At 68.8% G+C, this 55,254-nt stretch carries 55 protein-coding genes (2 of these 55 running past the window's edge); 41 read left to right on the forward strand and 14 right to left on the reverse strand.

Translation table 11 applies throughout. The features are described from left to right. A protein-coding gene (locus tag ACLFA2_RS09205; RefSeq protein ID WP_401065620.1) for a 2-hydroxymuconic semialdehyde dehydrogenase crosses the window boundary here: on the reverse strand, positions 1-1,308 show its 5' portion. The gene continues 201 nt to the left of window position 1, outside the view; 1,308 of the gene's 1,509 nt are visible here — the first part of the coding sequence; its start codon is at positions 1,306-1,308; its stop codon lies off the left edge, out of view. An 83-nt stretch (positions 1,309-1,391) separates the two neighbouring features. Here ACLFA2_RS09205 and ACLFA2_RS09210 point away from each other — a divergent pair, with 83 nt between their 5' ends. From ACLFA2_RS09210 to ACLFA2_RS09270, 13 genes are all read left to right on the forward strand, one after another. Continuing rightward, positions 1,392-2,360 carry a LysR substrate-binding domain-containing protein gene (locus tag ACLFA2_RS09210; protein ID WP_426622439.1) on the forward strand — a complete coding sequence of 323 codons (969 nt, stop codon included), beginning with the start codon at positions 1,392-1,394 and terminating at the stop codon, positions 2,358-2,360. Between the two features lie 124 nt (positions 2,361-2,484). Further along, on the forward strand, positions 2,485-4,098 hold the full coding sequence (locus ACLFA2_RS09215; RefSeq protein WP_426622440.1) for an LVIVD repeat-containing protein: 1,614 nt from the start codon (positions 2,485-2,487) through the stop codon (positions 4,096-4,098). Between the two features lie 97 nt (positions 4,099-4,195). Beyond that, complete coding sequence (locus tag ACLFA2_RS09220) at positions 4,196-5,686, forward strand: DHA2 family efflux MFS transporter permease subunit (protein WP_031208211.1); 1,491 nt, start codon at positions 4,196-4,198, stop codon at positions 5,684-5,686. Between the two features lie 71 nt (positions 5,687-5,757). Continuing rightward, the gene (locus tag ACLFA2_RS09225) at positions 5,758-6,882 is read left to right on the forward strand and encodes an ABC transporter ATP-binding protein (RefSeq protein ID WP_021201469.1); all 1,125 of its coding nucleotides are present in this window, start codon (positions 5,758-5,760) and stop codon (positions 6,880-6,882) included. A gap of 57 nt (positions 6,883-6,939) precedes the next feature. Continuing rightward, the gene (locus ACLFA2_RS09230; protein WP_426622441.1) at positions 6,940-8,100 is read left to right on the forward strand and encodes an ABC transporter substrate-binding protein; all 1,161 of its coding nucleotides are present in this window, start codon (positions 6,940-6,942) and stop codon (positions 8,098-8,100) included. A 47-nt stretch (positions 8,101-8,147) separates the two neighbouring features. Beyond that, a complete protein-coding gene (locus ACLFA2_RS09235; protein WP_167540723.1) occupies positions 8,148-9,971 on the forward strand; it encodes an ABC transporter permease in 1,824 nt (607 codons plus the stop codon). 151 nt (positions 9,972-10,122) lie between these two features. After that, positions 10,123-10,524, forward strand: a complete 402-nt coding sequence (locus ACLFA2_RS09240; RefSeq protein WP_021201472.1) for a hypothetical protein — start codon at positions 10,123-10,125, stop codon at positions 10,522-10,524. 216 nt (positions 10,525-10,740) lie between these two features. Beyond that, the gene (locus ACLFA2_RS09245) at positions 10,741-11,733 is read left to right on the forward strand and encodes a TIGR03557 family F420-dependent LLM class oxidoreductase (RefSeq protein WP_426622442.1); all 993 of its coding nucleotides are present in this window, start codon (positions 10,741-10,743) and stop codon (positions 11,731-11,733) included. After that, a complete protein-coding gene (gene cofE, locus ACLFA2_RS09250; protein ID WP_021201474.1) occupies positions 11,730-12,560 on the forward strand; it encodes a coenzyme F420-0:L-glutamate ligase in 831 nt (276 codons plus the stop codon). The genes ACLFA2_RS09245 and cofE overlap by 4 nt, the downstream gene beginning before the upstream one ends. Next, the gene (gene fgd, locus ACLFA2_RS09255; protein WP_292762805.1) at positions 12,557-13,591 is read left to right on the forward strand and encodes a glucose-6-phosphate dehydrogenase (coenzyme-F420); all 1,035 of its coding nucleotides are present in this window, start codon (positions 12,557-12,559) and stop codon (positions 13,589-13,591) included. Before cofE ends, fgd begins: the two co-directional genes overlap by 4 nt. 10 nt (positions 13,592-13,601) lie before the next feature. Next, positions 13,602-14,273, forward strand: a complete 672-nt coding sequence (gene cofC, locus ACLFA2_RS09260; protein ID WP_426622443.1) for a 2-phospho-L-lactate guanylyltransferase — start codon at positions 13,602-13,604, stop codon at positions 14,271-14,273. Then, the gene (gene cofD / locus ACLFA2_RS09265) at positions 14,270-15,298 is read left to right on the forward strand and encodes a 2-phospho-L-lactate transferase (RefSeq protein WP_347124077.1); all 1,029 of its coding nucleotides are present in this window, start codon (positions 14,270-14,272) and stop codon (positions 15,296-15,298) included. Before cofC ends, cofD begins: the two co-directional genes overlap by 4 nt. A gap of 188 nt (positions 15,299-15,486) precedes the next feature. Next, a complete protein-coding gene (locus ACLFA2_RS09270; protein WP_426622444.1) occupies positions 15,487-15,906 on the forward strand; it encodes a hypothetical protein in 420 nt (139 codons plus the stop codon). A 20-nt stretch (positions 15,907-15,926) separates the two neighbouring features. Here ACLFA2_RS09270 and ACLFA2_RS09275 read toward each other — a convergent pair whose 3' ends face one another. The 3 genes from ACLFA2_RS09275 to ACLFA2_RS09285 are packed head-to-tail and all read right to left on the reverse strand — an operon-like array spanning position 15,927 to position 18,795. Continuing rightward, on the reverse strand, positions 15,927-16,736 hold the full coding sequence (locus ACLFA2_RS09275; RefSeq protein ID WP_036271971.1) for an ABC transporter ATP-binding protein: 810 nt from the start codon (positions 16,734-16,736) through the stop codon (positions 15,927-15,929). Next, on the reverse strand, positions 16,733-17,803 hold the full coding sequence (locus tag ACLFA2_RS09280) for a putative F420-0 ABC transporter permease subunit (protein ID WP_426622445.1): 1,071 nt from the start codon (positions 17,801-17,803) through the stop codon (positions 16,733-16,735). The genes ACLFA2_RS09275 and ACLFA2_RS09280 overlap by 4 nt, the downstream gene beginning before the upstream one ends. Beyond that, complete coding sequence (locus ACLFA2_RS09285) at positions 17,800-18,795, reverse strand: putative F420-0 ABC transporter substrate-binding protein (RefSeq protein WP_426622446.1); 996 nt, start codon at positions 18,793-18,795, stop codon at positions 17,800-17,802. Before ACLFA2_RS09285 ends, ACLFA2_RS09280 begins: the two co-directional genes overlap by 4 nt. 230 nt (positions 18,796-19,025) lie before the next feature. Between ACLFA2_RS09285 and ACLFA2_RS09290 the strand changes: the two genes are divergently transcribed. The 8 genes from ACLFA2_RS09290 (at position 19,026) to ACLFA2_RS09325 (ending at position 25,558) form a co-directional block, all read left to right on the forward strand. Next, complete coding sequence (locus ACLFA2_RS09290; RefSeq protein ID WP_322955783.1) at positions 19,026-20,006, forward strand: alpha/beta hydrolase; 981 nt, start codon at positions 19,026-19,028, stop codon at positions 20,004-20,006. Further along, complete coding sequence (locus ACLFA2_RS09295) at positions 20,003-21,415, forward strand: dihydroorotase (protein WP_029268024.1); 1,413 nt, start codon at positions 20,003-20,005, stop codon at positions 21,413-21,415. Before ACLFA2_RS09290 ends, ACLFA2_RS09295 begins: the two co-directional genes overlap by 4 nt. Then, a complete protein-coding gene (locus ACLFA2_RS09300; RefSeq protein ID WP_021201484.1) occupies positions 21,412-22,386 on the forward strand; it encodes an LLM class flavin-dependent oxidoreductase in 975 nt (324 codons plus the stop codon). The genes ACLFA2_RS09295 and ACLFA2_RS09300 overlap by 4 nt, the downstream gene beginning before the upstream one ends. Before the next feature lie 40 nt (positions 22,387-22,426). After that, positions 22,427-23,254: an ABC transporter ATP-binding protein gene (locus ACLFA2_RS09305; RefSeq protein ID WP_426622447.1), complete on the forward strand. Its 828-nt coding sequence runs from the start codon at positions 22,427-22,429 to the stop codon at positions 23,252-23,254. After that, complete coding sequence (locus tag ACLFA2_RS09310) at positions 23,251-24,084, forward strand: ABC transporter permease (protein WP_021201486.1); 834 nt, start codon at positions 23,251-23,253, stop codon at positions 24,082-24,084. The genes ACLFA2_RS09305 and ACLFA2_RS09310 overlap by 4 nt, the downstream gene beginning before the upstream one ends. Continuing rightward, positions 24,081-24,914, forward strand: coding sequence for an ABC transporter permease (locus ACLFA2_RS09315; RefSeq protein WP_029260748.1), 834 nt, complete (start codon positions 24,081-24,083; stop codon positions 24,912-24,914). The genes ACLFA2_RS09310 and ACLFA2_RS09315 overlap by 4 nt, the downstream gene beginning before the upstream one ends. Before the next feature lie 135 nt (positions 24,915-25,049). Beyond that, positions 25,050-25,301: a type II toxin-antitoxin system Phd/YefM family antitoxin gene (locus tag ACLFA2_RS09320; protein ID WP_021201488.1), complete on the forward strand. Its 252-nt coding sequence runs from the start codon at positions 25,050-25,052 to the stop codon at positions 25,299-25,301. An 8-nt stretch (positions 25,302-25,309) separates the two neighbouring features. Then, positions 25,310-25,558 carry a Txe/YoeB family addiction module toxin gene (locus ACLFA2_RS09325; RefSeq protein ID WP_021201489.1) on the forward strand — a complete coding sequence of 83 codons (249 nt, stop codon included), beginning with the start codon at positions 25,310-25,312 and terminating at the stop codon, positions 25,556-25,558. Between the two features lie 162 nt (positions 25,559-25,720). Here ACLFA2_RS09325 and ACLFA2_RS09330 read toward each other — a convergent pair whose 3' ends face one another. After that, complete coding sequence (locus ACLFA2_RS09330; protein ID WP_021201490.1) at positions 25,721-26,797, reverse strand: ABC transporter substrate-binding protein; 1,077 nt, start codon at positions 26,795-26,797, stop codon at positions 25,721-25,723. 193 nt (positions 26,798-26,990) lie between these two features. Between ACLFA2_RS09330 and ACLFA2_RS09335 the strand changes: the two genes are divergently transcribed. From ACLFA2_RS09335 to ACLFA2_RS09355, 5 genes are read left to right on the forward strand one after another with little or no spacing between them, the layout of a single operon-like run. Then, positions 26,991-27,995 carry an alcohol dehydrogenase catalytic domain-containing protein gene (locus tag ACLFA2_RS09335; protein WP_136025496.1) on the forward strand — a complete coding sequence of 335 codons (1,005 nt, stop codon included), beginning with the start codon at positions 26,991-26,993 and terminating at the stop codon, positions 27,993-27,995. A gap of 30 nt (positions 27,996-28,025) precedes the next feature. Beyond that, entirely contained in the window at positions 28,026-29,222 is a 1,197-nt protein-coding gene (locus ACLFA2_RS09340) for a CaiB/BaiF CoA-transferase family protein (RefSeq protein WP_347124061.1), read from the forward strand. Beyond that, positions 29,222-30,085 carry an amidohydrolase family protein gene (locus ACLFA2_RS09345; protein ID WP_347124059.1) on the forward strand — a complete coding sequence of 288 codons (864 nt, stop codon included), beginning with the start codon at positions 29,222-29,224 and terminating at the stop codon, positions 30,083-30,085. The genes ACLFA2_RS09340 and ACLFA2_RS09345 overlap by 1 nt, the downstream gene beginning before the upstream one ends. Before the next feature lie 21 nt (positions 30,086-30,106). Continuing rightward, the gene (locus tag ACLFA2_RS09350) at positions 30,107-30,949 is read left to right on the forward strand and encodes a hypothetical protein (protein WP_347124057.1); all 843 of its coding nucleotides are present in this window, start codon (positions 30,107-30,109) and stop codon (positions 30,947-30,949) included. Then, positions 30,946-31,293 (forward strand): hypothetical protein, encoded by a 348-nt coding sequence (locus ACLFA2_RS09355; protein ID WP_021199426.1) that lies wholly within the window; start codon positions 30,946-30,948, stop codon positions 31,291-31,293. Before ACLFA2_RS09350 ends, ACLFA2_RS09355 begins: the two co-directional genes overlap by 4 nt. Before the next feature lie 199 nt (positions 31,294-31,492). Here ACLFA2_RS09355 and ACLFA2_RS09360 read toward each other — a convergent pair whose 3' ends face one another. Then, positions 31,493-33,040 carry a hypothetical protein gene (locus ACLFA2_RS09360; protein WP_426622448.1) on the reverse strand — a complete coding sequence of 516 codons (1,548 nt, stop codon included), beginning with the start codon at positions 33,038-33,040 and terminating at the stop codon, positions 31,493-31,495. 101 nt (positions 33,041-33,141) lie between these two features. After that, positions 33,142-34,131 carry a hypothetical protein gene (locus ACLFA2_RS09365; RefSeq protein WP_426622449.1) on the reverse strand — a complete coding sequence of 330 codons (990 nt, stop codon included), beginning with the start codon at positions 34,129-34,131 and terminating at the stop codon, positions 33,142-33,144. Between the two features lie 531 nt (positions 34,132-34,662). On the opposite strand from ACLFA2_RS09365, the gene dnaB reads away from it, so the two are divergent. Beyond that, complete coding sequence (gene dnaB, locus ACLFA2_RS09370) at positions 34,663-36,036, forward strand: replicative DNA helicase (protein WP_017829839.1); 1,374 nt, start codon at positions 34,663-34,665, stop codon at positions 36,034-36,036. Between the two features lie 492 nt (positions 36,037-36,528). After that, positions 36,529-36,972 carry a VanZ family protein gene (locus tag ACLFA2_RS09375; RefSeq protein WP_021199430.1) on the forward strand — a complete coding sequence of 148 codons (444 nt, stop codon included), beginning with the start codon at positions 36,529-36,531 and terminating at the stop codon, positions 36,970-36,972. 21 nt (positions 36,973-36,993) lie between these two features. Here the strand turns inward: ACLFA2_RS09375 and ACLFA2_RS09380 are convergent, their stop codons facing one another. The 3 genes from ACLFA2_RS09380 to ACLFA2_RS09390 are packed head-to-tail and all read right to left on the reverse strand — an operon-like array spanning position 36,994 to position 39,357. Further along, positions 36,994-37,584, reverse strand: coding sequence for a DUF2165 domain-containing protein (locus ACLFA2_RS09380; protein ID WP_021199431.1), 591 nt, complete (start codon positions 37,582-37,584; stop codon positions 36,994-36,996). 43 nt (positions 37,585-37,627) lie between these two features. Beyond that, positions 37,628-38,824: an MFS transporter gene (locus tag ACLFA2_RS09385; protein WP_021199432.1), complete on the reverse strand. Its 1,197-nt coding sequence runs from the start codon at positions 38,822-38,824 to the stop codon at positions 37,628-37,630. Then, complete coding sequence (locus tag ACLFA2_RS09390; RefSeq protein ID WP_021199433.1) at positions 38,821-39,357, reverse strand: Chromate resistance protein ChrB; 537 nt, start codon at positions 39,355-39,357, stop codon at positions 38,821-38,823. The genes ACLFA2_RS09385 and ACLFA2_RS09390 overlap by 4 nt, the downstream gene beginning before the upstream one ends. 93 nt (positions 39,358-39,450) lie before the next feature. Between ACLFA2_RS09390 and ACLFA2_RS09395 the strand changes: the two genes are divergently transcribed. Continuing rightward, positions 39,451-40,065, forward strand: a complete 615-nt coding sequence (locus ACLFA2_RS09395) for a class I SAM-dependent methyltransferase (protein ID WP_167255071.1) — start codon at positions 39,451-39,453, stop codon at positions 40,063-40,065. Positions 40,066-40,092: 27 nt separating this feature from the next. Here the strand turns inward: ACLFA2_RS09395 and ACLFA2_RS09400 are convergent, their stop codons facing one another. After that, positions 40,093-41,229 (reverse strand): epoxide hydrolase, encoded by a 1,137-nt coding sequence (locus ACLFA2_RS09400; RefSeq protein ID WP_347124047.1) that lies wholly within the window; start codon positions 41,227-41,229, stop codon positions 40,093-40,095. A gap of 61 nt (positions 41,230-41,290) precedes the next feature. Here ACLFA2_RS09400 and ACLFA2_RS09405 point away from each other — a divergent pair, with 61 nt between their 5' ends. After that, entirely contained in the window at positions 41,291-42,001 is a 711-nt protein-coding gene (locus ACLFA2_RS09405; RefSeq protein ID WP_426622450.1) for a helix-turn-helix transcriptional regulator, read from the forward strand. Positions 42,002-42,004: 3 nt separating this feature from the next. On the opposite strand, the gene uxaC is transcribed toward ACLFA2_RS09405, so the two are convergent. Together uxaC and ACLFA2_RS09415 are read right to left on the reverse strand one after the other, a co-directional pair. Further along, entirely contained in the window at positions 42,005-43,423 is a 1,419-nt protein-coding gene (gene uxaC, locus ACLFA2_RS09410) for a glucuronate isomerase (RefSeq protein ID WP_426622451.1), read from the reverse strand. Next, positions 43,420-44,466, reverse strand: coding sequence for a LacI family DNA-binding transcriptional regulator (locus tag ACLFA2_RS09415; RefSeq protein ID WP_021199438.1), 1,047 nt, complete (start codon positions 44,464-44,466; stop codon positions 43,420-43,422). The genes uxaC and ACLFA2_RS09415 overlap by 4 nt, the downstream gene beginning before the upstream one ends. Positions 44,467-44,582: 116 nt before the next feature. Here ACLFA2_RS09415 and ACLFA2_RS09420 point away from each other — a divergent pair, with 116 nt between their 5' ends. From ACLFA2_RS09420 to ACLFA2_RS09460, 9 genes are read left to right on the forward strand one after another with little or no spacing between them, the layout of a single operon-like run. Continuing rightward, positions 44,583-45,941 carry an ABC transporter substrate-binding protein gene (locus ACLFA2_RS09420; protein ID WP_029260730.1) on the forward strand — a complete coding sequence of 453 codons (1,359 nt, stop codon included), beginning with the start codon at positions 44,583-44,585 and terminating at the stop codon, positions 45,939-45,941. A gap of 18 nt (positions 45,942-45,959) precedes the next feature. After that, complete coding sequence (locus ACLFA2_RS09425) at positions 45,960-46,889, forward strand: carbohydrate ABC transporter permease (RefSeq protein ID WP_231479927.1); 930 nt, start codon at positions 45,960-45,962, stop codon at positions 46,887-46,889. Then, positions 46,886-47,797, forward strand: a complete 912-nt coding sequence (locus tag ACLFA2_RS09430) for a carbohydrate ABC transporter permease (RefSeq protein ID WP_029260728.1) — start codon at positions 46,886-46,888, stop codon at positions 47,795-47,797. The genes ACLFA2_RS09425 and ACLFA2_RS09430 overlap by 4 nt, the downstream gene beginning before the upstream one ends. Beyond that, entirely contained in the window at positions 47,794-48,627 is an 834-nt protein-coding gene (locus ACLFA2_RS09435; RefSeq protein WP_021199442.1) for a sugar phosphate isomerase/epimerase family protein, read from the forward strand. The genes ACLFA2_RS09430 and ACLFA2_RS09435 overlap by 4 nt, the downstream gene beginning before the upstream one ends. After that, the gene (locus tag ACLFA2_RS09440; protein WP_021199443.1) at positions 48,624-49,742 is read left to right on the forward strand and encodes a Gfo/Idh/MocA family protein; all 1,119 of its coding nucleotides are present in this window, start codon (positions 48,624-48,626) and stop codon (positions 49,740-49,742) included. The genes ACLFA2_RS09435 and ACLFA2_RS09440 overlap by 4 nt, the downstream gene beginning before the upstream one ends. Further along, positions 49,739-50,599, forward strand: a complete 861-nt coding sequence (locus tag ACLFA2_RS09445) for a sugar phosphate isomerase/epimerase family protein (protein ID WP_426622452.1) — start codon at positions 49,739-49,741, stop codon at positions 50,597-50,599. The genes ACLFA2_RS09440 and ACLFA2_RS09445 overlap by 4 nt, the downstream gene beginning before the upstream one ends. 50 nt (positions 50,600-50,649) lie before the next feature. Further along, the gene (locus tag ACLFA2_RS09450; RefSeq protein ID WP_136024753.1) at positions 50,650-51,822 is read left to right on the forward strand and encodes a mannitol dehydrogenase family protein; all 1,173 of its coding nucleotides are present in this window, start codon (positions 50,650-50,652) and stop codon (positions 51,820-51,822) included. Next, positions 51,819-53,057 (forward strand): D-mannonate dehydratase ManD, encoded by a 1,239-nt coding sequence (manD, locus tag ACLFA2_RS09455; RefSeq protein WP_401065707.1) that lies wholly within the window; start codon positions 51,819-51,821, stop codon positions 53,055-53,057. The genes ACLFA2_RS09450 and manD overlap by 4 nt, the downstream gene beginning before the upstream one ends. Further along, positions 53,054-53,548: a gluconokinase gene (locus ACLFA2_RS09460; RefSeq protein WP_426621169.1), complete on the forward strand. Its 495-nt coding sequence runs from the start codon at positions 53,054-53,056 to the stop codon at positions 53,546-53,548. Before manD ends, ACLFA2_RS09460 begins: the two co-directional genes overlap by 4 nt. Before the next feature lie 11 nt (positions 53,549-53,559). Here ACLFA2_RS09460 and ACLFA2_RS09465 read toward each other — a convergent pair whose 3' ends face one another. Beyond that, positions 53,560-54,015, reverse strand: a complete 456-nt coding sequence (locus ACLFA2_RS09465) for an Lrp/AsnC family transcriptional regulator (RefSeq protein ID WP_021199448.1) — start codon at positions 54,013-54,015, stop codon at positions 53,560-53,562. Positions 54,016-54,113: 98 nt separating this feature from the next. On the opposite strand from ACLFA2_RS09465, the gene ACLFA2_RS09470 reads away from it, so the two are divergent. Next, positions 54,114-54,737: a LysE family translocator gene (locus tag ACLFA2_RS09470; protein WP_426621170.1), complete on the forward strand. Its 624-nt coding sequence runs from the start codon at positions 54,114-54,116 to the stop codon at positions 54,735-54,737. 117 nt (positions 54,738-54,854) lie between these two features. Beyond that, positions 54,855-55,254: the 5' portion of a hypothetical protein gene (locus ACLFA2_RS09475; RefSeq protein ID WP_031207144.1), read on the forward strand. Its footprint extends 62 nt past the window's final position; the window shows 400 of its 462 coding nt (coding positions 1-400); the start codon lies at positions 54,855-54,857; its stop codon lies beyond the right edge, outside the window.

Raw genomic sequence — 55,254 nt, forward strand, 5'->3', positions numbered from 1 at the left:
CGCGGCGAGGCCGTAGTCGGTGTCGTTCGCCAATCGGATCGCCTCCTCTTCGGTGTCGAAGGGGATGAGGGCGGCGACGGGACCGAACACCTCTTCGCGCACGGTGCGGTTGCTGTTGTCGAGGCCGGTCCACAGCGTCGGCTCGATCCACGATCCGCCGTCGAGTCCGTCGCCGAGCGTGGGGATGCCGCCGCCCGCGAGCACCGTCGCCCCCTCCGCGACGGCGAGGTCGAAGTACGAGCGCACCTTCTCACGGTGAGCCTGCGAGATGAGAGGACCGGTGGTCGTGGCCGGGTCCTCCGGGCGGCCCAGACGCAGACGGGCGGCGTGCTCGGCGAGGCCCGCGGCCACCTCATCGAAGACCGCGCGCTGCACGTAGATGCGCTCGGTGCACAGGCACACCTGGCCGGTGTTGAGGTACGTGGAGCGGGCGAGCCCGGCGACGGCGGCATCGAGGTCGGCGTCGGCGAACACGAGCGCGGCGTTCTTGCCGCCGAGCTCGAACGAGACCGGGCGCACCCGCGGCGCGACCGCCCGCATGATCGCGGATCCGGTGGACGATTCGCCGGTGAACGTGACCCCGTCGATGCCCGGATGCGTGGTGAGGGCCTCGCCCGCGGAATCGGCGCCGAAACCGTGCACGACGTTCACGACCCCCGCGGGCACCCCCGCCTCGGCGAGGATCTCGGCCAGCAGCGTCGCCGACGACGGCGTCTCCTCCGAGGGCTTGATCACCACGGTGTTGCCGGTGGCGAGGGCGGGAGCGAGCTTCCACGTGAGCAGCAGCAGCGGCAGGTTCCACGGCACGATCACGGCGACGACCCCGAGCGGCTTGCGCACGGCGTAGTTCAGGGCGCGCCGGCCGTCGGGCAACTCGGTGAGGAACGAGTCGAGGCCTGCCGTCGAGACCGTGTCGGCGAAGGAGCGGAAGTTCGCGGCGGCACGGGCCACGTCGAGGTCGCGGGCGAGTGCCTCGGGCTTGCCGGTGTCGCCGACCTCGGCCGCGACGAGCTCATCGGCGCGGCGGTCGATCGCGTCGGCCACACCGCGCAGCAGACGGGCGCGCTCCGCGACCGTCATCCGTCCCCAGGGTCCGTCGAACGCGGCGCGCGCGGCGGCCACGGCGCGGTCGACCTGCTCGGTGCCGGCTTCGTGCACCTCGGCGATGACCGAGCCGTCGACCGGGCTGACCTTCGCGAAGGTGGCGATGCCCTCCACGCGCTCGCCGGCGATCATGTTGTGGATCGCGCGGGGCGCTCGCTCCTGCTCGGAGGCACGGAGGGGAGGCGTCATCGTCTCGGAAGGCATGGGCTCAGGCTAGGAACGTTCGAGGGATGCCGACAAATACTCTCTTGATGCACTGCCATGCCCGTACGGCTATAGTCCGGATCATGGTCACCGATCGACTGCTCGACGGGCGGGTCAAGATCCGCCACCTCGTCCTCGTCACCGCCATCGCCGACGAAGGCACCCTGGTGCGCGCCGCCGAGTCGCTGCACATCACCCAGCCGGTCGTCACCCGCGGCCTCCGCGAGGTCGAAGAGGTGCTGGGCGTGCCGCTGTTCGAACGGCTGCCGCGCGGCGTGCGCCCGACGCAATACGGGCACTCGTTCATCGAGCGCGCCCGCTCGGTGCTCGCCGAGCTGCGCGCCGCGGGGGAGGAGGTGCGGCTGCTGCAGTCGGGGCAGCTCGGCACGGTGACCGTCGGCACGCACCTCGCAGGCTCCAACCTGCTGCTGCCGCGGGCCATCGCGGCCCTGAAGGCCGAGCATCCACGGCTGACCGTGGTGGTGCGCGAGGGCACCCCGGACACCCTGCAGCAGCTGCTGCTCGCGGGCGACCTCGACCTGACCGTCGGGCGGCTCTCGCCGACGGTGCCGGTGCGGCTCGAGCAGGAGCGACTGCACCTGGAGCCGATCCGTCTGGTCGCGCGGGCCGGGCATCCGGTGCTCGGCGGTGTCAAGGCGAACTCCCTCGCCGAGCTGATCGCGTATCCCTGGATCTTCCCCGTGGCCCAGACGGCGCTCCGGGCCGAGCTCGAAGCGGTCTTCTTCCACGAGGGGCTGCCGTTGCCGCCCGACCGCGTCGAGTGCACCTCCATGCTGACACTGCGCACCCTGCTGATCTCGACCGACGTGATCGCGGCGCTGCCGATGTTCATCGCCGTCGACGACCGTGAGCTGCGGATCATGCCCACGCCGTTGAGCTCCATCCGCCGCTCGGTCGGCGTGACGGTGCCGAAGGATCGGGCGCCGTCGCCGGCGGCCACCGCGCTGCTGACCCATCTTCGCGAAGAGGGCGCCCGCTTGGCGGAGCTCGAGCGGGACTACGCGGAGACGGAGCCGCGCTTCGCCGGCTGATATGCCCGAACGGTCATAGCTCTGACCCGTATGGATATTGGACAGCATCGCTTCACCGGGACGAACCTGATGAGAACGACACCACGTCGTGACGATCTCACCCGATTCAGCCAATGGAGGCGACATGGCCGGCTCTCCCTACGTGCCCGATGCGAAGAAGTACCGCCCGGAGGATTTCCAGCGCGTCGAGGGTGAACCGGCCGATCCCGATCCCTCCAGCTGGGGCATGCAGCCCGACGGTACCTTCCTGCCGCCGGCGCACACGCCGTCCGTCCCGCGCGACGTCTTCATCGACTGGCCGGGCCAGCTCGACTACCGCGACCCCGAGACGTATGCGCTCAACGCCAAGGCCGAGGCGTTCTACCCGATCGTGGTGAACACCAGTCACTCGTGGCAGTGCATCTACGACTGGGACGGCCGTCGCCTCATGCTCCACTACGGCGGCGGCAACCACTGGAAGCTCTACGACATCACCGACCCTCGCGACCTGACGATCGTCGACGAGGAGCAGTGGGGCTGGGACGACCCCCGCCCGCAGTTCGGCGCCACCACGGTGCAGTGGAACCAGAAGCTCGGAAAGCACATCGCGATCCAGGCGAGCGAGACTCCGCGGTACTTCCTCAAGGGGCGCGTCGCCAACAAGTGGATCGACGACACCGTCGAGGGCCAGCTGAAGGAGTGGGAGGGCCTGCGCGGCTTCCGCACGTGGGAGATGAACGGCCCGAGCCCCCGCGACTGGACCCTCCTCACCGAGGTCTCGACCGATCCGAACCACGGGCCGGACGAGATCCAGGAGGGCAACGGCGTGCTCGACCTTCCGGTCTACTACGGCGACAAGTACCTGTTCGTGGCGACCGCGCCCGACAACACCTTCACCAACCAGCCGTACAAGACCACGCTGTGGACCGCCGGACACGCGGCCTACGACGTGTCGGACCCGGCGAAGCCCGAACTGCTCTCGAACTGGTGGGTGCCCGGCTCCCGTGCCGGGGAGGAGGCGGATTCCGAGTACCTCGCGGACAACGAGCGCTGGAACAACAAGACCTCGTGGTTCGGCTCGCGCATGGGCATCTTCCTGCCGCGCTCGGTCGAGTCCGGATGGAAGTACGGCTACGCCGCCCAGGGTGGTCAGGGCTTCTTCGTGCTCGACGTGTCCGATCCCGCGAACATCCACCACGTCGGCTGGTGCCACCTGCCGGTCAGCGTCGCCGGCACCGAGGGCGACAACGTCGACACCACCCAGGTGGAGGAGACGGGCTACGTCTACGTCTCGGGCTACCCGATGAACACCGACTGCTACGAGCCGGCCAAGGAGATCTATCAGATCGACGTGAGCGACCCGACGAACCCGCGGGTCGTGCGCACGCTGCCGCGCCCGACGCCGCCGGCAGAGGCCGCGTTCACCGACTGGGCGCAGCGCCGCGGGTCGTTCGGGCCCAAGCGCTCGGGGTACTTCACCAACACGGGCACACCGCACGGCGGCGTCATCCCCTACGCGTTCTACGCCGCGGGGTTGCAGATCTTCGACGTGCGCGACCCGGAGAACCCCCAGGTCGGCGCGTACTTCGTCCCTCCGATCGGCCTCAAGGACGACGATGACCTCGCCGCACCCGTGCACGGCATCTTCGTGGAGTGGGATCGCAACGTGATCTGGCTCTTCGCCAACCACGGCATCTACGCGGTGTCGACCCCGCTGCTGGGTGAACCCGTGGTCGGTCTCCCCGCCACCGAAGACTGAACTCTTCCCGGAAACTCCGGTGTCCGTCCTCCACATAAGGGGCTGAGTGGACGGACACCGGCTCCCGCCCCCTGACGATCCCTCCCGAAAGTGATCCATGACTCAGACAGTTAGGCCGTGGCCGGCCCTGTGGGCGCTGTGCATCGGCTTCTTCATGATCCTCGTCGACACGACGATCGTGGCGATCGCCAACCCGGTCATCCTCGCGGCGTTCGACGCCGACCTGACCACGGTCATCTGGGTCACCAGTGCCTACCTGCTCGCCTACGCCGTCCCCCTGCTGGTGACCGGTCGCCTGGGGGATCGCTTCGGTCCCAAGCGGGTCTATCTCGTGGGGCTCGTGCTGTTCACCCTCGCCTCGCTCGCGTGCGGTCTGGCGGGCAGCATCGAGATGCTCATCGCGGCTCGCGCCGTGCAGGGCTTCGGTGCCGCGCTGATGACGCCGCAGACCATGGCGATCATCGCGCGGGTGTTCCCGCCGCGCGGTCGGGGTCAGGCGATGGGGGCGTGGGGCGCTGTCGGAGGGCTCGCGACGCTCGTCGGCCCGATCCTCGGCGGCGTGCTCACCGACACCGTCGGCTGGGAGTGGATCTTCTTCGTCAACGTGCCTGTCGGGATCGTCGCCTTCGTCGTCGCCTGGCGTCTGGTCCCCGATCTCGAAGGACACCCGCACCGCTTCGACGTGGTGGGGGTCGCGCTGTCCGGACTCGGACTGTTCCTGCTGGTCTTCGGTATCCAGGAGGGCGAGGTCTACGACTGGGGGGTGATGTTCGGTCCGGTCACCGTGTGGGGCGTCATCGTCGCCGGAGCCGTGCTCCTGGTGCTCTTCGTCGTGTGGCAGCGCGTCAATCGTGCAGAGCCCCTCATGCCCCTCAGCCTCTTCCGCGACCGCAACTTCTCGGTCGCGAACGCCACGATCTTCCTCGTCGGTGTCGGCATCACGGCCATGCCCGTCCCCCTCGCCTTCTACTTCCAGGTCGCCCGCGGGCTCGACCCGACGCTCGCAGCGCTCATGCTCGCACCGATGGCGGTCGTCTCGGGGGTGCTCGGGCCGTTCGTCGGCAAGCTGAGCGACCGGATCGGTCCGCGGTGGGTCACCTTCGCCGCCTTCGTCATCTCGGCGGTGGCCATGGCCTGGTATGCGGCGACGATGACGATCGACGCCCCGTTCTGGCTCCTGCTTCTGCCCTCGGCGCTGCTGGGCGTCGGCGTATCGGGGATGTTCGGTCCGCTCGCGTCGACGGCCACCCGCAATCTCCCGCACACGCAAGCAGGAGCGGGATCCGGCGTCTACTCCACCACCAGGCAGATGGGGTCCGTGATCGGATCGGCGCTGCTGGCGGTGCTGATGAACGTGACGCTCGCCGCGCACATCACCGGTTTCGTGCCAGGGGCGATCCACCCGGGGAGCGAGCTGTCGACGAAGGACGGGATCGGACTGGCCGCGGCCATGTCGCAGTCGCTGCTGCTCTCGGCCATCGCCTTCGCGGTGTGCGCGGTCGTCGTGGTGTTCTTCGAGAAGCCGCGAGCCTGGGGAGCCCCGGTCACCCCGCAGACGGCGGGTTCTGTCGTGAGAGAGGGACGATGATGGCGGCGATCGCAGTGGATCCAACATCCAGAACGAATCCGACCACGAGCACGAAGGACGAGAGGACTCCGATGACGGTCAGCTCCGGAGGCGGTCGACTGGTCGTCGACGCCCTGAAGAAGGACTATGAGCTCGACGGCGCCGCCGTCCCCGTGGTCAAGGACGTCACGTTCACGATCGAGCCCGGGACGTTCTACTCGCTCCTCGGCCCGTCGGGATGCGGCAAGACCACCACCCTGCGCTGTGTCGCCGGCCTCGAACGGAGCAACGGCGGCGTCATCTCGCTCGACGGCAACGTGCTGTCGACCGGCACCGCGCACGTGTCGCCCGACAAGCGCGACATCGGCATGGTGTTCCAGAACTACGCGATCTGGCCGCACATGACGGTGTTCGCCAACGCGATCTTCCCGCTGCAGGTCGCGGGTTCGAAGCTTCCGAAGCAGGAGGCGCGCAAGCGGGCGATGGAGGCGCTGGAGCTCGTGCAGCTCGATCATCTCGCGCAGCGCCCGGCCACCGCGCTCTCAGGCGGTCAGCAGCAGCGCCTGGCCCTCGCTCGTGCGTTGGCCCACCGACCGCGTCTGCTGCTGCTCGACGAGCCGCTGTCGAACCTCGACGCCAAGCTGCGCGACACCATGCGCAACGAGCTGCGGAGCCTGCAGCGCACCCTCGGCATCAGTGCCCTCTACGTCACGCACGATCAATCCGAGGCGCTGTCGATGTCGGATCGGGTGGCCGTGATGAACGGCGGACGCATCGTGCAGGAGGCGTCACCCCGCGAGCTCTACGACCAGCCGGCCGACCGATTCGTGGCGAACTTCGTCGGTCGCGCGAACATGATCCCCGCCGTGGTGATCGATCGTGACGGCGCCGGCGACGCGGTGGTCGAGGCGCTCGGCACCCGGCTGCAGACGCCGGTGCCCGACGGGGTCTCGATCGGCGACGAGGTCACGCTGACATTCCGGCCCGAGACCGTGCGCTGGCATGAGACCGACATCGATCGCCCGAACGTCCTTCCCGTGCGCATCGTGCGGGTGGAGTTCCTCGGCGAGATCGTCGAGTACGAGGCCGAAGTGCTCACCGATGGCGAGCCCGTCGCCACGATCGTCGGACGCGGAGCGCCACTCGCGACACCCCCCGAGGGCGGCAGGGTCTTCCTCGAACTGGTCTCGCACGCCTGCCGCGTGCTGGGCGCCTGATCCACCCCGCACCACACCCGCAATCACACACCTGATGTCAGAGAGGACATTCAGATCATGAAGAGAACACTGGGAGCTGTCGCCATCACGGCGGTCTTCGCGCTCGCCTTGACCGGATGTAACACCTCGACCGATGCCGGCGGCGGTGACAGCGCGCTCGAGGGCGACGCCGCGTCGGCCACCTGCGACGCCGTGGAAGTCGGAGCGATCACCCGCTGCGAGAACTTCTACGACGAGTACTGGCCCGAGATCGACAAGCAGCTCGACGCCCTCTACGAAGAGGCGAAGAAGGCTGACGGCGGCACCCTGGTCATCTGGGACTGGTACGAGCTGTCGCCTGACGTGATCGAGCAGTTCAACAAGCGCTTCCCCGACATCAAGGTCGAGACCAGGGGGCTGACGTACAACCTGTCGTCGGCGATCATCTCGGCGAAGGCGACCGGTTCGCGCAACACCGATGTGGTGTCCGGCTCGATCACCTCGATGGCCGCGATGTACGACGAGGGCTTCTGGGAGAAGGTCGACTGGGAGAGCTTCGGCGTTCCGAAGGAGTTCCTGACCATCGGCGCCCCCGAGCTCATGCCCGACAGCATCAACGGCACGCTCATCCAGTACAACACCGACAAGGTGACCGCGGTGCCCGAGACGCTCGACAGGCTGCTCGCCCCCGAATACAAGGACAAGGTGTCGGTCGCCGGATACAACGCGGTGGTCTTCGCCGGATACGGCATGGCGGAGGGCGAGGACAAGATGGTCTCGCTGATCGACGAGCTCCTGTCGTCGGGCAACCTGAAGCTGCTGGAGGACCAGGGCGCTCCGCTGTCGAGCGGTGACGTGCCGATCGCGCTCAACCAGACGCTGTTCAACCCGAACCCGGCGCTGCAGGTCTCACCGTTCGAGCACGCGGGAGTCTGGGCGCAGTTCTCCGGCGTCAACTCCGACGCCAAGAACAAGCCGGGGGCCGCGCTGTGGACCCTGTGGAACGCATTCGACCCCGACTGGATCAGCCTCCGAATGACGGACGAGCGCTTCGCCAGCACGCAGGTGCCGTTCGCCGGTCTCCCCGCCGCGACCTTCGCCGAGTCCACCGGGCTCATGAAGACGAACTCCGACGCGCTGCTGCTCGGCCTCGAGAACGGCGCCGAGACCGAGACGCAGGCCACTCGTGACGACTGGCAGGCCATGATCAACGCCGCCGACAAGGCGCTGAACGGATAACGATGTTCAAGGCAGGACGGACCACGGGGCGAAAGCGTCCCACCACGATGACGATCGCGATGATCGTCTCGGGCGCGGTTATCTTCATCCTTCTCGCGGTGCCGCTGATCGTCCAGGTGATCACCGCGTTCCGTGGTCCGTTCCTGCCCTTCGGCGTCTCGTCGGCCCAGTGGGGTGTCGAGAACTTCGTCACCCTGTGGCAGCTGCGCGAAGACTTCTGGGGCGTGCTCGGCGCGACCGGCGCCTTCGTCGGCGGGTCCACGCTGCTCACGCTCCTGATGGCGTTCGGCCTCGCCTGGGTCACGGTGCGCACGGATGCCCCGTGGCGCCGTCTGATCTCGGTGCTGGTGATCGTGCCGTACATCATTCCGCCGATCGTGAAGGCCCAGGCCTACCTGCTGATGCTGTCGCCCGAGTCGGGTGTGCTCAACCAGCTGCTGCGGCTGCTGCCGTTCGCGAGCGACGTGCCGATCGATCCCTATGCGTTCCCGACGATGATCTTCATCCAGGCGCTCACGAACGTCACGTTCCCGTACCTGATGATCGTGCCGATCCTGACGAACATGGACGGCTCGCTGGAGGAGTCGGCGCGGGTCTCGGGGGCCTCCTGGCCGCAGACGCTTCGTCGAGTGACGCTGCCGATGCTGTGGCCGGGGCTCCTCGGGGTGACGGTGCTGACCTTCATCCTCGGCCTCGGCAGTCTCGAGGTGCCGCTGCTGTTCGGCCAGGAGTCGGGACGCGACATCTTCGCCCTCAAGCTCTGGACGCTCATCAGCTCCAACGCGGGCGAACTGCCGCAGTACGGTCTGGCCGCCGCATGGGGGCTGGTGTTCCTCGTGATCACGACCGTCGCGTTCGCGATCTATCTGCGGGCGACACGCAACGCCGAGCGCAGAGCCTCGGTGTCGGGCAAGGGCTTCCGGCCGTCGACCATGCGGATGGGGCCGTGGAAGATCCCGGTCATGCTGCTGGTCGCCGTGTTCATCCTGCTCACCGGCATCCTCCCTCTGCTCGCTCTGCTGTGGGCGGCGATCACGCCCTATCCGGTGGCGTTCTCGATCGACGCGATGCTCGGCAGCACCGACTTCGGCGCCTTCGGCACGGTGCTCGCCGACCCCGAGTTCTGGGTGTCGCTCGGACGCACGGTCATCATCGCGGGCGGCAGCGCCACGATCGCGGTGGTCTTCGCAACGGTGCTCGCCTACGGCATCGCCCGCAGCAAGAAGACCGGGTGGGTGAAGGCCATGGACCTGTTCGCCTCCTCATCGGTCGCGATCCCCGCGACCATCGCCGGCTTCGCGATGTTCCTCACCTTCATGGTGATCAACCCGTACATCCCGATCGCGGGCACGCTGCTCGCGCTCGTGATCGCGTACTCCTACCGGGTGTCGATCGCCTACCGCTCGTCGTACAGCGCGACGCTGCAGATCAGGCCGGAGCTGGAGGAGGCGGCGCTCACCAGCGGAGCGAGTCGGTTCGAGGGATTCCGACGCATCATCGCGCCGCTGCTGATGCCGACCGTGATGGCGGTGTGGATCCAGATGTTCATCCTCGGCACCAATGAGTTCACGCTCCCGGCGTTCCTGGCGACCCCGTCGTCGCGGCCGCTGTCGATGTACATCTACGCCATGATCAACCCGCGGTCCGCACAGCTGTATGCGCCGGACCAGGGGGCCGCGATGGCGCTGATCTTCACGCTGATGGTGTTCGCGATCGGCTACGGCCTGCAGTGGGCGCTCTCTCGCCGAGCGATCGGTCGCACACGCAAGGCGGTCTCCGCGGGTCTCCCCGACCTCGCCGCCGCCTCTCCTGCTCCCGCTCCCGCCGATTCCGCGACGGTGACCCTGGCCGTGCAGCGTCACAAGCGCTGACCCCGTCCGCCGAGTGCATGGCTTCCTGTCGAGTGCACGGCTTCCTGGCGTGAAGAAGCCGTGCGCTCGACGAGATCCCGTGCTCTCGACGGATAACGTGCGTTCGACGGGTAACGTGCTCTTTGTCGTGTGGGGGAGAGGAGAGGGAGCGATGCGTGTACGCGCACCATCGGCCAAGGCCGGGATCGTCGTCGGAGCCCTGCTCATCCTCCCGATGCTCGGGGTCGTCCTCGCCGTGATGGATCTGTTCGCCGGATATGTCTGGTCGCTGCTGGCGGTCATCGCGCTGGTGGTGTTCACCGCGCGGGTGTTCCGTGGTCCCGGAGAGAGCATGGCGCCGCGGCCGTGGTGGCGGATGACGACGACGGCTCTCTCCAGCGCGGTCCTCTCCGTGCTCTTCGCGGTTCAGGCCGTCGTCGGTCTCTTCCGAGCGGGGACCGCCCCGTTCCCGGCCGCTGTCGTTCTGGGCGCGCTGCTGACGCTTGCGGTGGCCGGGGCATATGCGCTCTCCGCGACCCGCCTCGCCCGCGTCGAGCGGCCGCACAAGGGATAGCCCGCCCTCGCTCCCTCGCTCCCACCCTCTCGCTCCCGCCCTCTCGCTCCCGCCGAGTGCACGGCTTCCTGTCGAGTGCACGGCTTCTTGGCGTGAACACGCCGTGCGCTCGGCGAGATCCCGTGCATTCGACACCACTCCGAACCTCTCCCTTGACTTTTGGATCCAGTATCCATTCAATAGGAACAGCAGGAGAAGAAAGGGTGAGGAGGCCGCATGCACATCGGGTACGCCGCGATGCTCGAGCAGATCGAGCCCACCGCCGTGATCGAGAACTGCGTCCTCGCCGAGGCGCACGGGTTCCGCGGGATCATGGCCACCGATCACTTCCAGCCCTGGCTTCCCCGCCACCGCAACGCCGCCCATGTGTGGACCATGCTCGGCGCGATCGGCGCGCACACCACCGGCGACCTCGGCCCCGGCGTCACGACCCCCGGCTTCCGCACGCATCCCGCCGTGGTCGCGCAGGCCGCGGCGACACTGGCGATGCTGTACCCGGAACGGACCTGGCTCGGCGTCGGATCGGGGGAGGCGCTGAACGAGCATATCGTCGGCGACTACTGGCCCGAACCCGCCGAGCGCATCGACCGCATGTTCGAAGCCGTCGACCTGATCCGCAAGCTCTTCACTGCCTCTCTCGCCGGTCGCGATGCCCGCCACCGCGGTGAGCACTTCCGCATGGAGTCGACCCGGCTCTGGACGATGCCGCCCACCGCGCCGCCCGTCTACGTCGCCACCGCGGGTCCCGCCACTGCCCGCCGCGCCGGCCGGAACGCCGACGGGCTGATCACCACCTCTGCCGAAGTCGAGCGCCTCGCCCCGCTGCTCGCCCGATTCGTCGAGGGGGCGCGGGAGGCGGGCCACGATCCCGAGGCCCTCCCGAAGGTGCTCCAGCTGCGGCTCTCGTGGGCGCCGACCGACGAGCAGGCCCTCGCGAACGCACTGACCGAGTGGCCGATCGGCGGACTCCGGATGCGCCGGGGCGACGTGCGCTCGCCGTACGACTTCGAGCAACTCGTGCGCGGGGTGACGGCCGACGACATGCGGGCGTCGATGCTCATCTCCGCCGACCCCGACGTGCACCGCGCGCAGATCCAGCGCTACGTCGACCTCGGCTTCACGCGCATCTACCTGCACAACGTCGGGCCCGACCAGCGGGAGTTCGTCGAGGTCTTCGGCCGCGACGTGCTGCCGAAGGTGCACGCATGAGCGCCCCCGCGATCACCGTCTTCGCCCTCGCCGGCATCGGCGAGGTGCACCCCGGTGATGACCTCGTGGCCCTGATCCTCGCGACCGGCGTCGAACTCGCCCACGGCGACATCCTCGTCGTCACCTCGAAGATCGTCTCCAAGGCCGAAGGCCGCTACGTACAGGCCGCCGACCGCGAAGAGGCCATCACCGCCGAGACCGTGCGGCTCGTCGCCTCTCGCACCTTCGACGGGCACACCATGCGCATCGTCGAGAACCGGCTCGGCATGGTGGCCGCGGCCGCCGGCGTCGATGCCAGCAACACCCCGGACGGCTGGGTGCTGCTGCTCCCCGAAGACCCCGACCGTTCGGCGCGTGCGCTCGCCGCGGGACTGCGGGCGGCCACGGGCGCGGAGGTGGGCGTGATCCTCAGTGACACCCTCGGCCGTCCCTGGCGCGAAGGGCAGACCGACGTCGCGATCGGCGGCGGGGGCGTGCACATGATCGCCGACCTCCGTGGCACCACCGACCAGGCGGGAAAGGTCCTGAGCGTCACGACCCCGTGTGTCGCGGACGAGCTCGCCGCGGCCGCAGATCTGGTCAAGGGCAAGGCGAGCGGCAACCCGGTCGCCGTGGTGCGAGGGCGGGGCGACCTTGTCGGACCCCTCACCCTGCCCGGGGCCGCCAGCATCGTGCGCGGCGCGGAGCGCGACCTCTTCTGGTTGGGCACCGCCGAAGCACTCGACCAGGGATACCGCGACGGTTACGCCGCTGCGCTCGCAGACCTCGGCACCCAGGAACAGCACCTACACGCACAGCAGGAACCCGACACGAAGGATGCGACATGACACTGACTCTCGGATACAAGGCCAGCGCGGAGCAGTTCGACCCCCGGGAGCTGGTCGAGATCTCGGTCGCGGCCGAGGCGCACGGCATGCAGTCCGTGTTCGCGAGCGACCACTTCCAGCCCTGGCGCCACACCGGCGGCCATGCTCCGTTCTCGCTCACCTGGATGGCGGCGGTGGGCGAGCGCACGTCGAGCATCCGCATCGGCACCTCGGTGCTGACCCCGACCTTCCGTTACAACCCTGCCGTGCTCGCGCAGGCGTTCGCGAGCCTGGGCTGCCTGTACCAGGACCGCATCATCCTCGGCGTCGGCTCTGGCGAGGCGCTGAACGAGATCGCGACCGGATTCCGCGGCGCCGGGGAGCAGGAGTGGCCCGAGTTCAAGGAGCGCTATGCGCGGCTGCGCGAATCCGTGCGTCTGATGCGGGCGTTGTGGTCGGGCGACCGGGTGAACTTCGACGGCGAGTACTACTCCACGCACGACGCCTCGATCTACGACCGTCCCGAGGGCGGCATCCCGATCTACATCGCCGCGGGCGGACCGATGGTCGCGCGCTACGCCGGTCGCGCGGGTGACGGCTTCATCTGCACCTCGGGCAAGGGTCAGGAGCTCTACGTCGACCAGCTGCTCCCGGCCGTGAAGGAGGGGCTCGAGCAGTCCGAGCGCTCGTTCGACGACTACGACCGGATGATCGAGATCAAGCTGTCGTACGAGGAGACCCGGGAGGCGGCGTTGGAGAACACCCGCTTCTGGTCGCCGCTGTCGCTCTCGAAGGAGCAGAAGCACGACATCACCGACCCCGTCGAGATGGAGAAGGCCGCCGATGCGCTGCCGCTCGAGACCATCGCCAAGCGCTGGATCGTCGGGAACGACCCGGATGCCGTGGCCGCCGAGATCCAGCAGTACATCGATTGGGGCTTCAACCACCTCGTCTTCCATGCGCCGGGCCACGACCAGCGCCGGTTCCTGCAGCTCTTCGAGCGCGACATCGCCCCCCGGTTGCGCGACACCGCTGCCGAACTGCGCGGGTGAGGCGACGGAGATGATCCGCGGTTCGGGAGTCGGGGTGCCGCTGCCGGGAGTGCCCGCTCGTGAGTGGATCGTGGTGATCCCGGTGAAGCGCGCCGAGATCGGCAAGTCGCGGTTGCGCATCCCCGGCGTCGATCGCGAGCCCCTCGCCCGCGCGATCGCCCTCGACACGGTCGAGGCGGCCACCGCATGCGAGCGCGTCGTCGAAGTCATCGTCGTCACGAGCGACGAGGTCACGGCGACCGCTCTGCGTGTGCTGCCGCGGGTGCGACTGGTGCGCGACCGCAGCGAAGGGCTGACCGCGGCGATCGGGCTCGGCGTGAGCGCGGCCCCCGACATGCGCCCTCGTGCCGTGATGCTCGGCGACCTGCCGGCGCTACGCCCCGACGAGCTGGCCAGGGCGCTCGCGTTCGCCTCTTCGCACTCCCGGGCGTTCGTGCCGGACGCCGAGGGCACCGGCACCGTGCTCGCCACGGCGCGGGCGGGTTTCGACCTCACTCCGTGTTTCGGGGTGGACTCGGCCTCCGCACATCGCGCGGCCGGCTTCGTCGAGGTCGGGTTTCCCGTCTTGAGCGGTCTGCGACGTGACCTCGATCATGCCGAGCACCTGCGGGCCGCCCGCCGTGCCGGACTGGGCCCGCGCACCGCGGCGCTGGTCGACCGACCGCTGGTGCTCGCCTCATGACCGGCGGCGTCGCCGACACCTCCGATGGCCCGCGCATCGTCGTCCTCGCCGGTGGCGTCGGCGGATCGAAGTTCGTGGTCGGTGTGCGGGAGGCCGCACGGCGACGGTGGCCGGATGCCGCGGGAGGAACCCGAGCCGAGATCACGGTGATCGTCAACACCGGCGACGACCTGTGGCTCAGCGGCCTGCGGCTGCAGCCCGATGTCGACTCGATGATCTACGCGCTCGCCGGTGTCAACGACACCGCACGCGGATGGGGGAGGGCGGGAGAGAGCGAGCGCGTCGCCACCGAGTTGCAGGCATGGGGAGCCGGCTGGCCGTGGTTCACGTTGGGTGACCTCGACCTCGGTGCGCACATCGCCCGCACGGGCTGGCTCCGCGACGGCGCCTCCGTGACCGAGGTCGTCGATCGCCTCGCCTCCCGATGGCCGCTCGGCATCCGACTGCTGCCCATGACCGATACCGAAGTCGACACCCACGTGTTCACCGCCCGGGGTCGGATGCACTTCCAGGAGTGGTGGACCCGGCATCGTGCGACCCTCCCGGCGCAGCGGTTCGATGCGCCGGGGATCGCGCAGTCCGCGCCCGCACCCGGAGTGGTCGACGCGCTGGCTGCGGCGGACGTCATCCTGTTCGCCCCGTCGAATCCCGTGGTCTCGCTCGGGCCGATCCTCTCGGTCCCCGGCATCTCCGACGCCGTACGTGCCGCCCCCGGAGCCGTGGTCGGGGTGTCGCCGATCATCGCCGGTGCGCCCGTGCGCGGTATGGCCGACGCCTGTCTCGCCGCCATCGGTCTCGCCGCCACCGCCGACGCGGTCGGACACCACTACGGGGCACGCGCAGCCGGCGGACTGTTGGATGCGTGGCTCATCGCCGAGGAGGATGCTTCTCTCGCAGGCGGGCTCGAGGCGGCCGGACTGCGCGCGCCGGTGCATCCGCTGTGGATGCGCGATCTCGACACTGCGACGGCTCTCGCCGCCGAGGCTCTCCACTCAGCTGAGCTCGACGCGCACCAAACGTCATAGTCACAGGTCTCGAAAGACTGGCCGAAAGTTCCCAGTCTTTCGGCGTAATGACCGGGCCCCCACCGCCGTCTCTCCACTGTGAGGGTTGTCCGGCCGAAAGGGGGTCGGGCTGTGCGAGGGGTGAGGGAATCGTGAGTGGTCGAAGTCGAGTGGACCGGCTCTTCGAAGAGTTGGAGGTCGAGTGCGGCGTGAGCATGCAGTGCATCACGGAACGGGCGTCCGCCCTGCTGGGGCTGGACATCGAGGTCGACGTGTTGAACGAGGAGGAGTGGCGGGCCGTTCCGCGGTTCCTGCTCGTCGACGGTGACCGTGCGAGGATTCCGGTCCGCCGCTCCGATCCGCAGTGGTACCGACTGCACGTGGTGATCCACGAGCTCTCGCACCTGCTGTGCGGGCACACGCGATGCGAGAGTCTGCCCATGACCTTCGACCAGCTGCGGAAGCCCGCGCAGGTATGCGCGCTCGTCGGGGTGGGAGGGGGTGCCGGCTCCGTGGCGCTCGACGACTGCCAGGAGCAGGTGGCGCTGGAGGCCGAGGCGGAAGCGCTCGCGCACCGCTTGGGCTCGTTCGTCCTCGCTCCGCAGTTCGCATCCGCCGAGCTCGTCTGAATCCCGATCGTCCGAACCGGTCAGCGCGTGAGGGCGGGAGCCGCATCGAACACGATCAGCGGACGATCGCTGCCCGGCCGGAGGAGCACCTCGGCGTCGACCTGCCAGACGCGCGCGATGAGCTCCCGCGTCAGCACCTCCTGTGGGGAACCCGCCGCCTGCACGTGACCGTCGGCGATCACGACGACGCGATCGGCGAATGCCGCCGCGTGATTGAGATCGTGCAGAGCAGCCAGCACGGTCATGCCGTCGCGCGCGAGGGACGCGAGGAGGGCGAGTGCGTCCAGCTGCGCGCGGATGTCGAGGTGGTTCGTCGGCTCGTCGCACAACAGCAGCGCCGGTCGCTGAGCGAGGGCCCTCGCGAGGTTCACCCGTTGGCGTTCGCCGCCGGACAGGGTCGCGGCATCGCGCTCCGCGAACTCGAGCGCCCCCGCGCGGACGAGAGCCGCATCGGTGGCGACGGCATCCGTCTGCGCCCCCTCGAACGACAGCCACCCGCGGTGGGGAAGCAGTCCGAGCCCGACGATGTCGCGCCCGGTCATCCCCTCGGCGGTCGACCACTCCTGCTCGACCAGGGCGACGCGCTGTGCGCGCTCCCGCCGCCGCATCGACGGCAGCGATGCGCCGTCGAGCGCGAGGGTCTCGACCTCGCCCCGCAGGGTTCCGGCGATCAGCCGCAGCAGCGTGCTCTTGCCCGAGCCGTTGGGTCCGAGGAGAGCGGTCACCGAACCTCCGGGGGCGGTGATGTGCATGTCGTCGCAGAGGATCCGACCCCCGTGCGCGAATCGGATGCGTCGGGCATCGAGGCCGTCCTCACGCACTCCGGTCATGCGCGGCTCTTCCGCATACGCAGCATCAGCAGCGCGAACACGGGGCCGCCGATCAAAGCGGTGACGATCCCGACCGGGAGCTCGCGTGGCTCGAACACGGTGCGGGCGATGGTGTCGGCCCAGATGAGGAACACGGCGCCCGCGAGGAACGAGACCGGCAGCAGCGCGCGATGCCGGGCGCCGACGACCGCCCGAACCGCGTGCGGCAGGATCAGTCCGACGAAGCCGATCGACCCGCTCACCGCCACGAGCGCTCCGGTCAGCAGCGCCGTGCACACGAAGAGCAGCACGCGCAGCCGGGTCACCGGGATGCCGAGTGCCTCGGCCGCGGTGTCACCCAGTACGAGGGTGTCCAGTGGCCGGGCTGCAGCCAGCAGGGGGACGGCGCAGACCACCACGGCGACCCCGGCGAGGGCGGCGTCCGCCCAGTCGGCACCTCCGAGGGAGCCGAGCAGCCAGCTGAGGATCTCGCGGTAGCTGTCGTTCGTCGCGCTCCAGAAGATCACGAGGCTGGTCAGTGCCGCGAGCACGGCCGACACGGCGAGACCGGCGAGGACCACGGCGGTGGCTCCTGCGGAACCGGCCGCGCGCGCGAGGCCCAACGTGAGTGTCAGGGCGAGCAGCGCACCCGCGAACGCGGCGAACGGCAGTGCCACCGCCGCACCGAGCACGATGACGATCACCGCGCCGGTCGAGGCGCCGGAGGACAGACCGAGCAGGTAGGGATCGGCGAGCGGGTTGCGGGTGAGGGCCTGCATCACGGCACCGCACAGGGCCAGGCCGCCTCCGACCGCCGCGGCCGTGAGAACGCGGGGTACTCGCCCCTCCCAGATGATCGCGTCTCGGAGCGGGGTGAGCCCTGTGGCCGCGCCGGTCAGGTGTGACCACACGCTCGCCGCGAGTTCGGCCGGGGCGACGTCGGCCGGCCCGATCGCGACCGCGGTGACCACCGATCCCGCCAGGACGAGCAGCAGCACCGTGATCGCCGAGACGGTACGTCCCCGGGGGCGGGGGGCGGCTGCCGCCGCGACAGGGGGCGCCGTGCGCAGCGGAACGGTGACGCTCACTGCTCTCCGAGCTGCGCCACGATCGACTCCACGGCCTTCACGTTGCGGATGCCGGCCTCGGTCGCCGGGAAGTCGACCAGCACGTACCGCTCGTTCCGCACCGCGTCGAGCTGTGCGGTGACCGGGTTCGAGGTGAGCAGCGCGATCTTCGACGCGGCGGTGTTCCAGGCGGCGTCCACCAGCACGATCACGTCGGGGTCGGCCTCGGCGATCAGCTCCCACGAGCTCGACGTCCAGGTGTCGTGCACGTCGGCGAAGACGTTCTCGAGCCCGGCGGCCGACATGATCATCTCCGGCGCGCCGATGCCGGCGCCCACGAAGGGCTGGTCGGTGCCGGACGAGTACCAGAGCGCCGTGAGGCCACGGTCGTCGGGGGTGATCGCGTCGAGCTCTGCGCGCTGCTCGGCGATCAGCGCGCTCGCCGCCTCCGTCTCGCCGAGCAGTTGGCCGGCCTCCGCGAAGCCATCGAAGACGGTGTCGAACGTGAGCGGGTCGGGCATGTAGCCCGGAGCCTTGCAGGCCGCGGGGGCGACGTAGGTGGTGATGCCGAGATTCTGCAGGTCGACCCGCTCGCCGGCGCCGTCGACCGAGAAGTTCGACTCCCATCCGGCGAACACCAGGTCGGGCTCGAGGTCGAGCACGGCCTCCTTCGACGGCACCTTGTCGGAGACGACGGGGACGTCCTCGGCATCCGCCGCGAGATCGTCAGGCAGCGGGCCGTCGGAGAAGGCGGAGCCGATGATCCGATCCCCGGCGCCGAGGGCCAGCGCGAGTTCGAGAGTCGACGACTTCACGGTGAGGATGCGTTGCGGCGTGGCGCCGAGCGAGACCTCGGTGCCGCAGTTGTCGAGCACGATCGGCTCGGTGCTGGGGGTTTCGGCGTCGGGCGCTTCGGCCGATGACGCCGGCGCGCCGGCGCAGCCGCTGAGTCCGGCGGCGACGAGCAGGGCGAGGGCGGGGAGGGCGCCGAGGGCGCGGGCGGTGGCAGGCATGGTTCTCCGGAAGACGAGGACGGGAAGGGCGCAAGACAGAGCACGTTCGCAGTCCAGGTCGGGACCACCGGCATCGGCCAATCGGGCCGACGCGATGCGGTCATGTTAGCGCGGATACTGGATCCAAATCAATACTGGATTCTGGATCCAAAATCGACGAGGATGGAGAACGCCCCACCGCAGCGGCGCACATCGCCGATCGCGACGCCGCGTTCAGCCGAGAGGAACCCATGCAGACCACACCCGTCTCGTACTTCAGCGAGGGTCAGCGCATCTCCGCCGTGTGGCGCACCCCCGACCACGCGGGGCCGTATCGCGCGATCGTTCAGGGCCCCGGTTGGCTCGGGCTGAAGGACGCCAAGCTCTACGTCCGCTACCACGAGGCCCTGGTCGAGGCCGGCTTCGCCGTGCTCGTGATCGACTACCGCGGCTTCGGCGACTCCGAAGGCGACCGCGGATACCTCTCGCCGGCCTGGCAGCTGCAGGACCTGGTGAACGCCGTGACCTACCTCACCACCCGCGACGACGTGATCGCCGACGCGATCGGGGTCTTCGGCACCGGCGGCACCGGGGGCGGCAACGCCGTGCTCCTCGCCGACGCCGACCCGCGCATCAAGGCCGCGGTCAGCCAGGTGCCGGTCGCCGACGGCGAGGACTGGCTGCACCGCATGCGCAGCGAGTACGAGTGGCTCGACTTCCAGAAGTCCCTCGAAGAGGACCGCCGCCAGCGCGTCGCCACGGGGGAGGGGCGGATCGTGCACCCCCGTGAGGAGATCATGATCCCCACGGCCGAGCGTCGGGCGACGAAGATCAAGGCCGACGTCGACGACCGCATCCCGACAGCCGTGCCGCTCGCGTGCGCCGAGGGCATCATCGCGTACCGGCCGATCGACGCGGCCGGCCGCCTGACCACACCGCTGCTCGTGATCGGCGTCGAAGGCGACGCCACCACCCCGACCGACCACGCCGAGGCGCTTTACGAGGCGGCACGCGGACCGAAGCAGCTCATCATGCAGCGGCACACCACCCACTACGCCGCCTACGACGCGTACTGGGAGCAGACCACCCCGGTGATCGTGGGCTGGTTCGACCGGTACGTGCGCCCGGCGCACCTCATCCACCGGTCTTCGCCGTCGCCCGCGATCGGCGAATCCCTCACCACCGAAACCGTGCAGACACAGTCCGACAGCAAAGAGGAGGTCGCGCGATGAGCGTGGATCTGAAGATCACCGGCGGCACCGTCGTCACCCCCGCAGGGCCGGTCCTGGCCGACCTGCTCGTCGCCGACGGCAAGGTCGCGGGCATGGTCGCGGCCGGTACCGACGTCGCGGCTGCGCGCACGATCGACGCCGCGGGCAAGCTCGTGCTTCCCGGCATGGTCGACGTGCACGTGCACACCCGCGAACCCGGCTACGAGCACAAGGACGACATCTACACGACGAGCCTGCAGGCCGCGGCCGGTGGCGTCACCACGATGTTCGGGATGCCCAACCTCAAGCCGCCGACCACCGACGTCGCCACGTTGACCGACGTGTTCCACCGGTATGAGGAGTCGTCGATCGTCGACTGGAACCACAACCCCGCGCCGACGAAGTTCGATGAGATCGCCGGCATGAGCGAGATGGGCATCCGGGCGTACAAGATCTACATGGTCGTCGACACGGGCCGCGACTACCCGCACCCCTCCGGCACCGGCATCCACAACCACGGCCACCTGCTCGAGATCATGGATCACATCGCCCAGACCGGCAAGCGCTTCATCGTGCACCCGCACGACCAGGCGCTCATGGATTACATCGAGGGCGCCTACCTCGCCCGCGGCGAGAACACCCCCGAGGGCTACGCCTCCGCCTACGCCGCGCGCGAGGGTGTGATCTGGGACACGGCCATCGACGTCGTGCTGCGTCTCGCCGAGGCCTCCGGCTGTCCCGTGCACATCGCGCACATCCAGACCCGACGCTCGATCGAGGCCGTTCGGCGCGCCAAGCAGAACGGCATCGACGTGACCTGCGAGGTCAACCACTGGGCGCCGTTCCTGTCGACCTGGAACGACGTCGAGACCCTCGGCCCGTACGCGCTCAGCTACTGGGTGCCCGACGACAACCGCGCGGCCGTCTGGGAGGGCATGCGCGACGGCACGATCGACATCGCCGCCAGCGACCACGCCCCGCACACGCGCGAGGAGAAGGAGGTCGGGTGGACGCAGATGTGGAGTTCGCACACCGGCACCCCCGGCATCCAGTACTACTACGAGCTCATGCTCGACGCGGTCAACAAGGGCGAGCTCGACCTGCAGCGCGCGATCGACATGGTCGCCCATATCCCCGCCGCCAAGTTCGGCCTGGAGGGTGTGAAGGGATCGCTCACGATCGGGGCGGACGCCGACATCGTCATCGCCGACCTCGCCGACGAGTGGACGATCACGAACGACGGCGTGCTGTCGAAGATCGGCTGGACCCCCTACGACGGGCGCACCATCAGCGCCCGCATCCAGCGCACGCTCGTGCGCGGTGTCGACGTCTACGTCGGCGACGAGGTCGTCGGCGACCGCACATTCGGAAAGCTCGCCGCATCGGCGGAAGACAGGGCGGCGTTCGCCGCTGGAGAGGAACTGACATGAAATTCGGACTGCTGCTGCCGCACTTCGGCGAGGAGGCGAGCAAGGAGAAGCTCCTGGAGGGATCGAAGCTCGCCGAGAGCTTCGGATTCGACTCCGTCTGGGTGCGCGATCACCTGGTGTTCGAGCCGCACGGCGAGATGGAGAAGCCGAACCGCACGTTCTACGACGCGCTGACGACTCTCACTGCCATCGGTGCCGTCACCGACAAGATCGAGCTCGGCACCGGATCGCTCATCCCGTTCCGGCACCCGCTCGTCACCGCTCTCATGGCCGGCACGATGACCCAGCTGCTCGGCCCGCGCCTGATCCTCGGCTTCGGCGCCGGCACGTTCGACCACGAGTTCGACGCGATCGGCTGGGGCGACCTCGACCGCGTCGAGATGGTGCGCTCGAACGCCGAGATCCTGCGCCGCGTCTTCACCGAGAACGATGTCACCTACGACGACGGCATCTTCACATTCGAGAACGTCACGATCGAGCCCAAGCCCGTGGGAGGACGCATCCCGTTCTGGTACTGCGGCGCGACCCCGCGTTCGGCCCGTCTCGCGGCGGAGTTCGCCGACGGGTGGATGCCGGGACGCACGGGCCTGCTCACCATGGAGAAGCGCATCAAGACCATGCGCGAGATGACGGACGAGAACGGCCGCCCGATGCCGACCATCGCCGTCATCCCGCCCACGTCGATCGAGGACACCCGCGAAGAGGCGCTCAAGCACGTGAACATCCCGGGCCTTCTCGCCTGGGCGAACAAGGCCAAGTTCGCGGTGAAGCCGCCGTCCGGCAGCTTCGAGACCGTCGAAGACCTCGAAGGACAGCTCATCGTCGGCAGCCCCGACGAGGCGGTCGAGCAGATCAAGCGGTTCGAGGAGGTCGGCACCGAGCACCTGGTGTTCGACTTCCGCTTCAAGTTCGATCGGTTCTTCGAGCAGATCGAACTCCTCGGCACCGAGGTGCTTCCGAAGCTGCGATAAGTCGCGCACCGACGCGCGGCGATGAGACGAGAGGTCGACGATGACTGACGTGAACGACACCGCACGGGACTCGGCGGATCCGCTGATCTCGGTCACCGGGCTCTCGGTGAGCTATGACGTCGCGCGGACGGGAAAGAAGCTGATCGCCATCGAAGACGTCGACCTCGACGTGTTCGAAGGTGAGTTCATCACGGTGCTCGGCCCGTCGGGGTGCGGAAAGACGACGTTCATGAACGTCATCGCCGGCCTCGTCGCGCCGAGCACCGGGGCCGTCCTCGTCGATGGGAAGCAGGTCGACGGCCCTGGTCCCGGCCGGGCCGTTGTCTTCCAGGACTACGCCCTGCTGCCCTGGCGCACCGTGTTCGACAACGTGAAGTTCGGACTCGAGATGCAGAAGGGCCTGCGCACCGCCGACTGGCGGGCGAAGGTGCAGGAGGCCATCGAGATGGTGGGGCTTGCGGGATTCGAGTCGTCGTACCCCCGTGAGCTCTCCGGCGGCATGCAGCAGCGCGTCGGGCTCGCCCGCGCGTTCGTCGCGGAACCGCGCATCCTGTTGATGGACGAGCCGCTCGGTGCCGTCGACGCCCTCACCCGCGAGGTGATGCGCGACGAGATCGAGAAGCTCATCGAGGCGACGGGCAAGACCGTCCTCTTCATCACGCACTCGATCGAGGAGGCCATCCTCCTCGGTGACCGCATCGTCGTCTTCAAGAGCCACCCCGGTGCGATCAAGGAGATCATCACGACCGGCATCCCGCGCCCGCGCTCGGAACGGTCGGTGCAGCACGATCCGCGCTTCCTCGAACTCCGCGACCACCTCTGGGAGGCGCTGGAGGGTGAGGCCACGGCAGCGGCGGTGTCGAAATGACCGCGCTGCTCGCCACCGGGCCGAACCTCGGCAGGGGTGGCCTCGCCGCCTGGCTCGCGGGGCTGAGCGCCCGGGGCAAGGCGGCGGTCATCGCGGTCGAGGTCGTCATGCTCCTCGTGCTCTGGCAGCTGGTCGTCGGGGTGTTCGGCTGGATCAGTCCGGTCTTCCTGCCGCCGCCTCTGGCCATCGCGCAGGGGTTCGGCGAGATCGTGGCGAACGGATCGCTCGCCGCCAACGCCGGCATCTCGGTGCAGGCGTGGCTGACCGGTTTCGCGCTCGCGGTGGTCGTCGGCATCCCGGTCGGGCTCCTGATGGGAACATCGCTTCCCGTCGACCGCGTGATCGGTCCGATCGCGTGGACGATCTACGCCACGCCGTCGATCGCCTATCAGCCGCTCGCGAAGGCGTGGTTCGGATTCGGCATCGGTCCGGTGATCTTCCTCGTGACGATCAGCGCGATCTTCCCGATCCTGCTCAACGTCGCCGCGGGCATGCGCACCACGAACCCGTCGATCATCCGCGCCGCCCGCGTGTACGGGGCGGGGCGGATGCGGCTGTATCGCTCGGTGTACCTGCCGTCGACGATCCCGTTCCTGTTCGCGGGGCTGCGGCAAGCGGTCGTCCTCGCCACGATCGGCATGGTCGTGGCCGAGCTCGCGGGCTCGTCGAGCGGCATGGGCGCGCTCATCATCCGCGCCTCGAACACGTATCAGACCGACCAGGCGTTCGCCGCGATCGCCGTCGTCGTGCTGTGGAGCGTGGGCATGACCCAGGTGGTCACGGCCATCGAACGCGGGGTCGCGCCGTGGACGAGGAAGGGCACGCGATGAGCGTCGTCTCGGCAACCGGAACCGTCCGCATCGTGCGGCCGCGGCGTGTGGTGCGCTCCGGCGAGGGAAAGTGGACCCTGCTCCTGATCGGGGTGATCGCCGCAGTGCTGCTCCTGTGGGAGGCAGCCGTCAGCTGGTTCCACTGGATACCGGCGGCCTTCCTGCCCGCACCGACCGCGGTGGCCGTGGCGTTCGGCCAGCTCATGGTCGACCCCGAGTTCTGGAGCGCCTTCGCGTTCAGCGTCACCAACCTGCTGATCGGCCTCGCGATCGCGATCGTCGTCGGTGTGGTCGTGGGGCTCGCGGTCGGCTGGTCGCCGGTGCTGCGCTTCATGGTCGCCCCGTTCCTGTGGGTGCTGTACTCCACGCCCAAGGTCGCGCTCGCCCCGCTGTTCATCCTCGGCCTGGGCCTCGGCAGCGAGTCGAAGATCGCCCTCGTGATCCTGCTGGCGGTGTTCCCGATTCTGCTGAACACGATGGAGGGCGCGGTCACCGTGAACCCTTCGCTCGTCAACGCGGCCAGGGTGTACGGCGCGAAGGGGATCGGCCTCGGCTGGAAGGTGATCTTCCCCGCCACGCTGCCCTACAGCCTCTCCGGCATCCAGCGCGGTGCGGCCCTCGGCTTCACGGGCGAGGTGCTCGGCGAGTTCCTCGGCGGCACCGGCGGCCTCGGTCACCTGCTCGAGTTCGCGGCGTACCAGTTCCGGATGGACGAGGCCATCGCGATGGTCGTGGTGATGGTCATCATCGCCAACCTCACGCTGCTGCTCATCTCGATCCTCCGGCGCCGGCTGGCGCCCTGGTACGACGAGCGCAAGATCGTCGGCTGACCGGCACCGACGCAGACTCCCGACGCCCCTCGACTCCCGACCCCCGTCTCATGCGCGACGGGGGTCGGGTCCGTTCGGCGGGCATTCACTCGCGATCGAGTGGTACGCTTTGCTGTACCACTAGGGAGGTGGAGGATGTCCGCGATCTCGGCTACCGAGGCCCGCAAGAGCCTGTTCGGCCTTATCCAGCAGGTGAACGATGACCATGCGCCCGTCGAGGTCGTCTCCCGGCGTGGGAACGCCGTCATCATGTCGAAGGACGACTACGACGCCCTCACGGAGACGGCGTACCTGCTGCGAAACCCTGTGGGTGCAGAGCGACTTCTCTCGGCGATCGAGCGTGCGCGCCGCGGTGAGGCCGAGCAGCACGACCTGATCGACGAGTGACTCGGAGATTGGCCTTCGACCCCCATGGGTGGGAGGACTACACGTACTGGCAGGGCCAGGATCGCAAGACGCTGAGGCGGATCAACCAGCTCATCGCCGACGTTCTCCGTGATCCCTTCGAGGGCATCGGGAAACCGGAGCCGCTGAAGCACGTGCTCTCCGGGGCGTGGTCCCGCCGCATCGACCAGGCCAATCGCCTCGTCTACTACGTGAGCGACGAGCAGATCGTCATTCTCCAGGCTCGCGACCACTACTAGGACGCGGACCGAAGGGCCGTCTAGTCGACTGCCGGCTGGGTGTGAAGTGGCATCGCTCTGTATCCCGCGGGAGTTGCGGGGCCTAAGCGAACACGCCAGCCGCCATACAAAGAGGCCCCACCGCCATGCGCAACGGTGGGGCCTTTCGTGCGAGTCAGCGACTCACGGGTAGGTCAGCGTGGCCGGTCCCTCGTTGTCGAGGCCCAGGAGCTCCTGCGCCTTGCGGAGGTAGACGAGCTGCTCGTCGTCGAACTCCAGCGGTTCGAGCTTCTGCGTCTCGATGGTGGTGTCCCACGCCTCGCCGTCGAAGTACAGGTTCGGGCAGGCGAGGTGTCCGTCGAGGATCCAGACGCTGTCCGAATCACGCAGTTCCGCGACGTCGAAGTCGTTGGCCTCGTAGATGTCCAGCGCCTCCTCCGCGTTCTCGGGGAACTCGCCGGGCGCGGGCGCCGTCATGAAGTCGGTGCCCTTCAGCGTGGCCCGCAGGAACCGGACGAGGGTATTCGGATTCTCCTGCGCCCACTTCGTGCCGGCGATCTGCACGTCGTTCGCCCAGTTGCGCAGCGACTCGACCACGATGTTCGCGCCGTGAGCTTCGAGTGCTGCCCTGTCGTCGGCGTAGAACGGCTGCAGGCTGATCTTGTCGTTGACGAAGAACTCCGTCCACGACTCCGATCCGGGGCCCGGGTAGACGACCTCAGTGTCGACGGATGCGACGTCCCAGCCCTCCTCCTTCAACACCTGGGCGCGCTGGAACTCGGCCGGGTCGCCGGGAGTGCCGGCCAGCACGATCGACGTGCCGTCGAGGTCGTCGACGCTCTTCACGTCGGACTGCACCGCGAAGTCGAAGTTCTGCCGGCAGTAGTGGCCGGAGACCAGATCGATCTCGACACCGCCGCGGATGGCGTCGATCACGGTGCCGGTCGACTCGACGCCGATGTCGGCACTGCCGCTGGCGACGGCGGCCGTGACGTTGTCGGCGGTGATGACCTCGACGGTGAGGCCCTCGTCTTCGTAGTAGCCGAGGTCGGACGCCAGGACGAACATCGAGTACATCGTGATGTCGGGGAAGGGGATGGCCACCGTGATGCTGGTGTCCTCCGCGGCTCCGGGTTCGCCGTCGCCGAGGTCGACGGGTCCTTCCGGTGTCGGCGTCGGCGAGGCGCAGGCGGCGAGCAGCGTCAGTGCTGCTGCGCCCCCGACCGCGGCGATGCCGAGTCTGTTTCGTGTCGTGCGCATGACTCTCCATTCGGGCAAGTGCGTGCGACTCCTCCGTGGAGTGGGGCGCCTCACGCGGATTTTGGGATACGGTATCCAATTTGGAATCGGGTGTCCATGGTTTGCGGGATATCGTGCTCGAACAGGGTCTAGACGACCGTGATGAAAATTGGATACAGTATCCCAAACAGATTCCCGCGATGAAGAGGTGAAGATGCGTGCCGCCGTGCTGAGCCGTCATGACCTGGACGGGCTGACCGTCGCGGTCGCGGATGTCCCGGCACCCGGCGACGGCGAAGTGCTCGTGCGCGTGGAGACGGTCGGGGTGAATCAGCTCGACCTCAACGTCATCGCCGGTGTCGGCCCAGGAGCACGGGCGCAGCTGCCTCGCATCCTCGGGATCGACCCGGCCGGCGAGATCATCGCCATCGGAGCGGGTGTCGACCAGAAGCGGATCGGCCAGACCGTGGTGGTCAAACCCAACATCGCCTGCGGGCAGTGCGCCCATTGCCAGGCCGGAGACGAAGCCGATTGCCCGAACCAGACCGTCGTCGGCGTGCACCGCGACGGGGGCGCCGCCGAGTACGTCGTCGTCCCCTCCCGCAACGCGATCGACCGCCACGGCCTCGACGCGGCACAGGCGACCGCCGTGGTGCACAGTGCCTCCATCGTGATCAACGCCGTGCGCACGGTCGCGCTCGCCGCGGGCGACAGGGTGCTCGTCACCGGCGCGGGCGGCACCCTCGGCCGTGCGGCGGTGGCCATCGCGCTCGCTCGCGGGGCCCAGGTCGTCGCCGCGTCGCGCCGTACTCTCGCACCGCTCGGAGACGAGCAGCTCATCCAGGCTTCGGGAGCTCCCGCGCTGGCGGCGGCCCTCGACGGGGGAGAGGGGTTCGACGTCGTGCTCGATGTCTCCGGCCACGCTCCGACCCTGAGCGCCGGGATCTCGGCGTTGCGGTGGGGAGGTCGGGCCGTGTTCTGCGCGGCATCCGTCGACAGCGACCTGCGCATCGACGCCCGCGACTTCTACCTGCGTCGCAAGCGGCTGTCGGGTGTGGCCAGCGCACGCTACGACGATGTGGCCGAGGCTCTCGCGCTCGCCGCCGCCGGGGCCCTGCCCTCGCTCGTCGGCCGCCGCTACGCGCTGGACGACATCGCCACGGCGTATCGCGATTTCCCCCGCAAGGGCGACGGGAAGGTCGTCGTCGATGTGCGCTGACCGCCCTCGGTATCGAAGAGGAGACCAGAAGTGACGAATTCCGCATCACCCGGCGCGGGTGCGCTGGCCGGGATCCGCGTGGTCGAGCTGGGCCAGTACATCTCGGGTCCGTTCGCGGCCAAGCTGCTCGCCGACCTCGGCGCCGACGTCGTCAAGGTCGAGTCGCCCGAGGGGGACCCGATGCGCCGATGGGAGGGGCGGGCGACCATGAGTCCCCAGTTCGCCGCCTACAACCGGGGCAAGCGCGGGGTCGTGCTCGACCTCAAGAGCGCCGAGGGGCTCGCTGCGCTGTTCGGCCTGGTCGACGATGCCGACATCGTGCTGGACAACTTCCGCCCCGGTGTCGCCGAGCGGCTCGGGTTCGGCCCCGATGCGCTGCACGAACGCAACCCGCGGGTGATCACGTGCTCGATCACCGGTTTCGGCCCCACCGGGCCGGCCGCGAAGCGCCCTGCCTACGACACCGTGATCTCGGCGACCGGGGGAATGTACAGCCAGGTGGTCCCGGCCTCCACGATCCGTCCGCTGGGGCCTGCGTTCTCCGATCTGCTGTCGGGGATGTCGGCCGTACAGGCCGTGCTCGCCGCCCTGCATGCCCGTGACGTCAGCGGGGTGGGCGAGCATGTCGAGGTCACGATGGTGGGTGCCCTGCTCGACTTCCTCACCGAGTCCGCTTCGGCGTTCCTCGAGACCGGACAGGTCTCATCGCCCGACTCGCGTCCGCGCCGCGCGCAGGCCTACGCCTGCCGGGGGTCCGACGACAAGGCCTTTGTGATCCATATGTCGGTGCCGGAGAAGTTCTGGACCGGACTGCTCGACGTGCTCGAGCGGCCCGATCTCGCCGACGACCCGCGCTTCTCGACCCGGGAAGCGCGCGTGCGCAACTATGACGAGCTCGACGTGGTGGTCAAGGAGATCGCCGCCACCCGACCCCGGCAGTACTGGCTCGACCGGCTCGCCGCGCACGACATCCCGCACGGTCCGCTGAACACGATGGGCGACCTGTTCGACGATCCGCAGATCGCGAGCATGGGTCTGGTCGAGGAGATCGAGGGGCCTGATGGCGCGCTGCGCGTCCCGGTGCCCAGCATCCGGTTCCAGCGGTCCGGTCGACCCGAGCTGCGATACGCGCCGGCGCTCGGCGCCGACACCGAGGAGATCACGGGACTGCGGACCGGCTCCGACCCCGAATCCGAACCCGCACGAGCGAAGGAAGGGGCAGCCTGATGCCCGGTATCGACGACCTCGTCGCGATCGACGTCCACACCCACCCGCAGACCGAGGAGTTCATCGCGGCGATGGGCCAGCGGCACTCCCAGATGTCGGCGCACTTCGGGCGCGAGCGGCCGGTGGTGTCGTTCGCCGAGCAGGCCGATCAGTACCGCGACCGCAAGATGATGGCCGTGATCGTGAACTCCGACTCGGAGACCACGAGCGGAATCAAGGGTGCACCGAACGACCTCCTCGGCAAGGCGCAGCAGGACCACCCCGATGTGTTCCTCGCCTTCGCCGGCATCGACCCGTGGAAGGGCGAGGCCGCGGTCGCCGAGATCCGTCGGATGCACGCCGAGTACGGCATCAAGGGCGTCGGCGAGCTCAACCCGTCGCGGCAGAAGTTCCTCGCCAACGACCGTCGCTTCTTCCCGATCTGGGAGACCTGCGCTGAACTCGGGCTCGTGGTGATGTTCCACTCCGGGTTCCCCGGCGCCGGTGCGGGTACTCCCGGTGGCGGCGGATATCGGCTCGAGAACGCCCGCCCTGTGCCGTACATCGACGACGTGGCTGCAGAGTTCCCCGAGCTGAACATCATCAGCGCGCACCCGGCATGGCCGTGGCACCTCGAGAACCTGGCGATGGTGTGGCACAAGTCGAACGTGTACCTCGACCTGTCGGGGTGGGCGCCGAAGTACCTGCCGCCCGAGGTGGTCCGCTACGCCGACTCGCTGATCTCCGACCGGGTGCTCTTCGGGTCGGATTGGCCCGTGATGACCGCCGACCGCTGGATGGCCGAGTTCGACGAGCTCGGGCTCAAGGAGGAATCGCGTCGGAAGATCCTGCTCGACAACGCACGCACGCTGTTCCGACTGTGAGCGCGAAGGAAGGAGCCGATCGTGGCTGAACTGGTGATGGCCGCAGCGACCCCGCACAACCCGCTGCTGTGGCGGGCGATGCGCGAGCCGATGCCCGACGATCTCGTGACGGTCGAGGCGAACTTCCGTCGCATCCGTGAGGCGATCTCGGATGCCGGGGTCGACACTCTCATCGTGCTCGGCACCGACCACGTGCGGCAGTTCTTCTCCGACAACTCACCTGCCTTCATCGTCGGCAAAGCCGCCTCGTACCACGGCACCTACGAGAACGAGGTGCGCACCTTCGGCATGGAGTACGCCGAGCTGACCGGCGACCCGGAGCTCGCGACGCAGATCACCGGCCGCGAGGTGCTGCCCGAGACCATCGACTTCTCGGTCTCGCACGAGTGGCGGCTCGACCACAGCTTCGTGCTGCCGCTGCAGTACGTGCGTCCGGAGCTCGACCTGCCGATCGTGCCGATCCACGCGAACTCGATCCTGCCTCCGCTGCCGACCGCCGCCCGCTTCGCCGCTCTCGGACACCACCTGCGCACCGCGGTCGAGTCCTGGGACAGCGACGCCAGAGTGGGCCTGCTCACCTCGGGGCACATGGCAACCGACGTGGGTGGCCCGCGCACCTTCAACGGCTCGCCAGATCCGGAGTTCGACGCCGAGGCCGTCGGGTGGATGCGTGACGGCGACCTCGACGGGGCGATCGCCGGATGCCGGTTCGACCGCATCATGGCCGCCGGCAACGTCACGTATCAGTACGTGAACATCGTCGCCGCGCTCGCCGCCATGCAGGGGCGCCCGGCCGAACTCGCGGAGGCCACGACCTCGCGCTTCGCCTCCAGTCCGTTCTTCCTCTGGAGGGCCGCATCGTGAGCCGGTACATGATGAACAAGTTCATCCGCGCCGTCGAGATGAGCACCGCGAACGTGAACGCCTACGTCGCCGACACCGAGGGGTTCGTCGACGGGTGGCTCGCCGGGGGAGCGGGGCCCGACGCGGTCGCCGACGACCGGGTGCTGACGCCCGAGGAGCGCACCGCCTTCGTCAACCGCGACTACGGCGCGCTCTACGGTCTCGGCGCGCATCCGTATCTGCTGTGGCACTTCACCGAAGCCGTCTACGAGCACGAGTACACCGAGGGCTTCGGATGGCGCGAACTCGTCGAGCGATACCGAGCCGCGATCATCCCGTACGGCGAGGTCGACGACATCCCCTGACCTCCTGGAACGCCTGTGCGCAGGCGCGACGGATGCCCCGTGGGTGGGGTTTCCACGGGGCATCCGCCCATTCTGCGCCGGCGTCGAACGACGGTGTGAGCTGGGGGCTACGAATCCGTCGACGTGTGGGGTGGACGCAGCGGCGCACCGGCGGTGCGGGTCTCCTCCCCCGAGGACGGCCGCACCACCGGCGTCCTCACTACGCCGTCACGAGACGACGTCGCAGGAGTCCGGCGCTTCCGAGGAGGAGCAGGACGGCGGCGAGTGCGAGCAGTCCGACCGGCGACGGAGCGCCGGTCATCGCGAGCCCTGACGCCTGACCGGTCGTCGCCGCGCCCGAGGCGACGGCGGCTCCGGCCGTCGAGACCGGAGTCGTTCCGGGCGTCGTTCCCGGGTTGGTTCCGGGGTCGGTACCGGGATCCGTTCCGGGGTCGGTACCGGGATCGGTGCCGGGGTCGGTTCCCGTGCCGGGGTCGGTCACCGTCGCCTCGCCGATCACGGAGATGGCGTTTCCGCCCAGCGTGATCGGAAGGCTGATCGGCAGCGCCAGTTGGGTGCCGCCGAGGATGCCGTCGGTTCCGGTGGTGGTGTTGCCTCCGGTGGTGGGGGCGGTTCCTCCGGCGCTGCTGCCGGTGCCGGTGCGGGTGACGGTGGCGTCGTCGAGGACCGAGATCGCGTTGCCGGTCACGCCGATGGGGGCCGTGATGGGTGCCGTGATCTGGGTGCCGCCGAGGACGCTGTCGGTTCCGGTGGTGGTGTTGCCTCCGGTGGCGGGGGCTGCCGGTGCGGTGGTGTTTCCACCGGTGCCGGTGCCGGTGCGGGTGACGGTGGCGTCGTCGAGGACGGAGATCGCGTTCCCCGACACCGTGACCGGTGCCGTGACGGGCGCCGTCGCCTGCGTGCCGCCGAGCACCGCGTCGTTACCCGACGTTCCCGCCGACGTGGCGGGAGCGGGGGGAGCGGTCGAGCCGGCGGTGCCGGTTCCCGTGGAGCTCGTGTCACCGAGCAACGAGATCGCGTTCCCCGACACCGTCACCGGTGCCGTGATGGGCGCGATGACCTGTGTGCCGCTGCCGATGCCGTCGTCACCGGATGTGGTCGCACCCACGGGAGCGGAGGAGGCCGGTGCTGCGGCCCCCTGCCCGTTCGGAGTGGTGCTCTCGGTGTCGCCGACCAGCGACACGGCGTTGCCCGTGACGGTGACCGGTGCGTTGACGGCGAGCAGCGCCTGCGTGCCCGAGAGCACACCGTCCAGACCGTTCGTGGTCACGAGAGGCGCCTCGGCCTGGGGAGCCGGGCTCGGGGAAGTGGCAGCCGGGGCGCTGGTCGTCGATGTGTCGAGCACGCTCACCGCGTTGTTCGACACGGTGACGGGAAGGTTCACGGTCACCGCGGCCTGAGTGCCGGATGCCGTGCCCGAGTCACCGCTCGTCTGTGCGGGTGCGGGTGCGGGTGCGGGTGCGGGTGCGGGTGCGGGTGCCGGGGCAGGCGCGGGTGCGGGTGCGGGTGCCGGGACCGGCGCGGGCGCCGGAGCCGGGGCAGGCGCGGTGGACACGGCGTCGCTCAGCACCGAGATCGCGTTGTTCACGACCGAGATCGGTGCGGTGATCGCTGTCTCCACCTGTGTGCCGGAGAGCAGTCCGTCGTCTCCGGTCGTCTCAGCCGCGTTCGCGGCCGTCGCGCCGAGGAGCGTGATGCCCCCGGCGATGAGCGTGCCCCAGAGGGCCCGCTTGATGAAAGTACGCATGATCGTTCTCCTGACTGGATGGATCGTCTGATGGGTGCGCGCGATCACATGCGCGCGCAGCACGGCATCTGTCGTTCCCGGGGGAACGACGTGACGATCCGTCAGTCAGGAGAGACGTCGGTGTCGGCGACCGTCGACGAGGGAAGCTCGTCGTCGGAGGCGCCGGATGTCCGCTCGCCAGCACGGAGCGGAGAAGAGTTCGCGTCGCTGAGGCGCGCGGGGGATGCGCCGCTCCCTCCGCCGGAACCGGCGGAGGAGGACGCGGGGACTGTGGTGCCTGGCGGGCTCCCCGACGGGGGAGCAGTGGGCACAGAAGTGGCGTCGTCGGTGGTGGCGCCGATCGCGGTGGTGAGCGCGCCAGACGGCGGGGACACGGTCGACGGCACAGCTGTCGACGAGACCGCCGGCGTCGCTGCGGAGCTCTCCGTCGCGGGTGCGGCCGTCGGGGGGACCGGGGCCTCGGCGACGTTCGCGGGACCTTCGCCGGATCCAGGCGTCGTCGTCGACGGGTTGAGCGCTTCGAGCACGGGCGGAACCGTCTCGTTCGTGACGTTCCCGAGAAGAGCAGTGGTGTCATCGACGACGCCGACGACGTCACCCACCGCGGAGATCAGACCGAGGTCGGAGACGAGTCCGCCGACCACGGGGACGCGGGAGACCGCGTCGAGAATCGGATCGGTGATCTGAGAGACCGGTGCGTCGGTCAGGGCATCGGTGACAGGGGTGACGACCGCGGTCGCGGTCTCGGTCACGGTGTTCACGACGGGTGCGACCGCCGGACCGACGACGGGTGCGTTCACGATCGGCTCGGTCACGGTGGCGACCACGGCGGGGACGGCCTGCTGCACGGGCGCGACCACCTGTGTCACCACGGGGGCGACCACCTGCGTGACGACCGGGGTCACGGGGGCCGTGACGGCCGACACCGTGTCGCTGACGAGCGAGGTGAGTCCGTCGAGCGGGCCGTCCTGTTCGTCCGCGTGCGCGGATCCGCCCGCGAGGAGAACCGTGAGCGTCGCCCAGGCGAGCACGCCGATGCCACCCCAGAAGACGGCGGCAGGTATGCCGCGTCGGGTGGCCCGAACGTCCACGTCGACCTCCCCCTCCGAAGGCAACGTACGTCGACGCCGTTGCGTCGATTGGGGCTGACGATACTCGCGCACGGACGTCGTGTCTAGAGGGTTCTCCGCGCGTTTCCGGGGATGTCCGGGTGTGACGCGCCCGGAGAAATCTCGGCTTGACTTTCCCCAAGTTCTACACATCCCATCCCCGCGGAGGGCAACCTTCAATGCCCGATTTAAACTGATTTCCATCCACAGGCTGGGGAAACGATAAAGGCCAGTTCAAATGGAATAAAAAAGTTTCGTATCCCGCTCCTCCACGGGGTTATCCACACCCGTTGTGCACAGACACTCCGAGTTTGTTCGCACGCTCTCCACAGAGTTATCCACAGGCCGTCTTGCATGTGGAAACAGTCGCTCGTAGCGTGGGCGAGCGACCGAATGTCGGAGGCAGCTGTTTTGCTGTTCAGAGCGGTGTGAGGGCCGAAGGCCGCACGGGCCCCGCCGTCGAAGCGTCTCATCAGAACATCGCATCGGAAACGTCGCATCGAAGGGAAGACTGTGTCGATCGCTGACATCTCAGAAGAGCGCATGGGCGCGAAGCGCGCGCCGGAACGCACGCCTCCCCACGACCTTCTCGCCGAGCAGAGCGCGCTGGGCGGAATGCTCCTGTCGAAGGATGCGGTCGCCGATGTGATCGAGACGCTCAAGGGTGCCGACTTCTACATCCCGAAGCACGAGCTCATCTTCGAGGCCATCCTCTCGTTGTACTCCCATGGTGAGCCCACCGACGTCGTCGCCGTCACCGACGAGCTCATCAAGACAGGCGAGCTCGGCCGCGCCGGCGGTGCCGACTACCTGCACACGCTGACGTCGATCGTCCCCACGGCGGCCAACGCCGGCTACTACGCGGGCATCGTCTCCGAGCGTGCGATCCTGCGCCGGCTCGTCGATGCGGGCACGCGCATCGTGCAGCTCGGGTACGCCGGTGAGGGCGATGCGACCGACATCGTCAACAACGCGCAGGCCGAGATCTACTCGATCACCGGATCCGAGACCGCCGAAGACTACGTCCCGCTGCAGATCGCCGTCGACGCCGCGCTCGAGGAGATCGAGGCCGCCAGCGGCCGCGACGGATCGATGACCGGAGTGCCGACCGGCTTCAAAGAGCTCGACGAACTGACGAACGGCCTCCACGGCGGGCAGATGATCGTCGTCGCTGCTCGACCCGCCATGGGTAAGTCCACGCTCGCGCTCGACTTCGCGCGCGCCGCATCCATCGGCCACAACCTCCCCTCCGTCTTCTTCTCCCTCGAGATGGGCAAGAGCGAGATCGCCATGCGTCTGCTCAGCGCCGAGGGTGCGATCCCGCTGCAGAACATGCGAAAGGGAAACCTCGACCCGCGCGACTGGACCACCGTCGCCGCGACCCGAGGGCGCATCAACGACGCCCCGCTCTACATCGACGACAGCCCGAACATGACGCTCGTCGAGATCCGCGCGAAGTGCCGTCGACTCAAGCAGCGCGAAGGACTGCGCATGGTCATCATCGACTATCTGCAGCTGATGACCTCGGGCAAGCGCGTCGAGTCGCGTCAGCAGGAGGTCTCGGAGTTCTCCCGAAGCCTCAAGCTCATCGCCAAGGAGCTGCAGGTTCCGGTCATCGCCCTCTCGCAACTGAACCGTGGTCCCGAGCAGCGCACCGACAAGAAGCCCGCGATCAGCGACCTGCGAGAGTCGGGCTCGATCGAGCAGGACGCCGACATGGTCATCCTGCTGCACCGCGACTCGGTGTACGACAAGGACGTGCGTCCGGGCGAGGCCGACCTCATCGTCGCCAAGCACCGTAACGGACCTACCGCGACGATCACCGTCGCGTTCCAGGGGCACTACTCGCGCTTCATGGACATGGCTCCCGGCGGCGACTTCAACTGAGCGTCGGCTCCGTCGCTCACAGCGGGTGGGAGCGAGGGGAGTGAAGTCGAGGGGATCCGGTTCGCGGTTGCCTCGACGAAGCCAATCGATCGCTTCATAGAGGTCGTCACCTATGCGCGTCAGTGAGTTGAAGCGAGACGTGTGGAAGATCGGCAGTTCGCCGTCGTCGTCTCGGGCACCGGTGTCCCAGGCGAGGTAGTCGCCGTTCTCGCTCATCGCGAAGACGACGAGGCGCTCTGCGATGCTCCAGGAGCCGTCGGGTTCGATCTTCCAGTCGTATCCTTCGGCCCGCCCTTCCCGGAAGTCACGGTGCAGCGCCCCGGTCAGGTATCAGCCCCGACCCACCACGCCGTCGCCGAATCCGGAGGGGACCGGCGTGTAGATGAGCCAGAGCCCGACGGTCAGATTCCATCGCGGTTCGCTCTCCACCCCCGAATGCTACCGACCGAAACGCATACGCTCACGCAACATCGGATGCGGTGAGGTGGGCGTATGGCTCACTCCGCTCACTCTCGCCCGTCGTCCGGCCCGCGGTTCCTCGTCGCGGGCCTCGCGGCTCTGGCGGTCGTCGCCGTCACGCTGACGCCGCGCCGGTTCGCGAGCCCTGCTCGTGCGCTCTTCATGGACCTCGCCCATGTCTTCGCGGCGCCTCTGGTCGAGCCGATGACCTTCATCGAGGTGGAGAGCACCCTCAACGCACTGCTCTTCGTCCCTCTCGGAGCCGCGGTGGCGCTTGCGCTCAGCCGGCGGCTCTGGATGCTCGCGCCCGTGCTCGTCTTCTGTGCGTCGTTCGCGATCGAGAGTGTCCAGGCCGCGATCCCTGGGCGTGTCCCTGACGTGCAGGACATCGTGTGGAACACGATCGGCGGGATCATCGGCGCCGTCGCGGTGGGAATCGTGCGAGGGCTCTGGGCCCTGGGGCGACGGCGTTCGTGAGGACGCCGTGGGCCCACGCGCCTATCGGGCGGCGTCGCGCCGAGGCGGAGCGTCATCCCATCGGGGTGACGGGAGGTGCAGCAGCACCAGACCGATGCCGGCGATCACGGAGTTGCGGAAGGCGGGGTCGAGCCCGTTCCACGACGTGGAGCGCCACATCTGGAACCACTCGCCGCCGATGGAGATGAATCCGCCCACGAAGAGCAGGATGATCATCACGAGTCCGATCGACGACCACACGCGGGCGGCGTGGAAGCCGTGGCCGAGGAATCCGCGCACGAAGAACACGACCGCGACGATCAGGACGATCGCGCTCAGCGACTCCCAGATGATCACGCCGATGTACGCGATGTTCCACAGCACGGGATTGTCGATCGCCCGCCACATCACGTCAGGGTCGAGACCTTTTCCGGCATCCTGACCGAAGTTCGTGGTGTCCATCGCCAGCACATGCTGCACGAAGTCGAAGTTCGTGCCGTAGTCGGTGATGTTGCCGAGGGCGACGAGGAAGATGTAGAGCCCGTTCACGAGGACGAGCGCGGCTGCGGCGAAGGGCAGCGAGCCGAGCAGGTGCCAACGAGGTGAGCGCAGCGGTGCGTCGGTCGTAGTCATGACCAGACAGTATCGGTCGGCTGTCCTCGCGTCGAGGATGGCCTCAGTCACGCGGTCGACGGGGATCCCGGGTCGTTTCCGGGAAGCGTGGGAGCATCCGCGTCGACACTCCGGCCGCCGCGACGACGAGTGCGAGCGCGGCGAGTCCGATCGGCAGTGTCGCAGCGATCGCGATGCCGCCGACGAGCACGGGCCCGCCGGCATCCCCGAGTTCGCGCCCGAGCTCCGCCGTGCCCATCGTGCGGCCCATACGCTCGTGCGGTGTCGTGTCGGCGAGGTGTGCGAACGCGAATGGTGTGGCGAAGCCGATCCCGATTCCGAGAAGTCCCGCGGCGACGTAGAGCCCGGGCAGTGCGGGGACGAGTGCGGCCGTCATGGTGCCGGTGGTGATGGTCGCAAGGCCCAGCGCCATCCCCGCTCGATCGCTCATATGGGCGCTGTCGCGCAGTCTTCCCGCCCAGGGTTGAGTGAGCGTCGAACTCAGTGCCAGGACGGACGCGAGCGCGATGCTCGCGAGCAATGGCGCGTCCTGGCCGCTCGCCATGGCGGGGAGGAAGCCGATCGATGCGCCGAGTGCCCCTGTGGAGGCTGCCAGGGCCAGGGTAGGCACGAGGAACCCCCGCTCGGTCGTCTGGCGGACGAGGTCTGCGACGGTGTAACGCGGGCGCGGGAGGGGATCGAGGCGGGGGAGGGTGACCGCCACCCAGAACGCGGTCAGGATCGCGACGGCGCTCAGAATGGTGAAGAGGAGCGCGAAGCCACCCGTGAAGATCAGTGCGGCGCCGATGAGTGGACCCAGCGTGTAGCCGAGTCCCTTCCAGGAACCGTATCTGCCGAAGTATCGCCCCTTCGCGCCCGGGGCTGCGAGCCGCGCGACCGTTGCAGAAGAGGCCGGGGAGAATGCCGACGCCGCCGCGCCCTGCCCGAGCCGCGCGACGGCGAGGGCGATGGTGTTCGACGACCACAGCCCCACGAGCGACACGATCCCGAAGGCGAGGAGCCCGAAGACGATCACGGGTTTGGCGCCGATGCGGTCGGCCAGCGAACCGAAAACCGGCTTGAGGAACACCTCGGCGAGGTCGTAGACAGCCAGGAGCGCGCCCATCCGCAGGAGGTCGAGACCAATGTCCTGCCCCGTCGCCCCGATGCCGGCCGCGATGCTGTGGGCGCCGAAAGCAGTGACGAACCCCGCGGCGTAGAGCGGGGCGATCGTCCGCGCGGCGACCGCCGGCTCGCTCACGCGTGAACGGCCTGGTAGACGAGGTCGGTGAACCGCGCGAGCTCGGCGACGCATGTGGCGAGTTCACGGTCGGCCTCCTTGGATGAAGGGGATCCGAACACGTCGCGGCTGCGAATGGTGCGATGCCACCGCTGCAGGCGATCGAGGCTCTGCTCCTCCTCTTCGAGCTCGGCAAGAGTGAACTTCTTCTTGTCGATCTCGCGCGCGATCTCGGCCTCGTACTTCCTGCAGTCGGCGATGAACTCCGTCCAGTCATCGGCCCGCGCAGCATCGAAGAGTTCTCGAAGCGCGGCGGTGTCGCCCCCGTCTGCCTGGGTGCGGAGTACGAGGATGGCGCCGTCGCCGCGCTGAGCGAGGGCGCGGGCGCGCTCGACTCCCGCGACACACGCCGGAACCTCCGGGACCACCCAGGTTCCCTGCCCCGCAGGGACCGCTCCGAACTGGCGCAGCTCTCGCCAGACCGCGACACGGTGCCTCGAGGGAGTTGCGGGCACCTGTACCAGGAGCACGAGCCAACGATCGAGATTCGTCACAGTGAGAATGTAACAGTCGTTACATCCCTTCGGCGAAGAGTTGCCGGATACCGTGGAGGGAAGCGATCGCGAGCAGACAGGGAGGGGCGAGCCTTGGCGAATGACTCCGGGAGCGACGTGCGCATCCGAGACGGCTATGCCGCGCGTGCCACCGAGTACACGGAGCTGTTCGGGGACATCGGGCAGATGGATGACATCGACCGGGAGCGCATCGGACGCTGGGCGGATGGCATCGACGGGCGCATTCTCGATGTCGGCTGCGGACCCGGGCACTGGACCGCCTTCCTCGTCGATCGAGGCGCTGACGCCGAGGGCATCGACCTCGTGCCGGAATTCGTCGACGATGCCTCCGCACGGTTCCCGCAGGTGCCGTATCGGGTGGCGTCACTGACCGACGCCGACGTCCCGGCGGGCTCACTCGGTGGCGTGCTCGCCTGGTACTCGCTGATCCATGCGGCTCCGGATGAGTTGCCGTCCCTGCTCGCGGCCGCTCGGCGCGCGATCCGCGAGGGCGGTCACCTGCTGATCGGGTTCTTCGACGGGAAGGACGGCGAACCTTTCCCGCACGCGGTCACCACGGCGCACTACTGGTCGGTGGACGGGATGTCGGCGCTGCTCGAATGCGCGGGGTTCTCCGTGCTCGACAGCGATGCGCGGGTACAGGACGAACGGCGCCCGCACGCGTCGATCAGCGCCGTCGCGTTCTGATCGCAGCGTGCGGACGTGCGGTGTCGATCAGGCGAGACTGCGGAAGAACTTCCGGATGTCCTCGGCGAGAAGCTCCGGCTCCTCCATCGCCGGGAAGTGCCCGCCCTCGGTGAACTCGCTCCAATGGCCGATGGCGCCGGTCGGATCCATCGTGCGCCGAATGAGCGGATGCGCGTCGAAGACAGCCCAGCCGGCCGGTACCCCTGCCGGCACGGCGAAGTCGAGCTCGGCGTGCTCGGACTCGTAGAAGAACTGAGCGATTGAAGCGCCACTGTGGGTGAACCAGTACAGGCTGACATTCGTCAGGAGCTGGTCGCGATCGACGTCCGGTGCCCGGTGGCCGCTGTCGATCCTGCGGGCGAACTTCTCGACGATCCACGCGAGCTGACCGACGGGCGAGTCCGTGAGCGCCGGTCCGATCGTGTCCGGTCGATGGTTGTGCATGCCGATGTAGCCGCGCTCTGCCGCACTCGCGACGTGTGCGGCCTCGAGCTGGGCGAGCTCTTCCTCTGACAGGCCATCGGGGGCGGGGAACATGTTGCCGACCAGCCCGAGCCATACGCGGTCGCTGCCGAAGTGGGTGCCGATGACGCGGTCGGGGTGGATCCCTGCAAGTCGTCCGGTGATGCCCGTGCCGACGTCGGTGCCGTGGGTCGCGAACCGGTCGTAGCCGAAGCGTGTCATGATCTCGGCGTAGGCTTCCGCCGTCCGTGCGAGGTCCCACCCGGTACCGGACAGCGGGTTCGAGAAGCCCAGGCCGGGCAACGACGGGATGACCACGTGGAACTCGTCGGTCAGCAACGGGATCAGTCGTAGGTACTCGACGAACGACGCCGGCCAACTGTCGCTGAGGAGCAGCGGCGTGGCTTGCGGGTTCGTCGACCGCGCGTGGAGCACGTGGAACGTCTGGCCTTCGATGACCGTGGTGAACTGCTCGTGCATGTTGAGGGTCGCCTCCTGCGCCCGCCAGTCGAAGCCGTCGCGCCAGTACTCGGCGAGCTCCTTCAGATACGGAAGCGGGGTGCCCCGACGGAAGTCGGCGCGATCGTCTCGACCGGGCACGGCAAGCGGCCACCGTGTACGGGTCAGGCGATCGTGAAGGTCGTCGACGGTGTCCTGCGGGATGTCGATGCGGAAAGGGGTGAGAGAGGTGTTCTGGGTCATGCTGTTCACGCTCTCAGGCAATGCGGAAGACCAGCTTCCGCATTTGCTGAGAGGATCAGACATGCTCGAGACCTCGGCCCGTCTGCTGGAACTGCTGTCGTTGCTTCAGCTCAGACGGGACTGGACGAGTTCCGCACTCGCCGACCGACTGGGTGTGAGCACGAGAACCGTGCGCGCCGACGTCGGCAAGCTCCGCTCGCTCGGCTATCCCGTGGATGCGCGTCCCGGAGTCGCCGGTGGGTACCGGCTGGCTGCGGGGGCGGCGATGCCTCCGCTGCTGCTCGACGATGACGAAGCCGTCGCCGTCGCGGTCGGCCTGGGGGCGGCGGCGACCTGGCGGCTCGGCGTCGAAGAGACCTCGCTCACCGCCCTCGCCAAGCTGGAGCAGGTGATGCCCGCCCGCCTCCGCCGCCGTGTCGACGCGATCCGGAAGGCGACCAGCGTGGTTCCCGGGGCCGAACCCCCACTCGATCTCGCAGCACTCAGCACGGTCGCCGCGGCGATCCGCGGTCATGAACGGCTCCGCTTCGGCTACACGAAGCCGGGCGGCAGAGAAGAGCCGCGGCATGCCGAACCGCAGCGGCTGGTGAGCTGGGGGCCGGTCTGGTACCTGCTCGCGTGGGACCTCGATCGAGACGACTGGCGCATCTTCCGCGTCGATCGCATGGTTCCGCGGGCGCCGACCGGGGTGCGCTTCCGACCCCGCGCGATCCCGGAGGGCGATGTCGTCGAGTACGTCGTGCGTCGTGTCACGGAGACCTCCACTTCGTGAGGCTCAGGCGGGAGCACTGGGCAGTCGGAAGGTCGTCCGGGGGATGTCGTCGACGAAGCGGTGCGCCAGCGCGAAGGCCTGCTCCTCGGTGAGGCGGTGCTCTGCGACGAGAGTGGACAGGTAGCCCGCATCGAGCCGCCGGGACATGTCATGGCGCGCGGGAATGGAGCAGAAGGCCCGGGTGTCGTCGACGAACCCGCTGGTCTTCGTGAAACCGGCGCTGTCCGTCACCGACCTCCGGTAGCGGGAGATGGCGTCGGGGGTGTCGAGGAACCACCACGGTGCACCGGCGTACACAGAGGGGTAGAAGCCGGCGAGCGGTCCGATCTCCCGGCTGAACGCGGTCTCGTCGACCGTGAACAGCACCATCCGGAACGTCTCGTTCGTGCCGAAGTCGTTGAGGATCGGGGTGAGCGGCCGCGTGAATGAGGCGACATCCGGCAGGTCGTGTCCGCTGTCCGGGCCGAACTGCGCGAGCGTGTCGCGGTGGTGGTTGCGGATCACGCCGGGGTGCAGCTGCATGACCAGTCCGTCCTCGGACGACATCTCGGCCAGTCGGTACAGCATGTTGCGGCGGTATGCCGTCGCGGCTTCCGCGGTGACGTCCCCCCGGAGCCCGGCGGCGTGGATGCGCTCTGCATCGGCACTCGTCAGCGGCTGCGAGCCGGCGTCGAGCACACCGGTGTCGGTGGCCGTGCCGCCCGCCGCCCGGAATGCGGTCCGTCGGCGGCGCAGGGCGTCGAGCAGCCCGGCGTAGCTCGCGGCATCGGTGCCGGCAGCTTCCGACAGCTCGGCGATCGCGGCGGCCCACCCCGCGGCAGACGGGTCCATGTAGCGGTCGGCGCGGAACGTCGGCAGCACGTGCCCGCGGAAGGACGGATCGTCGCGCAGTCGTGCATGCGCGGCGAGGTCGTCGGCGGGGTCGTCGGTCGTCGCGAGCACCTCGATGCCGAACCGGTCGAACAGTGCCCGCGGGTGGAAGGCGGGGGTCTGCAGCTGCGCGTCGATGTGGGCGTACAGCTCATCGGCATTGCCCGCGCTCGGCTGCTCGGTCACCCCGAACACCTCGGACAGCGACGACTCGAACCAGTAGCGCACCGGCGTTCCGAGGAAGACGTCCCAGTTCGCGCAGAACGCCCGCCACACCTCCTGTGGATCGGCGGGTGCGGCTCCGCGACCCAGCGCGCCGAGGGGCACACCGACGGCGTGGAGCAGGCGCAGCACATAGTGGTCGGGAGTGATCAACAGCGTCGCGGGATCGGAGAACGGTTCGTCGTCGGCGAGCAGCGCGGCGTCGACATGCCCGTGCGGGGAGAGGATCGGTGCCGCAGCGACCGCGTCGTACAGCCGGCGGGCGAGCTCGCTCACGCCGGGATCGGCGGGGAGGAGTCGGTCGGCGTGCGGGCTGAGCGCAGTGTTCATGAGTCTCCTCCAGGGGTGCGGCGGGGTGCGGAGCCGGTCGACTCCCGCACGGTCAGGTGGGTGGGCAGTGCGGCGATGTGCCGTCGGTTGAGCGCGCCCGCTCCGATGCGCTCGCTCTGCAGGCGGTCGAGCAGCATCGACACGGACAGGCGTGCGGCCTGCTCGATCGGAGCGGTGAGGGTCGTGAGTGGCGGGTTGCAGAAGTCGGCGCCGAAGATGTCGTCGCAGCCGACGATGCTCATGTCCTCCGGAACGCGCACGCCGCGTTCCTTGAGCCGGATCAGCATGCCGATCGCGAGGAGGTCGTTGAAAGCCACGCAGGCGGTCGCACCGGTGTTCAGCGCGGCATCCGCCGCCGCCGCTCCCGCCTTCGTGCGGGGCTGGTACGGCCCCACCTTCGTGTGCTCGATCCCGAGGCGCTCGCACGCGGCCGCCACGGCCCGCCAGCGGAGATTGCTCGCCCAGCTGGTCGGGGGACCGGCCACGTAGCAGATGCGTCGATGCCCCAGGGAGGCGAGGTGCTCGACGGCCTGGTCGAAGCCGAGCGGCGTGTCGATGAACACCGACGGCACTCCGGGCACGGCACGGTTCAGGGCCACGAGGGGGAGCTCGGTGCTGAGCTCGGCCAGCCGCTCGTCGGACAGGCGGGACGCGGTCAGGATCGCTCCGTCGTAGGAGCTGCGCAGTTCTTCGAGGGTGCTCTCCTCCATCTCGGGCGACTCCTCGGTGTGCACCAGGATCTGCGAGTAGCCCGCCACCCGCAGGGCCTGCTGGGTACCGCGGATGATCCCGAAGTAGAACGGGTTCGTGACGTCGGAGACCAGCACGGCGACCATGCGGGTCGACGGCGTCGATGCGGTGCCGGAGGCGGCGGTGGGCGTGTAGCCGAGGTCCTTCGCGACGCGGATGATGCGGTCGCGGGTGCCGGGGTTGCCACGGCCGGGGACGGCGAGGGCGCGCGACGCCGTGGAGATCGCGACGCCGGCGGCATCGGCCACATCGGCGAGCGTCGGCCGGTGCGAAGGCGGTGTGGGGGACGACATGGGGCAACAGAATCACAAGATGGCAATTACTGGCAATGAATTGCTAACAATTGCCACGCTTGCCTACCTTGGCGAAGACGCAGTCACGTCCACTCACTGTCTCGAAGGAGAGTTCAATGAAGTCTCGACCCCTGATCGCCCTCGGGGCGATGGCCGCAGCAGCGATCGCGTTGACCGCATGCTCGGGATCCACCGCCGGCACGGACGACGGCGACGCCGGTGGCACCGTCGACGGGACCGGCCAGACGCTCACGGTGATGATGGCCGCGAACGGTCTCTACCCCGAGCAGCAGAAGGAGTGGTTCGGGAAGGTCTCCGATGCCTTCGAGGAGAAGACCGGAGCGAAGGTCGAGTTCGAGACCTTCGCGAGCGCCAACGACGAGCTGACGAAGATCCAGACTTCTGTGCTCTCCGGACAGGGTCCCGACGTCTACGGACTCGGCACCACTTTCACCCCGACCGCGTACGCGACGGGCGCCTTCGTGAAACTCACCGAGGCCGACTGGGACAAGGTGGGAGGCCGCGACCGCTTCGTGCCGTCGACCCTAGGCATCTCCGGCCCGAGCGAGAAGGACGAGATCGCCGTCCCGTTCGTGAGTCGTCCGTTCGTGATGGCCTACAACACCGAGCTGCTCGCCGCCGCCGGCATCGACGAGCCGCCCACGACGTGGGACGAGTTGACCGCCGCTGCCGCGAAGATCGAATCCGGAGACGTGCACGGTCTCGCGATCGGATACGCCGACAGCTTCGACCCCTGGAAGTTCGTCTGGGGTATGAGCGTGCAGGCGGGCAATCCGCTGATCGATGTCGAGGCCAAGAAGGCGGAGATCGACGATCCCGCCGTGGCCGCCGCCTACGACACCTACTTCGGCTGGTACCAGGACGGACTCGTCGACCCGGCAGCCATCGGCTGGAAGAACGCCCAGGCCGTCGCCGCCTTCGCCGAGGGCAAGGCCGCCTTCCTTCCGATGACCTCGGCGAACTCGAAGCCCACGTTCGCGGGTTCCCCCGTCGCCGACTCCTACGCCTACGCCCTCCTCCCGACCATCCCGCCGGGGGAGACCGAACTCCCCAAGGGCGGCGAGGAAGCGGCCAGCATCCTCTCGGGAGACAACCTCGTGGTCGCCCAGTACTCGCCGAACCAGGACCTCGCGTTCGCGTTCATCGAGATGCTCACCAGCACCGAGTCGCAGCTCGACTACTTCGACACGTTCGGCGAGCTGCCGACGGGGGTGGAGGCGGCCGCACAGGTCGAGAAGGACAACCCCGATCTGAGCGCCAACGTGCAGGCGGCCTCGCAGTCGGTCGCCACTCCGTTCACGGGCGCCTGGGGTGACACGCAGCTCGCGCTGACCAACGTCGTCGTGCAGTCGCTGCCCGCGTTGCAGGGGGGAACGCTCAGCCAGAGCGACATCGCCGCGGCGATCGCCGAGGCCCAGGCGAGTTCGCAGTCCGCGCTGGACAAGTCCAAGTAACGACGCGAGGACCCGCACATGGCGATCGCGACCGATACGCGTCGGAAACGCACCGACGACACGCCGCCGAGCGAGCGGCCCCGCCCGCTGTGGATGCTGCTCCCCGGCGGGGTGCTGATGACACTGCTGATCCTGGTGCCGCTGCTGCTCGCCTTCTGGATCTCGATGCTCGATCTCGACCAGTACACGATCAGGCAGTGGTTGCAGGCGCCGTTCGTCGGCCTGGGAAACTTCGTCGAGGCGTTCTCCACTTCTCCGCTGCTGCGGGGGATCTGGCTGAGCGTCAGCTACGCACTGATCGTGTCGGTCGCGGCGATCCCCCTCGGCGTCACGGCGGCGCTGGCCACGCAGAACGCCTTCCGCGGCCGTGGGCTGGTGCGCTCGGTGTACCTGATCCCGTACATCCTCCCCGCGTTCGTCGTGGCGACCGTCTTCCGGGCGATGTTCCAGCCCGAGGGCGTGGTGGACGAGGCCTTCGGCGTCTTCGGCGTCGATCCGGGGCTGTGGTTGAACGGACCGCAGAGCTACTGGACCCTGGTGATCACGCAGCTCTGGGTGAGCTGGCCGTTCGTGTATCTGCTGACCCTCGCCGGTCTCCAGGCGGTGGATGCGGAGGTGCACGAGGCGGCGGCGCTCGACGGCGCCGGCTGGGGGATCAAGCTGCGCAAGGTGATCCTGCCGTACCTGCGCGGATCGATCCTGCTGGCCTTCATCCTCACGTTCCTGCACAGCATCAACGCCTTCACGATGCCGTTCGTGCTCTTCGGGATCCCGGCCCCCGTCGATGTCGAGGTCCTGCCGGTCCTCACCTACGTCACGGCGTTCCAGAGCTTCCGGTTCGGGCTCTCCGCGGCGATGGCGGTCGCCTCTCTCGCGATCGTCGCGATCCCCCTGTTCGTCTACCTGCGCGCTGTGCGCCTCGACACCGGAGAGGACGCGAAGCGATGAGCGTCACCACCACGATCGCGCAGGTCAACCCGCGCCGGAGCCGCCCGGGCGGTCACAGCCAGGTCGACCGCCTGCTGCCGCGTCCGCTTCTCGTGGCCGCGAACGTCTTCCTGTGCCTGGTCGTCTTCGGGCCCGTCTCGTACATGCTGTTCGCCTCGATCAACGCCGATGTCGCGGTCGCCGGAGGCGCGTACTGGCCGACCGAGCTGCGTCTCGACAACTACATCAAGGTCTGGCGCAGTGTCGATCTCGCCGGAGGTCTGGCCAACAGCCTGCTGATCTGCGGGGCGGTCGCGGTCGTCTGCGCGGCCGTGGCCGTGTCGATGGCCTGGGTGCTGGTGCGATTCACCTTCATCGGACGCGTCACGATCCTTCGGGGTCTGCTCGGCCTGCAGTCGGTTCCGGGAACCCTCATGCTGCTGCCGGTGTTCGTGATGTTCTCGACGCTGTCGTCGGTGCTGCGCATCCCCACCATCGGCACGCACTGGTCGGTGTTCGTCACCTACCTCACCTTCGCGCTGCCGTTCTCGACCTGGGTGATGGTGACGTACATCCGCGGGCTGCCGCGCGAGCTCGAAGAAGCCGCCCGCATCGACGGCGCCTCCAACTTCCGCGTCCTCACCCGCATCGTGCTGCCGCTGAGCTGGCCCGGGATCGTGGTCTCCGCGATCTTCGCTTTCCTGCAGGGGTGGAACGACGTGCTGTTCGCCTCGGTCATGACCAACCGCGACAGCCGGACCGCCGCGGTGGCCCTGCAGATCTTCGGCGCGACGCAGGAGACGGGGGCGGTGCCGCTGTACGGACAGATGATGGCGGCCTCGCTCATCTGCGCCATCCCCGTCGTCGTGTTGTACCTCGTGTTCCAGCGTTATCTCGTAGGCGGTCTCACCGCAGGAGGAGTGAAATGACCCCGTGGAAGCTCTCAGGATTCGGTGACGAGATCGATCCCGATCCGGCCGTGCAGATCGCCGTGCTCCAGGCGCTCGGCGCGCGGCACATCGAGGTGCGCAGCGCGTGGGGGGTGAACATCGTCGATCTCGATGAGTCTCAGCTGACGCAGCTCGCGGCCGTCGTGCGCGAACGCGGCATGTCGGTCTCGGCGGTCGCCTCGCCGATCGGCAAGGTCGACGTGTCCCTACCGGTGGAGCACGAGGTCGGTCGACTGCAGCGGGCGATCCGTGCCGCCGACGTCCTGGAGACCCCGTATATCCGCATCTTCTCGTTCTTCCGCGACGAGAACCTTTCGGCCGAAGACATCCGCGACGACGTGCTCGTGCGCATGGCGGCGCTGGCGCGCACCGCCGAGGCGGCCGGGGTCACCCTCGTGCACGAGAACGAGAAGGACATCTACGGCGACATCCCCGCACGCGTGCTCGACGTGATCGAGTCGGTCGGTTCGGACCGGCTGCGCATCGCCTGGGACAACGCCAACTTCGTGCAGGTCGGCGTCCGTCCGTTCACCGACGGCTACGCGATGCTGCGACCGCACCTCGAGTATCTGCAGCTGAAGGATGCGCTCGCAGCGACCGGCGAGGTGGTCCCGGTGGGCGAGGGCGACGGCGAGCTGCGCGAGACCCTCACCGCCCTGCGCGACGACGGCTATGCGGGGTTCGCCTCGCTCGAACCGCACCTCGCCGACGTGAACGCCCTCGGCGGGTTCTCCGGCCCCGAGGCCTTCGGCCGCGCCGGTCGGGCCCTGCGCACCCTCACGGACGAGATCGGAGTGACCCTCTCATGACCGACGCAATCCTCGACGTCGCGATCGTCGGATGCGGCATCATCGGCGTCAATCATGCCCGAGCGATCGCGAGCACTCCCGGCCTGCGCATCGTCGCCGTCGTCGACGAGGTGCCGGCGGCGACCGCACGGCTGGCCGACCTCGTCGTCGACGAGCTGGGCGGCGCGCGACCGTCGGCCCACGCCGAGATCGAGTCGATCCCCGCCGATGTCGATATGGTCGTGATCTGCACCCCGAGCGGCTCCCATGTCGAGCTCGCCGAACGGGCGGTCGCCCGCGGGATGCACGTCGTGCTGGAGAAACCCCTCGACGTGTCGATGGAGCGCGGCCGCCGATTAGCGGAGATCGCCAGGGACGCGGAGACGCGCGGCATCCGGATCTCGGTGATCAGCCAGCACCGCTTCGACCCCGGTGCCGTGGCCGTCGCCGACGCCGCCCACTCCGGACGCCTGGGACGGATCACGAGCGCGGTGGCCTCGGTGCCCTGGTGGCGCTCTCAGGAGTACTACGACTCGGGCGCCTGGCGAGGCACCTGGGAGCTCGACGGCGGAGGCGCCGTCATGAACCAGGGCGTGCACACCGTCGATCTGCTGCTGTGGTTCCTCGGCATGCCGGTCGAGGTGTTCGCCCACACCGCGCTGCTCGCACACGAGCGGGTCGAGGTCGAAGACGTCGCCGTGGTCACGGTGCGCTTCGAATCGGGGGCGCTCGCCGTGCTGCACGCCACGACCGCGGCCTTCCCCGAGCAGCCGGTGCGGCTGGCCGTGCACGGTGCGCAGGGGACCGGCATCATCGAGAACGACCAGCTCGCCCGGCTGTGGATCGATGGCGAGCCGACCGACCGCAGCGCCGACTGGGTGCCGGAGGGGCATCGACTCGGCGACGACCGCAACCCGCAGGCATTCGCCGAGGGCCACGCCCGTCAGTACGCCGACATCGTCGAGAGCATCCGCGACGGGCGGGCTTCCCGCGTCGGGGTGCCCGAGGCGCTGCGGGCGCTCGCCGTCGTGCGCGGCATCTACGTCTCGGCGACCACCGGCTCGCCGGTGCGCATCGCCGACCTGATCGACGGCACCGTCGACGACACGAACGTGCGGACAGGAGGCATCGCATGAAGTTCTCCGTGTTCACCGCGGCGACCCCCGACTGGGAGCCCGCGGAAGCGGCCCGCCGCATCGCCGCGATCGGCTACGACGGCATCGAGTGGCGCATCACCGACCAGGACGAGGCGGATCCGCCCGGGTTCTGGGCCGGGAACCGGGCGACCTGGCCGCTCACCGGGCTCGAGGGGTCGGTCGCCGAGATCGCCCGCATCACCCGCGAGGCCGGGCTGGAGTTCAGCGGCATCGGCGGCTACGCGCTCGCGCCCGACCGGGACGACGTGCTGCGGACGCTCTGGGCGACGGCGGACCTCGGTGCGCGTCAGGTGCGCGTGCGCATTCCCTTCAACGACGCCCAGGACTATCGCTCGGTGTTCGCGCAGACCAGGGACGACCTGGAGTGGGCCGCGGAACAGGCGGGGACACTCGGCGTGAAGGTGCTGGTCGAGCTGCACCACCAGACGATCTCGTCGTCGGCGTCGGCCGCCCTCCGGCTGGTCGACGGCATCGATCCGCGCACCATCGGCGTGATCCACGACCTCGGCAATCTCGTGATCGAAGGACAGGAGGACACTCGGGCCGGGCTCCAGCTTCTGGGCGAGTACCTCGCTCACGTGCACGTGAAGAACGCGGTCTGGCAGCGCACCGGGCAGACCGGGCTCGATGGAGATGTGCGCTGGGAGTCGGTGTGGGTGCCGCTGCGCGAGGGCATCGCCAGTGTGCCGGACTACTTCCGTGCTCTCGCCGAGGTCGGGTACGACGGCTGGGTGACGCTGGAGGACTTCTCGACGGATGGTCCGCTGGAAGAGCGACTGGTCGACGACCTCGCCTTCCTCCGCGCGTGCGCCGGTGCCGCGGGCATCGGATCGTGACCGGGCCGGCGCGCACGCAGCATCCTCCGCTCCGTGCCGCTCATCTGGGGATGGGCGCCTTTCACCGCGCCCATCAGGCTTGGTACACCCAGCAGGTGAACGACCGCGCAGGCGCGGACGACGGCTGGGGCATCGCCGCTTTCACCGGACGCACCCCCGAGGCTGCGGAACTGCTGTCACGGAACGACGGCGTCTACACGGTGCTGGAGCGTTCGGCCGAGGGGGATCGGGCGACGACCGTGCAGTCGATCGTGCGCGCGGTCCCCGGAGCGGATGAGGCGTCCTGGCTCGCCGTGCTCGCCGATCCGCAGGTCGCCGTGCTGACCGTCACTGTCACCGAGGCCGGGTACTCCGCCGGTTCCGCGGTGCCCGGACGCATCGCCGACGGCCTCATCGCTCGGGCGGACGCCGACGCAGGACCCCTCGCGGTCGTGAGCTGCGACAACCTGCCGGGGAACGGCCGCGTGCTGCGTGACGCGGTGCTCAAGGCCGCCGGCACCGAGGCTGCGCGCATCTCGGACACCGCGTCGTTCGTCGACACCGTGGTCGACCGGATCACGCCGGCCGTCACGGCAGCCGACATCGATGCCGTGCGGAAGCTCACCGGCCTCGACGATCCGTCCACCGTCGTGACCGAGCCGTTCACGGAGTGGATCCTCGCCGGAGAGTTCCCCGGCGGCGCACCGGACTGGGCGCAGGGCGGTGCACGATTCGTGGCCGACGTGGGTCCGTATGAAGAGCGCAAGCTCTACCTGCTCAACGCCGGCCACAGCTTCCTCGCGGCCGCTGGTCGTCTGCGCGGATATGAGACGATCGCCGAGGCGTTCGACGACCGCGACCTCCGTGGCGACACCGAAGCGCTCTGGGCCGCCCAGCGGACCGCGGTCGATCTGCCTGTCGCAGAGCTCGACGGATGGCTCGGCGACCTGCGCGTCCGCTTCGCGAACCCGCGCATCGCCCATCGACTCGACCAGATCCGCCGCGACAGCCCGATCAAGGTGGCGCTGCGACTCGTGGCTCCCGTGCGCCGGCGGCGTGAGGACGGCCTCGCCGTCGACGACGCACAGGTGCACGCCCTGGAGACCTGGATCCGCTCGCTCCTCGAACTCGACCCGACCGACACCGCGACGGCCGCCGTCGCGCGCACCATCGGCGCCGTGCCCGAGAGCGATCGCACGCGCACCGTCATCGACCACCTCACTCCCGAAGGGACCCTCGCATGAGCATCGACAAGGCTGAGGTCATCGTCACCAGCCCGGACCGGAACTTCGTCACCCTCAAGCTCACGACCGCCGACGGCGTCTCGGGCCTCGGCGACGCGACCCTCAACGGGCGTGAGCTCGCCGTCGTCGCGTACCTCACTGAACACGTCGTCCCGCTGCTGATCGGCGCCGACGAAGACCGCATCGAGGACACCTGGCAGTTCCTCTATCGGAGCGCGTACTGGCGGCGCGGCCCCGTCACGATGGCCGCCGTCGCCGCGGTCGACATGGCACTCTGGGACATCAAGGGCAAGAAGGCGGGGATGCCGGTCTACCAGTTGCTGGGCGGGGCATCGCGTTCCGGCCTGCTCGCCTACGGTCATGCCTCGGGAAAAGAGCTGCCCGAACTCTTCGACTCCGTGCGCGCGCACCTCGACCAGGGGTATCGGGCGATCCGTATCCAGACGGGTGTTCCCGGGCTCAAGGCCATCTACGGCATCGCCTCGCAGGCTGCAGACACCGGTGGTGGGGAAGCCCGCTACGACCACGAGCCGGCCCGGCGGGGTGCGAAGCCGGTCGAGGAGGATTGGGACACCCGCGCCTATCTGAACCACCTGCCGGGCGTCTTCGAGGCGGTGCGCAACGAGTTCGGCCCCGACATCCCCCTGCTGCACGACGGCCACCACCGGATGACGCCCATCCAGGCGGCGAAGCTCGGCAAGGCACTCGAACCGTACGACCTCTTCTGGCTCGAGGACTGCACCCCCGCCGAGAACCAGGAGGCGCTGCGGCTCGTGCGTCAGCACACGACGACACCCCTCGCGATCGGCGAGATCTTCAACACCGTCTGGGACTTCAAGGACATCATCCGCGACCAGCTCATCGACTACGTCCGCGGCGCGGTCACCCACATGGGCGGCATCAGCCCGCTGAAGAAGACGCTCGACTACGCGGCGATGTACCAGATCAAGTCCGGCATGCACGGGCCCACCGACATCTCGCCGGTCGGTATGGCGGCGGCGATGCACCTCGGCCTCGCCATCCACAACTTCGGCATCCAGGAGTACATGCAGCACGGCTCGCGGACCGACCAGGTTTTCCGGCAGTCCTTCACCTGGCGCGAAGGCCTGCTGCACCCCGGCGACGAGCCAGGTCTGGGCGTCGAGCTCGATGTCGACGAGGCGGGGAAGTACCCGTATGAGCGGGCCTATCTGCCGTACAACCGTCTGGCGGATGGAACGGTGCACGACTGGTGACCACCGCGCGTCGGCCGATCGTCGTCATGGGGGTGTCCGGGGTGGGCAAGACCACGGTGGGTCGGGAACTCGCGCGCCGGATGGGTGTCGCGTTCATCGACGCGGATGATCTGCACGGGCCGGAGAACATCGCGAAGATGGCAGCCGGTGCTCCGCTCGACGACGACGACCGATGGCCGTGGCTCGACCGGGTGGGGGCGGCGCTCGCCGCAGATCCGGTGGTCGTCGTCGCCTGCTCGGCCCTGAAGCGCAGCTACCGTGACCGGCTGCGCGCCTCGGCCCCGACCGTCTTCTTCGTGCACCTCGACGCGCCCCGAGAACGGGTGGTCGCGCAGACCACCGCGCGCCGGGACCACTTCATGCCGCCGGCGCTGCTGGCGTCGCAGCTGCAGACGCTGGAGCCCCTCGGGCCGGACGAGCAGGGGATCGCGGTGACCGTGGATGCTGCGCCCGAAGAGCTCGTGGCACGCATCTGCCAGGCCCCCGTCTGACCGCACCCGCCTCAGGGGATCGGCACCGCCCGGTCCGCTCCGAGGCGCTTCATGACCATGGTCGAGGTGAGCCGCTGCACGCCCGGCAGGGCCCCGAGGGTGTTGTCGTAGAGCTCCTGGTAGGCGCTCATGTCGCGGGTGAGGATGCGCAGCATGTAGTCGGGGTCGCCGAACAGGCGCTGGGCCTCGACCACCGCGGGGATCGCCACGACGGCCTCCTCGAACGCCACGATCGTGTCCTTGTCGGTGCGTCCGATCGTCACGAACACGATGGCCTCGAACGTGAGGCCGACGGCTGCGGGCGCGACGACCGCGCGGTATCGCTCGATCGCTCCGGACTGCTCCAGTTCCTTGAGTCGGCGATGGCACGCGGACAGGCTCAACCCGACCTGGGAGGCGAGGTGCGTCGCACTCATCCGTCCGTCATCCTGCAGCAGGGAGAGGATCTCCCGGTCAAGTGCGTCCATGGTGACAATTCTTGCAGGTGAAGGGCGCGATCACCCGAAGAATCGGAGCACCTTTCGCGTGATCCTTCGTAGTCTCTTCCTCGGATTGAGGAGGACCGATGGATATCGCTCTGGTCATGCAGTTCTGGGTGGTCGCCGTGATGCTGGCGCTGACCCCCGGAGCGGACTGGGCGTATGCGATCTCCGCCGGCCTGCGCGCCCGCTCGATCGCGCCTTCCATCCTCGGGATGATCGCCGGGTACACCGTCGTGATCGTCGCCGTCGCGCTCGGTCTCGGAGCGCTGGTCACCGCGTATCCGGTAACCCTCACGACCCTGACCGTGATCGGCGCGTTCTATCTGATCTTCCTCGGTGCGACGACGCTGGCCACACGCCCTGCGGCGATCGCGGAGAGCGGCGAACCGATCGCCACCGGGGGGTGGGGGCAGTTCCTGCGGGGATCCGGTGTGAGCGGGATCAACCCGAAGGGGCTCCTGCTGCTGCTCGCCCTGTTGCCGCAGTTCACGAGCCCGCACGGCTGGCCGTCGACGACACAGATGCTCGCCCTCGGCGGCTTGCACCTGTTCAACATCGCGATCGTCTACACGACAGTGGGGCTGCTCGCCCGTCGTCTCCTGCGCACCCGGCCGCGTGCGAGCTCTGTGGTCACCCGGATCGCGGGCATCGCCATGACCGTCATCGGCGTCGGCATCCTCGCGGAGCAGGTGATCGAGTGGCTGTGAGCGCGTACGTGTCTCTCCCGTCGATGCCGTCTTTTCTCCGGTCGATATCGTCTGCGACCTCGACCTGCCGCAGTAGCGTCGGAGGGAGGGCGGCGATCGGCGGGAGAAGAGGGCTTCATGACTTCCAATGGACGGACGAACGCGGCTCTGCAATTGCTGCTGCCGGCGTTCCTGCTCGGGGCGATCATCGCGATCTCCTTCCTCGAAGCCCCGTTGAAGTTCCTCGCGCCCGGCGTCACGATCCCGATCGGTCTCGGCATCGGTCGACTCGTCTTCACCGCGCTGAACGTGCTCGCGGGTGTCGTCCTGGTCGTGCTCACAGCCGTGAGTGCCCGGGCGAAGGCCGGACGCACGACCCTGGTGATCCTCGGTGTGATCTGGCTGGTGTTCCTTCTCGAGATCGCCGTCATCCGCCCGGTGCTCAACCGGCGCAGCGATCTGGTGATCGCCGGGGCCGAGGCGCCGGGCACGAATTGGGCGCACTATGCGTACATCGCCGCCGACGTGGCGATCATCG

The sequence above is a fragment of the Microbacterium sp. As-52 genome (genome assembly GCF_049949185.1).
In the GTDB taxonomy this organism is placed as follows: domain Bacteria; phylum Actinomycetota; class Actinomycetes; order Actinomycetales; family Microbacteriaceae; genus Microbacterium; species Microbacterium maritypicum_A.

Bases quoted from the DNA above. Each gene is read 5' to 3' on its own strand.
- ACLFA2_RS09210 (WP_426622439.1), top strand. From the start codon at position 1,392: ATGGTCACCGATCGACTGCTCGACGGGCGGGTCAAGATCCGCCACCTC.
- ACLFA2_RS09215 (WP_426622440.1), top strand. From the start codon at position 2,485: ATGGCCGGCTCTCCCTACGTGCCCGATGCGAAGAAGTACCGCCCGGAG.
- ACLFA2_RS09220 (WP_031208211.1), top strand. From the start codon at position 4,196: ATGACTCAGACAGTTAGGCCGTGGCCGGCCCTGTGGGCGCTGTGCATC.
- ACLFA2_RS09225 (WP_021201469.1), top strand. From the start codon at position 5,758: ATGACGGTCAGCTCCGGAGGCGGTCGACTGGTCGTCGACGCCCTGAAG.
- ACLFA2_RS09230 (WP_426622441.1), top strand. From the start codon at position 6,940: ATGAAGAGAACACTGGGAGCTGTCGCCATCACGGCGGTCTTCGCGCTC.
- ACLFA2_RS09235 (WP_167540723.1), top strand. From the start codon at position 8,148: ATGACGATCGCGATGATCGTCTCGGGCGCGGTTATCTTCATCCTTCTC.
- ACLFA2_RS09240 (WP_021201472.1), top strand. From the start codon at position 10,123: ATGCGTGTACGCGCACCATCGGCCAAGGCCGGGATCGTCGTCGGAGCC.
- ACLFA2_RS09245 (WP_426622442.1), top strand. From the start codon at position 10,741: ATGCACATCGGGTACGCCGCGATGCTCGAGCAGATCGAGCCCACCGCC.
- cofE (WP_021201474.1), top strand. From the start codon at position 11,730: ATGAGCGCCCCCGCGATCACCGTCTTCGCCCTCGCCGGCATCGGCGAG.
- fgd (WP_292762805.1), top strand. From the start codon at position 12,557: ATGACACTGACTCTCGGATACAAGGCCAGCGCGGAGCAGTTCGACCCC.
- cofC (WP_426622443.1), top strand. From the start codon at position 13,602: ATGATCCGCGGTTCGGGAGTCGGGGTGCCGCTGCCGGGAGTGCCCGCT.
- cofD (WP_347124077.1), top strand. From the start codon at position 14,270: ATGACCGGCGGCGTCGCCGACACCTCCGATGGCCCGCGCATCGTCGTC.
- ACLFA2_RS09275 (WP_036271971.1), bottom strand. From the start codon at position 16,736: ATGACCGGAGTGCGTGAGGACGGCCTCGATGCCCGACGCATCCGATTC.
- ACLFA2_RS09285 (WP_426622446.1), bottom strand. From the start codon at position 18,795: ATGCCTGCCACCGCCCGCGCCCTCGGCGCCCTCCCCGCCCTCGCCCTG.
- ACLFA2_RS09290 (WP_322955783.1), top strand. From the start codon at position 19,026: ATGCAGACCACACCCGTCTCGTACTTCAGCGAGGGTCAGCGCATCTCC.
- ACLFA2_RS09295 (WP_029268024.1), top strand. From the start codon at position 20,003: ATGAGCGTGGATCTGAAGATCACCGGCGGCACCGTCGTCACCCCCGCA.
- ACLFA2_RS09300 (WP_021201484.1), top strand. From the start codon at position 21,412: ATGAAATTCGGACTGCTGCTGCCGCACTTCGGCGAGGAGGCGAGCAAG.
- ACLFA2_RS09305 (WP_426622447.1), top strand. From the start codon at position 22,427: ATGACTGACGTGAACGACACCGCACGGGACTCGGCGGATCCGCTGATC.
- ACLFA2_RS09310 (WP_021201486.1), top strand. From the start codon at position 23,251: ATGACCGCGCTGCTCGCCACCGGGCCGAACCTCGGCAGGGGTGGCCTC.
- ACLFA2_RS09315 (WP_029260748.1), top strand. From the start codon at position 24,081: ATGAGCGTCGTCTCGGCAACCGGAACCGTCCGCATCGTGCGGCCGCGG.
- ACLFA2_RS09320 (WP_021201488.1), top strand. From the start codon at position 25,050: ATGTCCGCGATCTCGGCTACCGAGGCCCGCAAGAGCCTGTTCGGCCTT.
- ACLFA2_RS09330 (WP_021201490.1), bottom strand. From the start codon at position 26,797: ATGCGCACGACACGAAACAGACTCGGCATCGCCGCGGTCGGGGGCGCA.
- ACLFA2_RS09335 (WP_136025496.1), top strand. From the start codon at position 26,991: ATGCGTGCCGCCGTGCTGAGCCGTCATGACCTGGACGGGCTGACCGTC.
- ACLFA2_RS09345 (WP_347124059.1), top strand. From the start codon at position 29,222: ATGCCCGGTATCGACGACCTCGTCGCGATCGACGTCCACACCCACCCG.
- ACLFA2_RS09360 (WP_426622448.1), bottom strand. From the start codon at position 33,040: ATGCGTACTTTCATCAAGCGGGCCCTCTGGGGCACGCTCATCGCCGGG.
- ACLFA2_RS09375 (WP_021199430.1), top strand. From the start codon at position 36,529: ATGGCTCACTCCGCTCACTCTCGCCCGTCGTCCGGCCCGCGGTTCCTC.
- ACLFA2_RS09380 (WP_021199431.1), bottom strand. From the start codon at position 37,584: ATGACTACGACCGACGCACCGCTGCGCTCACCTCGTTGGCACCTGCTC.
- ACLFA2_RS09400 (WP_347124047.1), bottom strand. From the start codon at position 41,229: ATGACCCAGAACACCTCTCTCACCCCTTTCCGCATCGACATCCCGCAG.
- ACLFA2_RS09405 (WP_426622450.1), top strand. From the start codon at position 41,291: ATGCTCGAGACCTCGGCCCGTCTGCTGGAACTGCTGTCGTTGCTTCAG.
- uxaC (WP_426622451.1), bottom strand. From the start codon at position 43,423: ATGAACACTGCGCTCAGCCCGCACGCCGACCGACTCCTCCCCGCCGAT.
- ACLFA2_RS09415 (WP_021199438.1), bottom strand. From the start codon at position 44,466: ATGTCGTCCCCCACACCGCCTTCGCACCGGCCGACGCTCGCCGATGTG.
- ACLFA2_RS09420 (WP_029260730.1), top strand. From the start codon at position 44,583: ATGAAGTCTCGACCCCTGATCGCCCTCGGGGCGATGGCCGCAGCAGCG.
- ACLFA2_RS09425 (WP_231479927.1), top strand. From the start codon at position 45,960: ATGGCGATCGCGACCGATACGCGTCGGAAACGCACCGACGACACGCCG.
- ACLFA2_RS09430 (WP_029260728.1), top strand. From the start codon at position 46,886: ATGAGCGTCACCACCACGATCGCGCAGGTCAACCCGCGCCGGAGCCGC.
- ACLFA2_RS09435 (WP_021199442.1), top strand. From the start codon at position 47,794: ATGACCCCGTGGAAGCTCTCAGGATTCGGTGACGAGATCGATCCCGAT.
- ACLFA2_RS09440 (WP_021199443.1), top strand. From the start codon at position 48,624: ATGACCGACGCAATCCTCGACGTCGCGATCGTCGGATGCGGCATCATC.
- ACLFA2_RS09445 (WP_426622452.1), top strand. From the start codon at position 49,739: ATGAAGTTCTCCGTGTTCACCGCGGCGACCCCCGACTGGGAGCCCGCG.
- ACLFA2_RS09450 (WP_136024753.1), top strand. From the start codon at position 50,650: ATGGGCGCCTTTCACCGCGCCCATCAGGCTTGGTACACCCAGCAGGTG.
- manD (WP_401065707.1), top strand. From the start codon at position 51,819: ATGAGCATCGACAAGGCTGAGGTCATCGTCACCAGCCCGGACCGGAAC.
- ACLFA2_RS09465 (WP_021199448.1), bottom strand. From the start codon at position 54,015: ATGGACGCACTTGACCGGGAGATCCTCTCCCTGCTGCAGGATGACGGA.
- ACLFA2_RS09470 (WP_426621170.1), top strand. From the start codon at position 54,114: ATGGATATCGCTCTGGTCATGCAGTTCTGGGTGGTCGCCGTGATGCTG.